The following is a 44,305-nucleotide window of genomic DNA, read 5'->3' as shown; positions in this document are numbered from 1 at the left end:
GCATTGATCTGGGACTGAAGTATTTCTACAAGGCGACAGACGGCACTGAAGTAGAAAATCCCAAGTTCTTGAGGAAATCGGAGCGCAAACTGAAACGGTTGCAGCGTCGAGTGTCCAAGAAGCAAAAAGGTTCCAAGCATCGCAGAAAAGCGATTAATCGCCTGGGGCGACAACACCTGAAAGTCAGTCGGCAGCGTAAAGACTGGGCTGTAAAACAAGCCCGTGCGTTGGTGATGTCTAGCGACTTGATTGCCTACGAAAACTTGCAGGTGCGGAACATGGTTCGTAATCACCATCTGGCTAAATCGATTAGCGATGCAGCCTGGAGTTTGTTTGTGGATTGGGTGAAATACTACGCCCAAATCTTCGGCAAAGTGCAGCAACCTGTTCCACCCCAGAACACCACGATTGGTTGCTTTGATTGCAAACAGCCAGTTCAAAAAACGCTCAGTACCCGAACTCATGTGTGTCCCCACTGCGGCTCTGTGCGATGCAGAGACGAGAATGCAGCGTGGAACATTTTGGAGAAGGGACTGAGATTGGCTGGTTTGAGTACGGCAGGGCATGTCGGAATTGAAGCCTCTGGACAGAACGACCACTATCTAAGTCAAGCAATTGATTTGGACAAGTCGGCTGGATGAAAGAGGAACCCCACGCCGTCTCGAAGAGCGGCGATGGGAGGATGTCAGTCCTTCTAGCGAAGTAGGTTCGTTGGGGCGATCGCCCCAAACGCCTCAGTTAACCTGCACCAACCAACGCGACGATTCAACCCAGCTTACCGACAGAACTCACACAACGCAAACGTCATCCTCCTGACGCAAATGGCATACCAGACTGGAGGATAACGCTAAGAGGGTAGTTAACGGACGATTAAAGAATCGCTAAACCTTCTGCAACTCAAACGACTTGGCTGCTTTAGGTTTCACAAAAACTCGTTGATTCGGTTTCAAATTTAAGCGATTGTATTGTTCTCGCGTTAAATACGCATTCACAACCTGTCCATCTTCTAGCGTCAGTTCCGTTTGAATCTCTCGCCCAAGATGAATCAAACGGCTAACGATGGCGGGTGCCGTATCTTTGTCAGAAGTAGTCTCAATCAACACATCATGGGGACGAAGAAACATCTGCGACTGTTCAGATCGGTGGCTGCTGCGAAAGATTTGAGCCGTACCCGGCAGGATGTTCACTGGCCCAATAAAGCTCATAACAAATGGGCTGGCAGGTTGGTCATAAATTTCAGCCGGACTGCCAATTTGCTCGATCGCCCCTTTATTCATCACAACAATATTATCGGAAATTTCCATTGCTTCTTCCTGGTCGTGCGTCACAAAAACCGTTGTGACATGTACCTCATCGTGTAGGCGACGCAACCAGCTCCGCAGGTCTTTCCGCACCTTGGCATCTAGTGCCCCAAACGGCTCATCCAATAACAATACGCTGGGTTCAACCGCAAGTGCCCGTGCTAACGCGACCCGTTGCCGTTGCCCACCCGACAGTTGAGAGGGGTAGCGATCGCCCAGCCCATGCAACTGAACCAATTCCAACAGTTCATCCACCCGATTCTTCACCCGGTTTTTAGGGTACTTTTGAATCTCCAAACCAAAAGCAATATTTTTGCGAATGGTGAGGTGTTTAAACAGCGCATAATGCTGAAACACAAACCCAACCTGCCGATTCTGGACGCTTTGCTCGGTCACATCACGTCCAGTCATGTAGATTCTGCCGCGATCAGGCGCTTCCAAACCTGCAATTAGCCGTAACAGGGTCGATTTACCCGAACCAGACGGGCCCAATAGCGCAACAAGAGAGCCTGTTTCAATTTCTAAATTGACATCCTCAACAGCCTTGAAACTGCCAAACTGTTTCGATACATTCTCAACCTGAATTCCCACAGTGTAAGTCCTCTAAATGAATGCAAATTAGGAATCCCGATAAATCGGGGGGCACCAGCGTTGGACTGCAATCTTTAATAAGTTTAAAATACACTATCTTGATCGATTTACCGATGTTTTAAAGAAAAAGCTGGCAACCCGGTCAAATCTTTCTGATAGCTCTAACCTTTCTACCCAGAATGGGAGCTTAGCGTCTGCGGCACGCCAGAAGGGTCAGTTCTGGTAACAATCAGCGCCTTTAAACCATTCCCTTGACCACAGACAACGCCCTTCTTCCAAAACTACAATAGAATCGGAAAAAATACTACGTTAAACCGATAGAATTACTGTGGTATCTCAACGCCAGCATGAGTTAAAGCCAACCCATTCAGGACGGTCGTTTTTTGACACCCGATTCCCTGCCTAATCCACTTGCCTTGCAGTGTGTTGGAAACGAATTTTTGAAACGAATTAATGTCTGTGTATAGGGGCACAGCATTCAGCAGATGGCTCTGGAAATAGATCCAGAACCCCCCGTTTCCAGCTTTCCGCCAGGGGTGCCACATCCCTAAAGGGGACGGGCTACTAATTAAATCTTTAAAGTCTCCTCTTAGGGGCAGGCAAAGCAACAGGCGGGTTTGGGTCTGCTTGCCGCTCGTAGGTGGGCATGTTCTCTGTGGGCACCACCACACGTAGCGCCTGCTTCATCACCTTTAGCGTCACTGGCACTTCGCCCAGAGGATGACCATCAACGTGAACGGGCAGCCTTGCTGGCGAAGTCAGCCGCACTTCTGCCACAGAATAGGTTTCAATCTTGGGATTGTAATGATACTGACCTTTGCTGATAGACCAAAAATGACGCACCAGTTCCCACTTGCTAAATCCACGAAACACGCTAACAGTGAGTAATCCGTCATCTATGATCGCCTCTGGAGCTACTGTAAAACCCGTACCGTAATACGGCCCGTTAGCCACCACGACCAGCAGCGCAGGCAGGCAAAATTCGCGCCGAGTCGATACTACCCGTCGCCGTAAAAAGCGGCGCGGCTTAAAAGGTCGTTGGCGAGCATCAGACAACGATCGATCCAGGTGAAGGCACAGCCATTGGGGTTGATAGCCCCAGGCCAAACGAGCCGCTTGCAGCATTCGCCCCCAGCGGCCACCCTTAATTTCTTCACCTAAGGGAAACAAAGCGGCATCCAGCCCAATCCCGGCTGCCTCAAAAAAGTAGCGATCGCCGTTAGCTTGTCCCACATCAATCTGTCTCGTTTGACCATGCGCCAACACTCGACATGCCGATGCCAACTCCATCGGCAGGTTCAAACTGTGGGCAATATTGTTGTAGGTACCAATTGGGATAATGCCTAGCGGAATAGGAGCATCAATCAACCCTTTGGCCACTTCACTCACAGTGCCATCGCCACCGCCAACCACTACCAGGTCATAGCCTTCGCTGATGGCTTGCTGAGCAATTAGTGCTGGGGATTCGTCTGGTTTAGTAAAGGCCAGATCGGCTCGAATACCTTCTGCTTCTAGCGCTGCTAAAATGTCTGGCAGCTTCATCGGGTTAGGCTCATCATCACCCGACACCGGATTCATAATCAGGCGTGCGCGTCGTGACTGCTGAGGCGAGGTACCGTTGTTCGGGTTTACGTCCTGCGGAATTGGCTCCGATAAATCACCGTCTCTTGGCTCGTCAGTGCGATGGTCAGTCATTTCTACCCACTTGCCGCTCCTGCGACTGAACCCCTATTAATCGAAGCAAGCCTTACTTTGGTTTCTATCCTTTATCCTCCTGAGGAGTTGAAGCAGGCACCACACCTTCATTTTGCCTCATTCCTATCTTAAGGGGGATGACAATAGATCTTGCCAACTTGCCCTAAGTAAAGGATACTGATTGGTTAATCTATTAATTGGGAATTCTATCTTTAGGTAGATGCCCAAATTACGCCAACTCACCCCCCCTATGAAAGAGAAGCTTAAGGAGCTAGTCGGTCAGTCTAACGTTTGGCTCTTTATTAAGAGCAGCAACGGTTGGGTCAAAAATGCTGAGATTTTGGACGTGACTGCCAAAACCGTTACCTTCCGCTATGAACACGAAACCGAGAGCGAACATCGGGTTTGGGAGAAAACCACTCGCATCAATAACATTGCTGAAATTGAGATTAAGCTGTTAGCGGTTCCACGGGAAAGCAAACAAATGTCAGATCTTCAAGACAGGCTCACCAATTTGCTAGAGAAAGAATAGTCGCGATTCATCTCTGGCTTCGATCCTTCAATTCCGCTAACGACCGAACAGGCGATCGCGCTTTATTCCAGCATGAATTAAGTTGGCTGGCGCGATCGCCTGCTTTTTGTATTTGTCCTCAGGTAGGGTTAGTGAGCGGCGGCGGGGGTGGCCTCCTGAGACATGGTGGTAGTTCCCTGCGTGCCAAGCTGAATTAGCTCAACTTTGTAACCATTGGGATCTTCAACAAAGGCAATTACAGTAGAACCATGTTTCATCGGGCCGGGTTCACGCACCACCTTACCGCCCCGGCTGCGAATCATTTCACAGGTTTGATAAATATCATCAACGCCGATCGCAATGTGCCCATAAGCATCGCCCAGCGTATAGCTATCTTGATCCCAGTTGTAGGTCAATTCCAGTGCGGTATGGTCAGACTCGTCCCCATAGCCGACAAAGGCTAGCGTAAACTTCCCACCTGGATAATCTTTCTGGCGCAGCAGCTTCATGCCGAGCAACTCGCAATAAAACTTGAGCGACTCATCCAGGTTGCCGACGCGCAGCATGGTGTGTAGCAATCGCATAAATTGACTCCTAATTGTCAGCTTTCCTCAGTATCCTCTTCTATTCTGAAACAGATCCGTTCAGACGAGACACCAGCCCCTTTCATCTGGCTTGATCCCGAAGACATTCTGGATATCGTTTGACTCATGAGCCAGATGAACCACGCTTAAGTCAGCCGTTTGTCACATCGGTTAGCCAGGAGAAACGAGGTGGCTACTCCACCATCGTTTCACTCCTTAGGTTTCCGGCTTCAACGCAACAGCGACGCTAAACAAAAGGCCAAGAAACCGAGCAGAGAAACCGTCTGGCAGGGGTGCTCTAACGTGTAGGATCAAGCCTGTGCAATTTCTAACAAGAGGGGGACAGTCAATTGATATTGGACACACTGGATACTTCAATTGAGCATATCCAAGCCAGAGAAATTCTGGATTCACGGGGTCGCCCTACGATTGAAGCCGAAGTGTTTTTGGCCAATGGTGCCGTCGGATTAGCCCAGGTTCCTAGCGGGGCTTCAACGGGCACCTTTGAAGCCCATGAGCTGCGAGACGGAGATAACAGTCGCTATAGCGGCAAAGGCGTGCTTCAGGCTGTAACCAATGTTGAGGAGAAAATTCTCACCGAACTGCTGGGGCTAGATGCCCTGAATCAAACCCTGATCGATCGCACCATGATTGACTTGGACGGATCGTCCAACAAATCCAATCTGGGTGCAAACGCGATTCTGGCTGTCTCACTCGCCACGGCAAAAGCAGCGGCCACGTCGCTCGATTTACCGCTGTATCGCTACCTGGGAGGCCCACTTGCCAATTTGCTCCCCGTACCGTTGATGAACGTCATCAATGGGGGTGCCCATGCCGACAACAATGTGGACATTCAAGAATTCATGATTGTACCCATCGGTGCCCCAACCTTTAGCGAAGCGTTGCGCTGGGGAGCCGAAGTTTTTGCCAGCTTAAGCAAAGTGCTGCACAGCAAAAACCTGCTGACCGGGGTGGGGGATGAAGGTGGATTTGCGCCTAATTTGGAGTCGAACCAGGCCGCACTCGATCTGCTGATTACGGCGATCGAGCAAGCCGGGTACCAGCCCGGAGAGCAGGTAGCGCTAGCGCTAGACGTGGCCGCTTCCGAATTTTACAAAGACGGACAGTATGTTTATGATGGCTCTGCCCATGCGCCCAGCGAGATGATTGACTATCTTGCCAATCTGGTGAGCCAGTATCCGATCATTTCCATTGAAGACGGACTGCACGAAGACGACTGGCAAAATTGGCAGCTCTTGACCCAAAAGCTAGGAAAAACGGTTCAACTGGTTGGAGATGACCTGTTTGTTACCAATCTCACCCGGTTGCAACAAGGAATTGAGCAAGCTGCTGGAAACTCAATCTTGATCAAGCTCAACCAGATCGGCTCGTTGACCGAAACGCTAGAAACCATTGATCTGGCGAATCGCAAGGGCTATAGCTCGATCATTAGCCACCGTTCTGGTGAAACGGAAGATACCACGATCGCCGATTTAGCCGTAGCAACCCGCGCTGGACAAATTAAAACCGGATCGCTGTGCCGTAGTGAACGGGTTGCCAAATATAACCGCCTGTTGCGAATTGAGGCCGAACTGGGCGAGCAAGCGGCCTATGCTGGAGCGATCGGGTTTGGGCCGCGCCATTAATTAGATCCCCAGCTCGATCTAAAATTGAGTTCATCAAGAGGACAGGTATCACTGCCAGTCCTCTTTTGTTTTAGCATTCCGTTCGTGCCGCTGTTTCAGTCCAATGTAGATGCAGGAAAACTGCCAGAATTGAATAGTCACCGGACACTAGACATGAATTGCGTGATTTGCTTGAAGCAAACGATTGATTATGTTGCAATTTCAGCCGCCCGGTTTTGGGCAACACGTCATCCGCACATCCCTGGGAGTGATGGCTTATTACACGCCAACCTCAGCCCCCTGGCGTACCGGAAACGAACAAGAGCCATATCCACCGCTCATTTTTTTACACAGTTTAGGTGGAGGCTCTTCTGCCTACGAATGGTCGAAGGTGTATCCTGCCTTTGCCCCAGCCTTCCGGGTGATTGCGCCTGATTTGATTGGTTGGGGGCAGTCTACCCATCCGGTGCGCGACTACCAGATCGACGATTATCTGCTGATGTTGACAGAACTAATCGAAGGCACAGGCAGCAAACCCGCTACCGTGGTTGCATCTTCCCTGACAGCCGGAATTACGCTTCGCTTAGCCACTCAGCGCCCCGATCTGTTTCAACAGTTATATTTGGTTTGTCCTTCGGGATATGGTGACTTTGGTTCAGATTATAGCCGGGGCATTGCCGCTCAGCTTGCCGGAATTCCCGGACTCGATCGCCTGCTATACGGTGCCGGAGCCGCCAACGAAACGGCAGTACGCAGCTTCTTGCAACAGTTTTTGTTTGCCGAGCGATCGCGCATTACCGACGAGATGGTTGCGGCCTATGTCGCCTCAGCCCAACAGCTCAACGCCGAATATGCCGCACTGGCCTCACTCAAAGGCAATCTCTGCTTTGACCTGGCGCTGTATATGGAAACACTAACCGTGCCCACTGTGATGCTGTGGGGCGACAAAGCCTGGTTTAGTACGCTCAAAACCGGGCAACGGCTGAGCAAACTCAATCCACGACCGATCAAAGCCTTTCATACGATTCCCAACTCAGGCGTGCTGCCGCACCTGGAAACCCCTGAACTCGTCATTGGTCTGCTGCAATCTCACCTCCGTTACCACCAGGAACCGGAAACAGACTGAAGATCGAGAGGATAGCCAGTCATACCAGTCGCTTGCTGAGGTGCAATCCATCAATTACCTATCTGCTCTAGATTTCTGGCACCTCATTCTTTTTCCTTGCTGGCTCTACTTCCACTCTGCGACTTGCGCTTGCTCGGTTGAAGCGCCTTCTTAATCAGGTCAGGAATATCAGATGGACGTTTTGCTACAGGAATTTTGGCCTGTTTGAATGCAGCCATTTTGCTTTCTGCTGTGCCAATGTCGGCTCCAAGTCCGGCAATTTGCGAGGCAATGATAGCTCCGGCGTGACCCATGATCTGCCCTTTTGGAGCCGTGCGACCCGCAATATACGCAACCACGGGTTTATCGATCGCCTCTGCAATGTAGTGAGCTGCCACCTCTTCGCTATCGCCACCAATTTCACCAACCAGAACGATCGCTTCTGTTGGCTCATCCTCATCCAAAATTTGGAGCCACTGTTGGAACGACGACCCGACGATGCGATCGCCACCAATGCCTACCCCAATCGACTGCCCGAACCCGGCACGGGTTAACTCTCTGGCAATTTCGTAGGTCAGCGTACCGCTACGGCTAATTAGACCAATGGAACCGGGAGTATAAAACTCAGCCGGATGAATGCCCAATAGAATCTGCCCCGGCACAATGATGCCCGGTGAATTTGGCCCCACTAGCAGCGTTTCAGTGGCCTCGGCCTTGCGAACCAGATGAACCATATCCATAGGCGGCACACCCGCTGTAATAATCACAATGTGCCGGATGCCAGCCGCGATCGCCTCTAGTGCCGCATCCAGCACTTCATAGGGGTCAACAAAAATGACGGTTGCATCCACCGTTCCCGTCTTGGAGAGCGCCTGCTCTACCATGTCAAAAACGGCAATGCCCTGATGCTTTTGCCCGCCGTGTCCAGGGCTAACACCCGCCACAACCTGGGTACCGTAGGACTGCATTAGCGGAGCAAACAGCGCCCCTAACGGTTCCACTATCCCCTGCACTAATATTTTGCTGTCTGAGGTAAAGTTCATCTAAGATTCAGCCTATTGCAAGTCCTATGCGAGTCATATCAATCGAAGAAAAGACGGTGAACCGCATCTCAAATAACCATCAACGTTTAGCGTTTGGAGGAAGCCGTTGAAACAGCCTGGTCAATGGCCGTATCTAAATCGTCAGTGACAAAAATCTCTACTGCGGTCAAAATCTCCCGGGCTGATTCCAACTCCCTGCCCAATAGCCTGATGACATAGCGAGGCAGAGAATTGTGTTGCGATCGCCGTTCAAAGTAGCTGGCAATCGTTGTCGCCACTTCATCGCAGGCAATCACATTACACCACAGGTTGACCAAAACAACCTTCACATCCCGCGACTGGCTCACCCGATCCAGGCCATACTCAATTCGCTCTTGCATCAGAGTTGGCGGGCAGTCATGACGATTTTCGCCGCAGACATTTAAGAAAAGCCCCGGTTTACCGCCAGCCGCCTTCACCAGGTCAATTGTGGTCATGGTTAACCCGGCACCATTGCCCAAAATGGCAATCGTACCGTCGAGTTCAACCAGTTCCATACCAGGAAATGACGGCTGAGTTTCGCTGTCGGGGGAATGGGTAGGAATCTTGGTTACCAAATCGGCTAGGTCGGCATGGCGACCCAACGCATCATCATTGGCCGTCACCTTACCGTCTAACGCCATCAGTTCGCCACTGAAGCTAACCGCCAGCGGATTGATTTCAACTAAATCCAGATCTTTCTGGATAAACAGCCGATACATTTTCTCAATCATGGAGCTAACGGTCTGGATCAGCATCCCCTTTAGCCCCATCTTCAGCGCTAACCGCCGAGCGTAAAACAGCGAGAACTCCTGATCAACCGCCACCTGATGCAAATGCTTCAGGTTAGACTCAATTTCAATACCGCCCCGTTGCGAGCCTAACAAAACAGGGCAACGCGCCGAGCGATCGAGTGCTACAGCCAGATAAAACTCTTGCTCGGCATCATACTTAGCTTCCGCCAGCAACACTTCGGGATACTTACCCATAATGGGCAGATGAAAAATAGTCTGGGCGGCTGCCACGGCATCAATAGTGTTCTCCACAAATTTGATGCCACCCGCTTTACCGCGCCCGCCCGTCAACACCTGTGACTTCAAGACAACCGGGTAAGGAATCTTCAGATCTTTAAGATCCTTGGGATGGTCAATACATTGAGAGGGCAAAACCGGAATGCCCGTCTGACTAAAAAGTTGTTTTGCCTGATACTCTAACAAATCCATGCCTTGAGAAGCGCCCCAAAAAGGTAATTATACCTGTACACCGCAGATTGCCTGCATTACCCAGCACACCATGACTAAGAGGAAATCGAATTGTGACGAATCAGCTCAATCTGACTCGATGCGGTTCTTTGCATCTTCACTCTCTTTATAGGCAGAAAGACAAAGCCTGCAACAACGATCCCAGGGCTGAGATCGTGTCAACAGGCCAACACAAACCAGGTGTAGTTAATGGTGTAGTTAATTTGGGTGCTATAAATGCAAATGGACACGCTTACAGGGAGCGATCGCCACTGGGTGAGGCGACAGTCGAGAGTTGGGGATCACGTTGGTTCGCAATGCTGCTCAGGTGACGCGATCGCCCAACTGCTCCTGTAACTTACTTACCCATCCCTAACTGCTGCGCTTTCTGGTACACCTTACCCTCAGTTAACAGCGATGGTGCAATCACTACCTCAACTTGCTGCATCTCGCGAATATCTTTAGCACCGAGGGTTCCCATGCTGGTCTTCAACGCGCCTAAGAAATTGTGAGTGCCATCATCTAACTGAGCGGGGCCGCGTAGAATTTGTTCTAGCGTGCCTGTCGTGCCAACCCGAATCCGAGTGCCGCGCGGCAACACCGGACTGGGGGTCGCCATTCCCCAATGAAACCCTCGACCGGGCGCTTCCTTTGCTCTGGCAAACGGCGAACCAATCATCACCCCGTCTGCACCACAGGCAATGCATTTACAAATATCGCCACCTGTAATTAATCCACCATCAGCAATGACTGGAACATAATTGCCCGTTTCGCGGTAGTAATCTTCGCGGGCAGCGGCGCAATCCGCCACCGCCGTTGCCTGTGGTAAGCCCACACCCAGCACTCCCCTGGAAGTACAGGCTGCCCCTGGCCCAATGCCCACCAGGACGGCTGCGGCTCCAGCTTTCATCAGGTTGAGCGCCACTTCATAGGTCACACAATTTCCTAACACCACTGGAATGGGCATCGATTGACAGAATTCGGCTAGATCAAGTGGTGTTACTGATTCAGGCGACAGGTGTGCTGTTGAAACAACGGTCGCTTGTACAAAGAACAAATCTGCCCCAGCTTTGGCTACCACAGAACCATATTTAGTTGCGCCAGCAGGTGTTGCGCTAACCGCTGCAATGCCGCCTTGCTCTTTAATCTCCCGAACGCGTCGTTCAATCAACTCGGGTTTAATGGGCTCCGCATACAGCTCCTGCATGAGCGGCACAAACTCTGTTTTATCCACTGATGCGATGCGATCGAGCACAGGCTCAGGGTCGTCATAGCGAGTCTGAATGCCTTCCAGGTTCAGCACGCCCATTGCGCCCAGTTGCGAGAGCGCTACCGCCATCCGTACATCAACCACTCCATCCATTGCGCTGGCAATAATGGGGATGTCACGCTCCACTCCACCAATGCGCCAGCGCGTATCCGCCAGGCTCGGATCTAGAGTCCGCTGACCAGGAACGAGTGCTATTTCATCAATTCCGTACGCTCTACGGGCAGACTTGCCCCTGCCAATTTGAATGTCCACGCTTCTCATCTTCCACAACGGATTAAGGCTAGACTATCAAATCTATAGCTAAAGTTGCTCCAGTGGTATGTGAGGACACTGTCGAATTTGCCGTCAAGCGCCTTGGGGTGCACTAATTCTAGACACGTAGCAAAACGGCAGTAAAGTTGGCCTGCTTGCACCACTGAAATGAGGTGCTGCTCGGAGTCGTCTCGTGAAGAGAATGGTTTAACAGGTAGCAGATATGTCACTCGAACCGCCTCTCCTGGCTTGCCGCAAGTGCTACACCCTCAACCTTATGAACCTCCGAGCCGATTTTTCAGAGTCTCCCAGAGGTTGCCTGAACCAGCGATGCATTTGACCCATTCGCCCCACCAGGTAGATTGGGGAGCCGTTCGAGTTGCATCCAGCACCTTTAAACCATCCTTAGAAGCGCCACCAGTATAGAGGGAAAGCCGCAAAGGTGTCTAAAATGTCTCTTCGGGTTGATGCTGTTTTTCTAGTAGCAAAGAGACGATAGAACTACCCGAGTTCAACCATCTCCATCGAGCGATGAACGTTTCTCATCCTGCATCAAATCGTGCGAGCGATCGCATATTAGTCGTCGATGACCTGATCGACAATTCATTTCTGCTACAAACCCTATTAGAGGAGATGGGATATCAGGTGGACGTTGCCGACAGCGGTTCTGCTGCCCTGGCAAAAGTAGAAGAAAACCCACCCGACCTCATTTTGCTAGATGTAATGATGCCGGAGATGAGCGGCTATGAAGTCACTCAACGCATCCGGCAGAATCCGGATCTGCCACCTATCCCTATCATTCTCGTTACCGGATACACGCAACCCAGTCCTGAAGACGCATTGGACTGCGGCGCAAACGGACTCATCCGTAAGCCAATCGACTTCGACGAAGTGGTGCATTGGGTGCGCCATGTTTTGCCAGTTGAGGCGTCTGCCTCTCCTCCCGCTCCAGATCCGTTGGACGGTTATGCCCCCCTCTCCCGTGGGCAGATGACGCGAGAGCAGTTTGGCCGACAGTTCTCTGAAGCTACCCCCTCAAGGTGGCAGTATTAAGGGAAACAACGCTTCAATTCATTGGCTTCCTGGCATCCTGCTCGACACAGCTTAGAGAATGACTTGAGCGACAAAGCCTCACGGTTGGAGGCTTTGCGCTGTAGTGTGTGAAGTTGGCGATCGCAGCTAGAGATTGAGCTTGTCTGAACCCCTTGGCTGTGCAGGATGTCGATGCAGTCGAATTCCCAGAAACACATCATAAACAAAGCTAAAGAAGTCTTTGCCTTGAAGCAGCCCCAGCGTTTGGTGGCATCCCTTTTCATCGAGTAAGGGGCGAGTTGCCCGATACGCCGTTTGGTAGTTATACCAGGGAATCGACGGCCATAGGTGATGAATCAGATGATAGTTTTGTCCCATAATCATCCAGTTCAAAATGGGGCTGGGATAAACTCTGGCATTCTTCCAGCGATCGCGCTCTTTGAATGGACGGTGGGGCAAGTAGTCAAAAAATAAACCCAAGGCCAAACCCACCACCAGAGCCGGAGAAAACCAGAAGTTAAAAAGATAGCCAATAAAACCGTAGTGGAGCGCCACAATCACAATCGAAGCGACCGCCAACCGGGCGAGAAGCCATTCCAGCAATTCGTACTTGCGCCACAACTGACGCTTAAAGAAGAAAATTTCGTGATAGAAAAACCGAGCAGCAATAAGCCATAGCGGCCCACCCGTTGAAACAAAATGGTCAGGATCGTTTTGCGGGTCGTTCACGTTAGCGTGATGTTGCATATGCACCCGCGTAAATACCGGAAAGGAAAAGCCCAACATTAAAGCGCTGCCATGCCCCAGGATAGCGTTGACGAGGCGATCGCGATGAGCAACATTATGGGACGCATCGTGAATGACCGTTCCCACCATGTGCAGAGCGATAACGTTGATCATGAAGCAACACCAATCCACCCAGTGCCAGCGCCAGTAGCCTAAGGTTGACAAGATCGCTAACACCACTGATGCCAAAAACATCAACAGGGTGGGATTAAAATCACCTGGCGGACCCAACAACTCCTTTGGTACTGTCAGGGGCTTCTGTGCCTCCGACATGCATTCAAGCTCCTTAATTAGCCATACTCTGCGTAGTATAAGATACCTGATAAACAGAATAAAGTTTTGTGAAATTAGCTCATCTAATATAACCAGAGCATTACTGATTATTCTCCTTAATCGTCAAGCAGGCATTTTTCTAATACAGCCTGGCAATTATAGCTAGTAATGCAGCTAGAGAGGCTCTGATAACCGCCAAATTTTCCAGAGCCTCTGCTTGGCTTATGCGCCAGTGCCAGCGTTAGCGGTCCTGACTGGCTTGTTCAAAGCGGTTGCTGATTTCAGGCCAGTTGACCACATTCCACCAGGCGCTCAAATATTCTGCTCTGCGGTTTTGATAGTTGAGATAATAGGCGTGTTCCCACACATCGTTACCCATGATGGGATAAAACCCTAACATTAGTGGGGTGTCCTGGTTGGCGGTACTCACAATTTCGAGTGTGCCGCTGTTATTTACGATCAGCCACACCCAACCGCTGCCAAACCGATCGGCTCCAGCTTGCTCAAATGCTGATTGAAACTCAGAAAAGCTTCCAAAGGTCTGGTTAATTTGTGCAGCAAGGGCACCCGTTGGCTCACCACCACCATCAGGACTCATAATTTCCCAGAACATGGCGTGGTTAACGTGGCCGCCTCCATTATTGCGAACCTTGGTTTGAATATCGTCTGGCAAATCGTCCAGGTTTCGCAGCAAATCTTCAACGCTTCTGCTTTGTAAATCAGGATAGTCGGCTAGAGCCTCATTGAAGTTTTCAACATAGGTGGCATGGTGCTCATCATGGTGCAGTTGCATTGTTTGCGCGTCGATGGTCGGCTCTAATGCGTCATAGGGGTAAGGAAGGGGAGGCAATTCAGCCGGAGCCGCGCTGAGTTCTGCACTGGGAGCAGTCGTTTGAGCCAGAGGGGTCGTTTGAGCTGGGGTGGGCTGCTGGGCAGGCGTAACAGCTTGTACCGACATCAGCAATACCAGTACAGCACTACCCAACACTAGAGGGCGAAGCGATCGCCGCATTAATCTCACAAACTGTCGCATAGGTTCATATCTCACAACAACGATCGGCATAGCACAGCGAGGCAGGATCGAGAATTAGCCTCAAACCACGGTGCGTTACCGGATGGGGACAGGTTTAAACGTCGGAGGTAAAAGGAAGATTTGAGAGGTCTTTGTCGCCAGCCAATGTCACTTAGCTCGGCCTGAACTGCCTTCAATAGGAGGTCAAGGAGATCGGCAGGTGCCTGCATACACCACAGACTACCTGCCAAACAGCCGCTCAGATATGCCCTCGGTCACAACATTAAACCCGATCCGCCATGTCATACCGTAGCGTTGACATGCCTATGCAGAATCGAACCAGGGAAGGAAGTTCGGCAATTCAGTTATTCTTCGTATCAGCTATTCTTCGTAGTCAATTTGCCGCGTTCGCCTGGGAGTGCGGATCGACGGTGGCAAAAACTCTTGATTGGGGAAACCGTAGGGCGTTTGAATGTGATGAATAATCGGCGGCATACTGCGCGATGGGCGACGTTGCGATTGTGCCTGCACCAGTAAAACAATGACCGCCACCAAAATAATGCCACCACCCAGCAGAACGACTAGCAGCGTAACGCCTACTGCAATCAGCGTCACTGTTTGAAATCGGTCGGGCTGCTCTACCGCAGGAGCTATGCGGCTCCGCTGCGACATCACATCTACCTGCGCCGACATTTCATGAATTAAACGTTGCTGCTCTTGAATCTGTGTGGTTAGCCCTTGAATGTCATTCTGCTGTTTCTCGATTTGATTCTTCAGCCGTTCAGCTTCGTCTCTTTGCTGCTCCAACTCCCGCTCTAAGGCTCGTTCTTGAACAGTTGGTTGATCAAAGTTGGGACTGGGTGGTACGGGTACAGGCGGCAAGTCGGGCACTGTCGGCATCGATTGAGGCGGAGGCGATCGCCTGTATCCATCAACAGCGAACCCCCCACCCAGCAACAACACCGCCACAATGCCCGTAATGGCACATCCGCTGAGGAATGCCGTAGTATCACTCATGGATGTTTTTCCTTCTCATCCTGCCTGAGTCATACAACTTAAAGATCAATGTCTCATACTGTGCTGGTTCGCTACACATAGGTTGGTTATGCATCGGTTGGCTACAGCAAAAACTCCAAGCCAAAACTCCCTACACGGTAGCAGATGCTAAGCATTTTGTATGTAAAGACTAATAGAGTTTTGCCGGTTGAATCACTTTATTGCTAGCAACAAAGCCGCCCTCCCAGGAGAGCGGCTTACCCTATTTTCTAGCGTGTGACAGAGCCGTTTGACTCCAAACGACTAATCATTACGACTAAACTTAGTAGTCGAAGTCGCCGCCCATGCCAGCACCAGCACCAGCAGGAGCGCTGTCCTTAGGCTCTGGCTTGTCAACCACAATGCACTCGGTGGTTAGAACCATACCCGCAATAGAGGCTGCGTTTTGCAGCGCAGAGCGGGTTACTTTAGCAGGGTCAACAATTCCAGCCTCGAACATGTCAACAAACTCATCGGTGGCGGCGTTGTAGCCAACGTTGAAGTCTTTCTCTTTAACACGCTCGGAGATCACAGCACCATTTTGGCCTGCGTTCTCAGCAATCCGCTTCAGGGGAGCAGCCAGGGCACGAGCCACAATCAAAGCACCCGTCAACTCTTCGTTCTTCAGGCTGCTCTTAGCCCAATCTTCTAGTTGGGGAGACAGGTGCGCCAGGGTTGTGCCACCGCCAGGAACGATGCCTTCTTCAACGGCCGCTTTGGTGGCGTTGATTGCATCTTCTAACCGCAGCTTCCGATCCTTCATTTCAGTTTCGGTTGCAGCGCCAACTTTAACCACCGCAACACCACCAGAGAGCTTAGCCAGGCGCTCTTGCAGCTTTTCTTTGTCGTAGGAAGACTCGGTTTCTTCCATTTGGCGACGAATCTGCTCGCACCGTGCTTTAACAGCGGCTTCGTTACCTTCTGCCACAATCGTGGTGGTGTCTTTGGTGATGGTGAGGCGACGAGCGCGACCCAGCGACTCAAGCTTGACGTTATCGAGCTTTAAACCTGCGTCTTCGGTGATTACTTGACCACCCGTTAGCACCGCGATGTCTTCGAGCATGGCTTTACGGCGATCGCCAAACCCAGGAGCCTTAACCGCTGCCACGTTCAGCACACCGCGTAAACGGTTAACCACCAGAGTAGCCAGCGCTTCCTTCTCGATGTCTTCGGCCAAAATCAATAATGGCTTGCCAGAACGAGCCACCTGCTCTAGCACGGGCACCAAATCCTGCACCAGAGTGATTTTCTTGTCGGTGATCAGGATGAATGGCTCTTCCAAAATCGCTTCCATCCGCTCGGTGTCGGTTGCGAAGTAGGGAGAGATGTAGCCCTTATCGAAGCGCATCCCTTCGGTGACTTCCAGTTCGGTGGTCATGGACTTGCCTTCTTCCAGAGAAATAACGCCTTCGCGGCCTACTTTCTCCATTGCTTCGGCAATCATCTGACCGACTTCTTCGTCGTTACCCGCAGAGATAGAACCAACCTGCGCGATCGCTCTTGAATCTTCTACCGGGCGAGCGTGCTCAGCAATTTTGTCAACCAGGAACGCCGTTGCCTTGTCAACTCCACGCTTCAGCGAGATCGCATTCGCACCAGCGGCAACGTTGCGTAGACCTTCTTTCACCATCGCGTGAGCCAGAACGGTTGCAGTGGTGGTACCGTCTCCTGCTGCGTCGTTGGTTTTGGAGGCTGCCTGACGAATCAGCGACACGCCTGTATTTTCGACATGGTCTTCTAGTTCAATCTCTTTGGCGATCGTGACCCCATCGTTCACAATTTGGGGTGCGCCAAATTTTTTCTCTAGAACCACGTTACGACCCTTGGGGCCAAGAGTAACTGCAACGGCTTCTGCCAGAATATCGATACCCCGTTCCAGGGCGCGACGAGCGTTTTCGTTATAAATGATGCGCTTAGCCATAGGTGTAAGAAATCTGCGACTTCAAGTGAGTGAGAAGTGGACGGTATCGTTTTGAATGTTGAGAACTCAAACTTCAAAACTTACAATGGATGGAGTTGCTGCCCTTAGCGATGACTCAACAGCCATGCTTAGAGCCAGAACACAGGACAATCTAGGCAACGATCGCCAAAATGTCTTTTTCAGACAACAGAACGTACTCATCCGTACCCAATTTGATGTCAGTTCCGGCGTACTTAGAGTAAAGAACCTTGTCTCCGATTTTGACCTCTAGCTCTTGGCGAGAACCATTGTCGTCGCGCTTGCCAGGACCAACTGCAACAATTTCACCAACCTGGGGCTTTTCCTTAGCGGTGTCGGGCAAAAGGATACCACCAGCGGTCTTCTCTTCAGAGGCGCTCACCTTAACAAAAACGCGATCTCCTAGAGGTTTAACAGTGGAAACGCTCAGAGATACAGCTGCCATACAAAATTCTCCAGACTTTTAGATGAGACAAATTGAGATGTGATTGGGTTGAGTAACCAGCAGAAACCCAGCCCCTTCTGGAACTGGTCAACATCTACGACCTGTAGAGTATTACACGAACCAGAGCTTGAGTTAGCACTCTCGACTCCTGAGTGCTAATGTACCGAACGACAGAGGGAACTGCAACTGGTTGCGCCTCTCCTTTCAGTACGGTTTCCCGAACAGACACGGCGATTACTGGGGCGATCGCCCGGTTCGTCGTTGGCTCAACCGCTTGTGCTATACAGGTTTGTGAAGCAAGTTCAGAGACGCGCACACCGTTGAGCAATCTCAACAACCCATTGGCTCCAACGGCAGATAGGTTTAGAAAACTCCACAATACAGAGCAAGTTTGATGCGGCCAGCTCAAAATTACATTGTTTTGCCAGAAGACCCAATGGCTGTAATTTTTGAAACAATAGATAGTGATCGAGTGAGATTCAAACCGCTACATCCCAGTCAATCAATGGCTGCTCACCAATACGATTAGGAGTTAACAACACATGGCTGGAAAAACGATTTTAATGCTCGTCGGCGATTTCGTTGAAGATTATGAGGTCATGGTTCCCTTCCAGGCACTACAGATGGTGGGGCACACGGTTCATGCCGTTTGTCCCAATAAGAAGGCGGGTGAAACAGTACGAACCGCCATTCACGATTTTGAGGGCGACCAGACCTACAGCGAAAAGCCAGGGCACAACTTTACGCTAAACGCTACATTCGATGACGTTGACCCAGACGCGTACGATGCCCTGGTGATTCCGGGGGGACGTGCGCCTGAATACATCCGCCTCAACCCTGACGTGATTAAAGCGGTACAGCACTTTGCCCATGCCAACAAGCCGATCGCAGCTATCTGCCACGGGGCACAACTGCTAGCCGCTGCCGAAGTACTCAACGGCAAGCGTTGTTCTGCTTACCCGGCGTGTGGGCCAGATGTCACTCGTGCCGGTGGGCACTATGCCGATATTGCAGTGGATGAAGCGATCGTGGATGGCAATCTGGTGACCGCTCCAGCATGGCCTGCTCACCCTCGCTGGTTAGCAGAGTTTCTTAACGTGTTAGGAACTCGGATCGAGCATCCAGAATTGGCAAGTGTATAACGGTTGGCGGCGACCACAAGCTATCGGTAAGTCAGGCGCTCAGTCTAGTTAGGGCGGTGTTGCCGCCCTGCCTTTCGGGCGATCGCAGCAGTAGGTGGGCAGTGCCCACCTACCTGAAGATAAAGTATTGACGTTCGTTGCTAAATCCTTAGTCTGGACTCATCGTTTGCAGCGGCAACGCATCGGGCACATGTACAAAATGAGAAGGCGCATGATTGTAGGGTTGATGCAGTTGAATCAACTGTGCCAGCGTTTTCTTCAACTGTGGGCGCGGAATCACCGCATCGACAAACCCATGCTTAAGCATGTACTCAGACGTTTGGAAGTCATCGGGGAGCTTTTCGCGCAGGGTTTGTTCAACCACCCGCCGACCCGCAAACCCAACGGTTGCCTGAGGCTCTGCCAGGATAATATCGCCTAGCATGGCAAAACTGGCAATAACGCCACCCGTGGTGGGATGCGTCAAAACAGGAACATACAGCAGCTTCGCCTCTCGATGGCGTTCTAGCGCTCCCGAAATTTTTGCCATTTGCATCAGGCTCAGTAATCCTTCTTGCATTCTGGCTCCGCCCGACGCGCAGACAATAATGACTGGAAGCCGTTCCCGTGTGGCTCGCTCAATTAGTCGAGTTAGCTTTTCACCCACCACCGACCCCATGCTGCCGCCCATGAAGCGAAAGTCCATCACGCCAAGGGCGATCGGCAGTCCCTCTAGCTGCCCTATCCCGGTCAAAACGGCATCCACCAACCCTGTTTTATCCTGCATTTCCCGCAGGCGATCGGCGTAGGATTTGCGATCGCGAAACTTCAGTGGGTCCATTGGGCGCAGATTTTCGTCCAGCGGCTTCCACGTGCCAGCATCCACGAGCTGCTGCACTCGTTCGTTACTGTAAATCCGAATGTGATGCCCACACTCCAAACAAACCATTTGATTTGCCTGTAAATCTTTGGTGTAGGCCATGACGCTACACGACGGGCATTTGCTCCACAGTCCATCCGCAATCTCGCGCTCCTGTCGCTCTTTGCTAATCGGCCCTGATTTTCTTCGATTTGCAAACCAGTCAAATAAAGACATTTCTAGTAACTATTTAAGGTTGGGGTAACAGAGACGCTGAACAACAAAATGTGCATTAAACCGCATCGATCGTGAATCGTGCCTGCTCAAACCGCAATGACCCAAACCATGACACCATGCGTTTAACTGCCTTTAACTGTCATCAGTCTGTCTGTCATTCATTGGCTAATCAATATTCTGAAGCCTCGGCTGAATGGTCTTCAACTGGACTTAACAAAAATAGCGCCGTCCACTGATCTTGCAGACGAACCTGTAGTGCAGCGGGGGTACTGCAACCAAAATGTGGCGCAATGCCCTGGTTGACAACGCGAGCTGGAATGTCTTGGGCTGTGAGAATTTGCTGCATTAATTCAGCTTCCCACCGGGTGCCAGTTGTGCGAATAGTGATCCAGGTCACGGGATGATTTTATCAAAGAGCAGGGTGACAATTCGTTGCGGCTGTATTACAAACTTACTACCAAATCTCTGTTAGATGATGGTTTAAAGGGAACGACGGTTCAGCCACGTAAGCAGAACTGGAAAAAATAGGTGCCGAATTAAATCATGATTAAATCAGTCTCAGCGTGCCAAAACAGCCGTTGGTGTGACGGACTTGGCGGTTCGTAATGGGGCAATCGTGAACTCGATCGCATCTTTACTCCGGCACCTGAAGCAAAAGACGACCGCCTAGAATAGAACCATAACGAGTGTTAAGAACTGTATAGGGTTTCATGGCAGATCAATTAGTTCGGGCAACAGCAGCAGACGGGGGAATTCGAGCCGTAGGGGTCATCACTACGCGTCTGGCCGAAGAGGCAAGGCAACGGCACAGCCTCTCCTACGTGGCGACAGCGGCACTGGGGCGCACTATGTCCGCCGGTCTACTATTAGCGTCTAGCATGAAGCGGGCAGAATCGCGGGTCAACATTCGGATCAGGGGAAACGGGCCACTGGGTGGTCTGATGGTAGACGCTGGTTTAGATGGAACGGTGCGGGGCTATGTCGATAACCCATCCATCGAACTACCACCCAACCCCAAGGGCAAGCTGGATGTGGGCGGTGCCGTTGGGCAGCAAGGGTATCTCTACGTGGTGCGCGATGTTGGCTATGGCTATCCTTATTCCAGCACCACCGAACTCGTGACGGGTGAAATTGGCGAAGACATTACCAATTACCTGGTTCAATCGGAGCAAACGCCATCGGCGTTGGTGCTGGGGGTGTTTGTTGGAGCCCAAGGGGTAACGGCATCGGGAGGGTTATTGCTGCAAGTGATGCCCAAAGCAGCCAGGGATGAAGCGCTCGTACAAACCCTGGAATCGCGCGTGGCGGCGTTGTCTGGGTTTACGCCACTCCTACAGGCCGGAAAAACCCTGCCCCAAATGTTTGAAGAACTGATGGGCGATATGGGCTTAGAGGTTTTGCCAGAGCGGCAGCTTCTTCAGTTTCATTGTGGTTGCTCGTTCGATCGCGTCCTGGGGGCACTCAAACTGCTGGGTGAAGACGAACTGCAAGATATGATCGAAAAAGACGACGGTGCCGAAGCGACCTGCCACTTTTGTGGAGAGGTGTACCAAGCGAATAGCAGCGAGCTAGAGCAGCTCATCTCGGAACTGCAAACGGAAGCCAGTCAGTAGTAACGGACAAGCAACAGGGTGAGTATTGCGATCGAATCGCCACCTGCTTGTTCTCGTACTTGCCCAACCCCGTTCTCCGCCGTGATATGGCGTTTTGGAAAATTGAAGGGTAGGATGGCAACTATCGCATCGTGCATCTTAAGAAATTTCGGCGTTTGGCGTTGCATTGGGCAAGAAAGCAGTTCAGTTCCTGAACGCATAAACTGAACTGCCGCACGGTTGTTGTGGAGTAGGTATGACTAAAGACTGGGAAATGCCGAATCGTCCTCCCGATCCACGGAAGGTGAGTCGAGTTCCAAAAAAACCGAGACAGCCAAGACCGCCTAGAGCGCAGCAACGCCCTTCCCTCCCCAGGACACCTGCCGATCGCCCCATTGCCAATCGCCCATCCGCGCGACCTGCACCGCCGCCAACCGCTGCCACTCCGCCCCACAAACTTCCGTCCGTGCTGCCAACCCACCAGCCAAAACGCCCTCGCAGAGAGAAATCGCGCCCGATGCGGCTGAGCGTTAGCTCCCTAAAAGGGTCTTTGGGCAATCTTCGCGTTCCTAAAAGCTGGAAGTTTTGGGCGATCGCCTCAGTCCTGGTTTGTGTGGGGGTTGGCGGTACATCACTGGCACTGTTGTTCAAACTGCCGTCGTTGCCCAACTGCCCTTCTATTTTTTGGCCGACGGCTTCTGCTTCACTGCGGCTATACTGCGCTCAAGTTGCCGCTAATAAACAAACCACAACCGATTTACTGGCCGCGATCGCTCTGGTTGATAGCCTACCGGACGATCACCCGCTGCGAGCCGAGGTGAACCGCAACATTGCAGACTGGTCGATGGCGATTCTAGACCTGGGCGACCAGACGTTCAACCAGGGCGACTTGGAAGAGGCTATTCAAACGGCCAGACGTATTCCCTCAGACACCCCTGCTTACAAGCTGGTAAAAGACAAAATTCAGAACTGGCAGACGATTTGGGGTGAAGCCGAGTCGATTTATCAAGAAGCCGAAGACGCGTTACGAGAGCAAGATTTTCCCCAGGCATTTCGGATTGCAGTACGTCTTCTGGATGTAGGCAATACCTATTGGGAAACCACCAAGTATCAAGAACTCAACAACAACATTACCGTAGCTCGTCAAGATGCTGGCAAGCTTGGCAGAGCTAGAACCCTGATAGAACAGGGAGGATTGGCTAACTTGCTAGAGGCCGTCGGCTTGATCGACAAGATTGGGGAAAATAGCTATGCCTACAGCACCGCCCAAAAGCTGATTCGAGAAATTGGGCAAACGATGCTCAATCTGGCAGAGTCGGCTCTCGATCGCCGCGCCTATCAAGAAGCCATCAACATCACCCGCCAAATTCCCAGGCAGGCAAACCTGCAAGCAGAGGTTCAAGACTTTAATACCCTGGCGCAGGCACAATCGCAGTCTTGGGGCGGCAATGTTGCTGATTTGGAGTCGGCGATCGTACAGGCACAACGCATCCGATCCAATCGACCGCTGTACAGCAAGGCGCAAGCCCTGGTTAGCCGTTGGCAGCTAGAAATTCAAGATGTGGGTCATCTGCAAACCGCACGGCAGTTAGCACAGGTGGGATCGGTGGACGACTTAGCCGCTGCCATTGCAGAAGCTAGATTAATTCCCCCCGGTAATCCTCGTGCCGATGAAGCCCGCGCCGATATTGGCCGATGGACGACCGAAATTGAAACGATTGAAGACCGCCCCTACCTGGATCAGGCAGAAAATTTAGCCCTGGGTGGTGATGTGGCTGCCTTGCAAGCGGCGATCGACCAGGCCAGCCGCATTCGGGAAGGGCGAGCGCTGCATGGGGAGGCGCGGCGGCTGATTCGCGATTGGACGGCTCGAATTCAGCGGACTCAAGATCAGCCCGTGCTGGAGCGGGCCAGACAGTTTGCCAATGTTGGCGATTTAGCGAGTGCGATCGCCACAGCCGAACAAATTGGCTCTGGTCGTGCCCTGTCAGACGAAGCACAAACCGACGTTGACTCCTGGCGCAACCAACTACAAGGGCAACAATTTTTACAGGAAGCGTATCAGAGAGCAGGGGTCGGTTCCCCCAGAACGCTGTTATCCGCGATTCAACTGGCACAACGGGTGCCCGCCAGTAGCCCCAATCGAGCTGAAGCCGATCAAATGATTAACGTTTGGAGCCAGGAGATTCTGCGATTTGCCCAAAGTCAGGCCAGTTTTGACCTGCAAGGAGCGATCGCCACCGCTAATACCATTCCGCCACGCACCGACGTTTATGACCAGGCGCAACTCCAAATTGAAGGCTGGCAACAGATTTTGCAGTCTGGAGAAGGAAACTAAAGCATCATCCAACGCGCCAAATTTCACGGTCTGCCGCTCTGGGAAGCAGGGTTAAAGGGGGTCAAAGGGCGATCGCCCCGGAACTTGTAGCACTCAGCGTGATTCATTCACTCAAACAGGTTAAGATTGCTGGACATTTAGAACTGCACCATCATCCCTTTGACCTTTCCAACAGCTATGAACTCTGTTTGGCAACAGCTTACTCTGACAAACCTGCCGCTTCAGCAGTGGGGCGCTTCTAGCTATTTGCACCGTCTGGTCGGCCTGTTGAGAAGCTGGCGACAAAGCAGTTGGCTGCTGCAATGGTCAGACCAGATTGCCACCATTCTGGTGTTACTTGTTTTTGCGGTGGCTCCGTTCGTCTCAACCGGGTTAATTGGGCTGTTGCTGCTGGCCTGTACCGCCTTCTGGATTTTGCTCACCGTTTCCGATGAGGTGGAGAATGGTATTACTCCGATTCACCTGCTGGTGTTGCTATATTGGGCGATCGCCACGGTGGCAACGGTGCTATCACCCGTCAAAGCCGCTGCTATGGAAGGATGGGTCAAACTAACGCTTTATCTGGTGCTGTTTGCGCTGCTGGCGCGAGTGCTGCGATCGCCCCGCATCCGCACGGTGTTAGTTACGGTTTATCTGCTTGTAGCGCTGGTTGTAAGCGTCGCTGGGTTGCGTCAGTGGTTTTTTGGAGCGGCGGCGTTAGCCACCTGGGTTGATACCGAATCGACTCTGGCCGGAACAACGCGGGTCTACAGTTATTTGGGCAATCCTAACCTGTTGGCTTCCTATCTGGTACCTGCCACGGTGTTTAGTGCGGCAGCGGTGTTTGTCTGGAAGGGATGGCTACCCAAAGCATTAGCCGTATTTTTGTGGGTGATGAACTCCGCCTGCTTAATCTTGACCTTTAGCCGGGGTGGCTGGATTGGGTTTGTGGTCGCTCAGTTTGCTTTGTTAATGCTGTTCACCCACTGGTTTAGCGTCTACCTGCCTCGCTTCTGGCGACGGTGGCTCTTGCCTATTGTGCTAGCGGTTTCAGCGGCCATTGTTGTTGTGGCGGTTGCCAGTGTTAGCACGCTCCGCGATCGCGTCGCCAGTATTTTTGCCGGACGCGACGACAGCAGCAACAACTTTCGGATGAACGTGTGGATGGCGGTGGTAGATATGATTCGCGATCGCCCCATCATTGGCATTGGCCCCGGCAACGATGCCTTTAACCGCATCTACCCCCGCTATCAACAAACCGGTTACACCGCCCTCAGCGCCTACTCCGTTTTTCTGGAAATTGCGGTAGAAACGGGACTGATTGGATTGGGCTGTTTTCTGTGGTTGCTGTTGATTACGTTCAATCAGGGCTGGATGCAAATTCAGCGGTTGCGGCAGGTGAGGGCGGTTGATGGCTTCTGGCTGATGGCAGCGATCGCCACCATGAGCGGCATGTTATTACATGGATTAGTCGATACGGTTTGGTATCGTCCCCAGGTCAGCACCCTGTGGTGGCTAATGGTGGCACTGGTAGCCAGCTACTATCAACCGCTACTGGCAGAATCATCGGCCGAGACAGAGGTTGAACCGTAGAGACACAGCCAAAATACAGCTTGTTCTTCTCGTTTTGACGCAGGAGATAACCGTCATGGAATTAAAAGTCGTTCCCTTAGACATTCCAACCAACAGCAATTTAATTCTGGGTCAAAGCCACTTCATCAAAACAGTAGAAGATTTGCACGAAATTCTGGTCGGAATTTCGCCCCAGGTGAAGTTTGGCATTGCTTTTTGTGAAGCCTCTGGCCCCTGCTTAATTCGGGTTACAGGCAACGATCAGGACTTGCAAGCCGTTGCGACCAAAAATGCAGAGGCGATCGCAGCGGGTCACAGCTTTGTTATCTTCATGCGCGAAGCCTACCCGATTAATTTTCTCAATGCCGTTAAGCAGTGCCCAGAAGTCTGTACCATTTATTGCGCCACCGCCAATCCAGTTCAGGTGATTGTGGCTGAAACAGATCAGGGTAGCGGCATTTTAGGCGTCGTCGATGGATTTTCACCAACAGGGGTCGAAAGCGCAGAGGATGTCGCTACACGGCACAGCCTACTACGACAAATCGGTTACAAATGTTAGCCACTGGATTTCAACGGGTAGAAGTTAGTTAAGTTGCCAAATCGGCAGCTTAATCCAAAACTCCGTCCCTTCCCCCGGTTTCGATTCGCACCAGATAGCGCCTTGATGCTTTTCTGTGATGATTTGGTAGCTAATCGACAGCCCCAAACCAGTGCCCTTACCCACTGGTTTTGTTGTAAAAAATGGATCAAATAAACGCTTGCGAACGCTTTCGGACATACCCGGCCCATTGTCGGCAATTCGGATGATTACCGCTTCCGAAGATAGGGTCTCTGTACGAATCGTAATACAGCATGTGTGGCTACCCGCCGCTTGCCGCTTGCTGTCGCTCTCCAGCGCATCGATCGCATTGCTAATCACATTCATAAACACCTGGTTCAACTGTCCGGCATAACAATCGATCAGCGGCAAATGACCGTACGTTTTAATGACCTCAATGCCGGGATGATCTGCTCTCGCCTTGAGACGGCTTTGCAGGATCAGCAGTGTACTGTCGATCCCCTCATGGATATTGACCGATTTGACTTCGGCTTCATCCAGGCGGGAGAAGTTACGCAGTGAAATGACAATTTGCCGGATACGATCTGTTCCTACTTTCATTGAACTCAGGGTTTGAGGAAGGTCTTCAATCAGAAAATCGAGATCGATGCGGTCGATCTCAGCTTGTAGGGAAGCAGGTGGGTGGGGACAATGTTCTTGGTATAGCCGCACTAGAGCGAGTAGCGCTTGCGTGTACTCACTGGCATGGGTAAGGTTACCCGAAATGAAGTTGACCGGGTTATTGATCTCATGCGCTACACCGGCCACCAGTTGACCTAAACTGGACATTTTTTCGGTCTGAATCAGCTGGATTTGCGTTTCTTTCAGTTCGTGCAGGGTTTGCTCTAGCTGTTGGGTCTTCTCTTGCAGTTCAGCCTCCGATCGCCTCAGCGTTTCCTCCGCTTCAATCCGTTCAGTGATGTCTTCGTAGGTGCTCAAAATTCCAACCACATTTTGCTCGGCATCATGCAACGGAATTTTACTGGCATCAACCCAGCTCAACGTACCGTCCGCCTGGGTATGCGATTCAACAACATGGTATTTTGGGCGAGCAGATTCCATGATTTGGAGGTCGCCTGCCTCTGCCCGGTCGGCCTCCAGATTCTGGGTTAAATCGTGATGGGTTTTACCCACAATATCGGCAGGCGACGATAAGCCAACCGACAGTGCAAAGTTGCGGTTGCAGCCCAGGAAAACCAAATTGCGATCTTTCCAGACAATCAGTTGAGGAATCGTATCGATGACCAGTTGCAACAGTTGTTGCGCTTTGAGCAGTTCTGTTTCTGCCTGCTCCCGCTCTCTAACTTCAACGGTTAGCGCTTGGTTGGTTTCAGCTAATTCATGGCTGCGTTCAACCACAGAGTCGTACGACTGCGCCAGCTTTCCGGCCATCCGATTAAATTCGTGGCAAAGCTGTTCAATCTCATCTCCCGTTTGCAGATGGAGGCGATAGCTCAAATTGCCGCTGCCAATGGCAGCAGCCCCCAACTGCAATGTTTGAATCGATCGAATCACTGGCAGCAAAATCAACGCAAACTGCCCGCCCAGCACTAGAAAAATGGTGCCAGTGACCAGGTACATTACGCTTTTTTCTTTCTGACGAGACTGCTCCTCGGCCTCTAGAGATTCAAAATTTTGCTGTTCCAGCCGACCAATTAGCGTGTTGAGGTGAGCGTCAACCGCTTCATTGAACGAATTAAGGACTTTGAAGTCTTGCTGTACGATGGCAATATCGCGGCTTGATGACGCAAAAGTCAACGTCGAAATATGGGGTTGAATGGATTCTGTCACCAGCCGCTGAAAAGACTCGTGGTGCTGCCGAACCGACACCAACTCGGGTGATTGAGGCATTAGCTCCTCCAGTTCGGCCAATTCAGCTGAGAACTCCGAGAATGCGGCTTGATACCTGCTCAGGTCTGCTCGCTGGTCATCCAACAGCAAACTGTCTTTGATAGCAGCAATTTGATCGCGGGATACTACCTTCAGATGTCTGACGTGTTCAATAATGAGATTTGTCTCTTCTTGAGCCTCATCTTCCGCTTGCTGGATTCGAGTACTGGAAAAAGTGCTGATACCCACAATGGCACCGATCAGTCCAGTAACTACTAATGCAGACCCAATAAATTTCGTGGAAATTTTCACATTACCTACTCAAGCAGTCTGAAATGATTTAGGAACACCTTCGAGCCAGCAGCATGAAGACTCAGGTTTGTTGTTTGTTTTAGCAACTATCTGTAACGCGATCGAGCCAGCCTGCTTTCAGCAGTAGGCTCGGTTGTGGCAACAAAAAGCACTAACACGCGAACGCACAGCAAACGACCAGCATCAGAACTGCTGTATTGTGTTCAATTCACTCCAGCAGTAGAAGGGAATGAAGCTGCTCATCCACTATCTTATTGACCGTTCAGCTATCCGTACTGAGCTATGTAGCGGATGTGACTCCGTATAATCGGCTGATTTGGTTAGTAGTTCTTGATCGCCCGCTCAATTTCTCGTTTTTCTTGTTTACGCTTCAGGTCGTCGCGCTTATCGTGCAGCTTTTTACCGCGAACCAGCGCCATATTAACCTTGACCTTGCCCTGCTTCATATACATTTTGAGCGGAACAAGGGTTAATCCCTGCTGTTCCACCTGACCAATGAGCTTGCGAATTTCTTGCTTATGCAGCAGCAGCCGTCGCGTGCGGCGCGGATCGTGGTTAAAGACCTGGCTGGCGCTCTGGTGCGGCGAAACATGGACGTTGTGCAACCATATTTCTTCATTGCGAATTAGGCCATAGCCATCGCGCAGGTTAACCTTGCCATCGCGGATGGACTTAACCTCGGTGCCCTTTAGCTCAATCCCCGCCTCATACGTTTCCAGAATTTCGTACTGATACCGCGCCTGGCGATTGTCAGCGACAATCTTATAACCGTTGCTGCTATCGCTCATGTGTTACTCCAATGTGCTGTCGCTACTAAATAGGCAAGCTGTAGTCAATGAGGTTATTCAACGACGATGCACCATTCGTGCAGCTCGTACTCAACACAGCCGTTTTGAATCAGGGGATCGGTTGCAATAATCGCTTTCGCTTCGTCCAGGTCAGCCGCTTGAAACAGCAGCATTCCGCCTCCAAGCTCAGCCCAATACCCCGTTTTCGCCTGATGTCCTTTTGTGATCAAATCTCTGACAAAGGCTTTATGAGCGGGGATGAATCGGTCAAATGTAGCTTTATCAACCGTTCCCTTTTCAATTTTGACAAACCAAGGCATAGCCTAACTTCTAATACCGGAACTTCAGGATACCCTGTTGAACAGTCCGGGGACTAGGGACTAGGGGACTAACTTCATCTTTAGCCGTGTTTTAGTTACATGTTTATGACCTCAGAGAATTTAGATCAAGCTCATCCTCGTTTTTTTATAGCGTTACTGCCACCTCAAGCGATTCAAGAGTACGCCGATGGGGTGATTCAAGAGTTGAGCGATCGCTATCACACGCGTACAGCAAAAGCGCCTCCCCACGTAACATTGCAACCTCCATTTCGTTGGTCGCTAGAGGCAATAGCCACCCTGGAAGACTGTCTCTACAGGTTCGCAACCGAGCAAATGGCTGTGCCGATTACCCTTGCTGGCTTTGGAGCCTTTGCTCCTCGCGTCTTGTATATCAATGTTCTTAAAACAACGGAATTGCTGACCTTACAGGCAAGTTTAATGCTCCGACTAGAACAAACATTAGCCATTGTTGACCCGGTAGCAAAGCGCCGTCCCTTTGCCCCTCACATGACCGTGGCTTCTCGCAACCTGACGCGATCGATCTTTAAACAGGCATGGACAGAGCTACAGCAACGGCGGATTGAGTTTCAGTTTGTGGGCGATCGCCTTACGTTACTCATCCATGATGGCCACCGCTGGCACATTCGCTCAGAATTTCCGCTACTGAACCCGGTTGGCTGAGCAAAGCAAGGATTGGGCAAGCGTACTTCAACCATACAACCTCGGCGCTGCATTCAGTTTTGACAATTCTCTCACAGAAGCTTGACAATTACCTGCAAAACAGTAACAATGAATACAGAAATTAAATCGTTCATCTCTTCAAGCGTTACAAAAAATTAAGTTTACGCGTAAGGTTTGAGAGACGGAAGTAGGGGACACCCGAAGGAACGCGCCTCAACTCACCACAATTACACCAGAGGCGAATACCATGAAACTCACATACCGGGGCGTTAGCTACGACTACAATCCTCCTCAAGTTGAAGTTAGCAACAGCAACACCGTTGGCAAATATCGCGGGTTGGATGTTAGATTTCGCAATCCCAAGAAAAACCCAGTTCAACAACCGACGCTAGATTTGGTTTATCGTAACGTTGCTTACACCGCCAATGCGGTTCCTGAAGCAGCCGTTGCGGCTCCGGTGGCTACACCAGCCGCCGCCGTGGCGATTGAGCCAGTTTCCACCGTTCCGGCGATCGCCACCGTGTTGTCCATCCACGACCGGGCACGTTCGCTGATGATGAACCATCACCGTTCAGTGAAGCGGCGGCAGCAAGCGATGTTGAGCCGTCTAGATGCAGAAGTTGGTTTGGATGCTGGCGATGCATCCCACTACTGGAACCATGTTCAAGGCAAAGTGCATCCTAGCTTCTGGGGAACGTACGATCGCGGCCATGCTTCGCTGAGCTAAGCCACTCGCGCACGTTAAAAGTTTGGTCTAAAGGTTAGCTGGTTTGTTACACCCCCTCATCAGGGGTGTTTTTTTATGTCGCAAGTTTTGCCTGGTTCACAAAAAACACGGGGCGTGGTTGTACCACGCCCCGTGCCAGGTCAATGAAATAAACGTTCTGATGTTATCTGATGTTAGCGGTTCAAGTTTTGAGCCTGGTCAGGAGATAAGCAAGCACCGCCCCCCAGAGCTGCCAGATTCAAGTAAACCTGTCCCGCGTCACACTGATTTTGTGGAAACATTGGTGCAGGAGGCTGGGTTGGAACAGGAACAGCGGCCTGCTGCGGAACAGGAACTACTTGAGGTTGAATTACCTGAGGCTGAATCACCTGCGGTTGAATTACGCCTTGCTGCTGCGGAATGCCTTGCTGAACACCTTGCTGCTGCGGAACCCCTTGTTGCACGCCTTGCTGTGGAGCAATACCGGGTGCTGATGGAGTCGTAAACTGAACCGAGGCTCCCGTGGGACTTTGATTGCCAGCAGAAGGTGTAGTGCCAGGAGTCGCAACACCTGGAGTAGATTGAACGCCGCCGTTGTTTGGGGCGATCGCTCCAGCACCATTGGGTTGCGTGGTACGGTTGACGCGCTGTGTAGTGCCCTCAGGAGTGGTTACTCCCGGCACGGTCGTCCCCGGATCAACCACTCCAGGAATACTTTGCCCATCAACTACGCCCGGAATGCCAGTTGTGCCGCCTGTTCCAGGCACGGCTGTCCCCGGAACCGCTGCTCCTGGCGTCGGGGTTGTAGGGACGACTGTGCCGGGAGTTACTACGCCAGGATTGGCTTGTGGGACGGTATCAGGAGTAACAGTTGTTCCTGTATTTGGGGTGGTTGTAATACCTGGTGTAACTGTACCTGGAGTAGCTGCACCTGGGGTAATGGTTGAGCCTGGGGTTGACGGAGTGGTGGGGTCAACTGTGCCTGGAATAGCGGCTCCTGGTGTAACAGTGGTGGCTCCGCTCGGAACAGTAGGGTTAACAGTTCCCGGAATAGCGGCTCCTGGCGTCACAGTGGTACCTGGAGTCACAGTAGTGCCAGGCGTTGCAGATCCAGGCGTCACAGTGGTACCAGGGGTGGTAGTACCAGGCGTTGCCGCTCCCGGTGTCGTCGAGGTGGAGCCGCCAGAGGTGGTGCTGCCAGAAGTAGTGCTGCCAGAGGTGGTACCGCTGGAGGCTCCGCTACCGCCAGAACCAGATGAGCCTCGCAGGGTTTGTGACAGAACCGGGAAGCTAACTAACGGAGTTACCGTCAAAAGCCCAATTATGATAAGAATTCTTTTGGTTAGGTTCATGCTGGCCAGGGTGGCATCTTGCCTAAACTGCTTTTACACACAAATTTAAGGATCTCTTCCTGAATTTGCGCCTGTCACGGGGGTGAGGTATCTCTGTTAAGTTTCTGCCATTGGATAGAGGTTCTGGTGCAACTACCGCCGCATGAAATGTTTGGTGTTTCACTAACTTCGTTCGTACAGGCGATCGCCCTTACAGGCAACTTCAACTCGTCAAACTAGCCCATTACATTGGAGCCAAGGCGTAAGCATGACAGAACCGCTTTATTCGGTTATCGTGCCAATTTACAACGAAGAGGCCAACCTGCCAGAATTGTATAGTCGGCTCTCTGCCGTGCTAGACTCGCTCGACGGTACCGCAGAGCTGGTTTTTGTCAACGATGGCAGCCGCGATCGCTCACTGGTTCTCATTCGAGACCTCCATCAGCAAGATGCACGGGTGTGTTACCTCAGTTTTGCCCGCAATTTTGGGCACCAGATTGCCGTAACAGCCGGACTCAACTTTGCCCAGGGGCGAGCCGTCATCATCATGGATGCCGACCTGCAAGATCCACCAGAGTTGATTCCGCAAATGGTGCAGCAATGGCAGGCAGGTTACCAGGTTGTTTATGCTCAGCGAACCAAACGACAAAAGGAAAGCTGGGCTAAACGGCTACTCGCCTATGGCTTTTATCGCACCTTGAAACGCTTAGCCGATGTGGATATTCCCACCGATACGGGTGACTTCTGCCTGATGGATCGGCAAGTCGTAATGGTGCTGAACTCCATGCCCGAACGCAACCGCTACATTCGGGGATTGCGAGCCTGGATTGGGTTTCGCCAAACTGCGATTCCGTTCAAACGCGATCCACGTTTTGCTGGAGACGTGAAATATACCTTTCGCAAATCGCTTGGGTTAGGAATTGATGGATTAGTCTCTTTCTCAAAAGTGCCGCTGCGAATTTCAACCTATATTGGCTTAGTGTCCGCTGCGATCGCCCTGCTCATGGCGGTACTTGTGCTGTACTGGCGCTTTTTTGAGCCTAACTCTCGCCTGACCGGATTTGCCACTATCACCGTTGCTATTTTCTTTTTAGGAGCCGTGCAGCTCATTAGCATTGGCATTTTGGGCGAATACATTGGTCGAATTTACGAAGAGGTTAAGGGCAGACCACTGTACACCCTGGCCGAACTGGGTGGATTTCAAAATATCACGCCAAAAGTAGCCAATCGTTACACGTCTATCGACAATCCCGACCAAGGATAAGACACAATTACAGAGAAAGTAAGGTCAAGCTTTAAGATGAAGGTGAAGATAGGCTTGGCATTCTTCATCTTAATCTTTGCGTAGTGTGTTAACTAATCTGTGAACGTTTCCTCTACCACGCTTAATCTCAGTCAGCTATTTCCATTTGCATTAGACGAATTCCAGCAGCAGGCGATCGCCGCTTTAGATGCAGGACAATCGGTTGTGGTCTGCGCTCCCACCGGATCAGGAAAAACCCTGATTGGCGAATATGCCATTTATCGAGCGCTGGCACGCGGCAAGCGAGTGTTCTACACCACGCCGCTGAAGGCATTGTCTAATCAAAAGTTGCGAGATTTTCGCGATCGCTTTGGGGTCGATCAGGTGGGGTTGTTGACGGGCGACGTGTCCATCAACCGAGATGCGCCAGTGCTGGTAATGACTACAGAAATTTTTCGCAACATGCTTTACGGTACGCCCATTGGTGAGGTTGGCACCTCACTGGTAGATCTGGATGCCGTCGTGCTGGATGAATGCCACTACATGAACGATCGCCAACGCGGCACCGTGTGGGAAGAATCAATTATTTACTGCCCTCCCGAAATCCAGCTACTAGCGCTTTCAGCCACGATCGCCAATAGCGACCAGCTCACCGACTGGATCAACCGCGTCCACGGCCCCACCGAACTCATCTATTCTGACTTTCGACCGGTGCCGTTACGGTTTCACTTTTGTGCCCAACACGGGATTTTTCCACTGCTAAATACCAATCAAAAGAGCATCAATCCACGCTTAAAAGGACGTGGCAAAGGTAAACAGCGACGGCACCAGGAAACGCCAAGTTTGGCGTTTCTGGTCGATCAACTGCAACAGCGAGACATGCTGCCTGCCATCTATTTCATCTTTAGCCGCCGGGGCTGCGACAACGCCGTTAATGAGCTGAATCATCTGTCGCTGGTCAACCCGGATGAAGCCGAGGCGCTCAAAACGCAGATCGACGCATTTCTAAAGCTCAACCCAGAAGCCGCTGCCCGCAGTGGGCATATTGAACCGCTGTATCGAGGCATTGCGGCTCACCATGCAGGGGTTTTGCCAGCCTGGAAAAGCTTAATCGAAGAGTTATTCCAGCAGGGGCTAATTAAAGTTGTGTTTGCTACCGAGACCCTGGCAGCCGGCATCAACATGCCGGCTCGAACCACTGTAATTTCCAGCCTATCGAAGCGCACCGATCGCGGCCATCGTTTGTTGAATGCCTCTGAATTTTTGCAAATGGCCGGACGAGCCGGACGACGCGGCATGGATGCCCAGGGATACGTTGTCACCGTGCAAACCCGCTTTGAAGGAGCCGCTGAAGCCGCCTACTTAGCCACCTCAGGAGCCGACCCGTTAGTCAGCCAGTTTACGCCCAGCTACGGTATGGTGCTGAACCTGTTGCAAATTCACACCCTGGAAGAAGCTCAAGAACTGATCGAGCGCAGCTTTGGGCATTATCTCTCCACGCTCTATCTCAAGCCGCAGCAGGACGAAATTAACCGATTGGAAGCGGAGCTAGAGCATCAAGAAGCGCAGCTCGCTGCCTTTGATGCAAACCTGCTGGCTCAATATGAAAAGCTGCAAGAAAGGGTCAAAGAAGAACGCCGCTTACTGAAAATTTTGCACCAGCAGGCGCAAGAGATTCGCTCTAGCGATATCGCGATGGATGTCAGCTTTGCGGTCGCGGGTACCGTGTTAACGCTAAAGGGGAAGAATGTCGCCGTATCGTTGCCGATGCCTGCTGTTTTGGTGGCAAAAACCCCCAGCTCTGGGCAGTTTCCCTATCTGGTGTGTTTAGGGCAAGACAACCGCTGGTATGTGGTAACGGTAAATGATGTAGTAGGGCTTCATGCCGAAATCCCCCGGTTGAATAAAGCGGATGATGTATCTCCCCCTCCTGAGATTCCGCTAAAACCGGGACAGTCGCGCAGCGGCAATGAAACAACAGAGGCGATCGCCCGTCAAATTCCAGCCATTCCAGTAGAAGCAGACATTGCCCCAGAAGTGTTAGAGCAACAGACACGAGTGGCCGACGTCGAAGCTCAAATTCAGTCTCATCCAGCGCAAGCATGGGGTAACCCCGGACAGTTGATTAAACGCCAGCACCGGATTGAGCGGTTGCAAGATGAACTGAGCGATCGCCAGCATAAACTCGGCAAATACGCCCAGCGCTACTGGCAAGAATTCCTTAACTTGATGGAGATTCTGAAGTATTTCGGCTGCATTGAAGTCACCGAAAATGGGCAATGGCAACCCACCACCTCGGGACAAATTGCCGCCGCTATACGAGGCGACAACGAACTGTGGTTAAGTCTGGCGCTCGACTCAGACGAACTGGACAACCTTGATCCGCATCACCTTGCCGCCGCCGCCGCTGCCCTTGTCACCGAATTGTCCCGACCAGATACATGGACTCACTACACCCAGTCCAACGAAGTGGAAGAAGTACTGAGTGGGTTACGCGGCATTCGTCGCCAGTTGTTTCAACTCCAGCGACGCTACCAGGTGGCCTTACCCGTCTGGCTGGAACCGGGCTGCACCGGATTAGTAGAGAAATGGGCACTGGGAGAAGAGTGGGGAGAATTGTGCGCCAACACCAGCCTGGATGAAGGAGATGTGGTGCGGATATTACGCCGAACGCTCGACTTTTTAGCCCAAATTCCCCATGTGCCCCATGTACCCAACGCCCTGAAGAACAACGCCTCGCGTGCCATTCAATTGATCGATCGCTTCCCGGTGAACGAGGGCATCAAGTAAGCGTTCAATAGGAACAGTACGTCTGTAGTACATTAACAGTACATTACAACAGTACACTCATAGTACAGTCGTGGTTCATTCACGGTATCTGCTTGCTCATTTGTTAGCATCTTTGCATCATGGCCGATTTAATTTTGGTTTGGCACCGTCGGGATCTCCGCCTTGCAGATAATGTGAGCCTGGCGGCAGCTCGGCAGCGCAGTTCCAAGGTGGTTGGGGTCTTTTGTCTCGATCCCTTCATTCTGGAACGAGACGACGTAGCCCCAGCGAGAGTCACTTATTTAATTGGCAGTTTACAGGCATTACAAGACCGATATGCCAGTGTGGGTAGCCAGCTATTGATTCTGCGCGATGATCCCGTGAAAGCCCTGCCCACCCTGGCTCAAGCGCTTAAGGCAACTGCCATCTTTTGGAATCGAGATGTAGAACCCTATGGCCGAGAGCGCGATCGCCATGTAGCCCAAGCGCTGAAAGCAGCAGGCATTGAATATCAGGTGGCCTGGGATCAACTTCTCCATGCTCCGGGAGAGATTTTTACCGGATCGGGCGCTCCCTATACGGTCTACACACCCTTTTGGCGCAACTGGAACCAGAAGCCCAAAGCAGACCCAGTAGCCACCCCCACCCAAGCCGAAGGACTATCCAGCGCCGAAAAGGATGCGGCCGCATCGGCCGGAGTTATACCGCTTCCCACAGCCAAAGAGTTAGGCTTTGTTTGGGAGAATGAACTGTTGCTGGCACCGGGTGAACAGCCTGCCCGGGAGCGTTTAGAGGTGTTTTGTGAGTCGGAACGGGCGATCGCCGACTATGGGGAGCAGCGCAACTTCCCTGCGGTTCCGGGCACATCCCATCTCAGTGCCGCGCTCAAATTTGGCACCATTGGCGTTCGCACCGTTTGGGCGGCCGCCAGTGCAGCCCAAAGCCGCAGCCGCAGCGACGAAAGCCACGACAATATTCAAATCTGGCAACAGGAACTAGCATGGCGCGAATTCTATCAACACGCTATGTACTTCTTTCCGGAGCTGGCCAGTGGCCCCTACCGTGCGCCGTTCAAAGACTTTCCCTGGGATGACAACGACGATCGCTTTCAAGCCTGGTGTGATGGACAAACGGGCTATCCCATTGTGGATGCGGCTATGCGGCAGCTCAACCAACTGGGGTGGATGCATAACCGTTGCCGGATGATTGTGGCGAGTTTTCTGACGAAAGACCTCATCATCAACTGGCAACGGGGCGAAAAGTATTTTATGCAGACGCTCTATGATGGCGATCTCTCGGCCAATAATGGCGGCTGGCAGTGGAGTGCATCCAGCGGCATGGACCCCAAACCGTTACGCATTTTCAATCCGGCCAGTCAAGCGCAAAAATATGACCCGGAGGCGGAATACATTCGGCAGTGGCTGCCTGAACTTCGCAGTATTGATACCGAAATGCTCGTAACAGGCAAAATTCCACAGAATGAGCGCGATCGCTGCGGCTATCCATCTCCCATTGTCGATCACAAAAAACAGCAGAGCCGCTTCAAGCAGTTGTATCAACAGCAGAAAGCCAGCAACTAACTGTTCTTGACTCCAGCCAGTCACCGGATGAAACCAGGTAGGGTGAGAATTGAATAGACAGCGTTGAGCGCCGAAGAACCGCTGCACAGCACCAAAACCTACTTGAAACGACTTCCAGGTTGCCCTTTAGGCTGTCTGTGTCTAAGAGAGGGGCAACTCAAGGCTACGATAGACTCACCTTGCTACTCTGCTTCTCCCTATGAGTTACTGCTTCAACCCTGACTGTCCTAATCCTGGTTGTCAGAAGACGTTGCATCCCGAACACACCAAGTTTTGCACCAACTGCGGGTCAAACCTATTGCTTAGCGTGCCGATTGGAACATCGCAGGCCGCTCGCTACCGGGCGCTTTCTGTAACGGGGTACAGCAGCGTCAGCAGAACGTTTTTGGCGATCGACGAGCAACAGTCGCCGCCATTGCACTACCAAATTCAACAATTTCGCTTATCCAGTCAGGATGCTGACAGTTTTGGCCGCACGATCGCGCTGTTTTGCCAGGAAATGAACCGCCTGATCGAGCTAGGAACCCGTCCACCTATGCCAACGGTCATTGCCTACTTTGAGCAGGAGCAACTGCAATACGTTGTCCAGGAATCTATCAACGGTCATAGCCTTAGTCATGAATTGGCTCAAGCTACCGTGTGGGACGAAGCTCAAATTCGGGAACTGTTACGCAGTCTCATTCCGGCATTGCAATTGCTGCACACTCACCATCTCGTCCACGGTCAGATCGGTTTGGACAGCATTGTGCGCCAAAAGAGCGATCGGCAGCTTGTCTTGATCGGCTTTGGCATTCCTGCGTTTGCCACCAGCCCTCAGCTTGAAAAGAACGGTCGCGCTAGCGTTGGAGTCGATCAATCTGCTTTCTATGGCAATGACTTGTTCGACTTGGGACTGGTCTGCATTCAGCTATTGACTCACACACCGCTGAATCAGCTCATTGAGCCGCAGCAGGGAATTGGGCACTGGCAGGCGTATCTGCAAACGTCGATTAGCGAGGCTTTGCAGCAGGTTTTAACGAAGTTGCTGCATCCCAATGGATCTGAACGCTATCAATCACCTCAGGATATGCTGGCCGATTTAGGAACGTTGCCTCCTGTGGGGCTGACCCAACCTCCCCTGGTTGAGATCGAAGCATCTTCAGCGTCGCTCGGCTCGACTGCCATGCCCCAGTCGTGGCAGTGTGTTCGAACCTTGATGGGGCATACATCATGGGTGCGGTCAGTTACGGTGAGTACCGATGCTCACCACCTGATTAGCGGCAGCGGCGATCGCACCATCAAAGTGTGGTCGATGCAAACCGGAGAACTATTACAAACCCTGGAAGGCCACAGTACATGGATACGAGCGATCGCCATTAGCCCGGATGGCAAAACGATCGCCAGCGGATGTAACGACAACACCGTCTATCTCTGGGAAGTAGCCACTGGACACTCAAGCTGTACCCTCACAGGTCATCACGATTGGATACGAGCGATCGCCATCAGCCCGAACGGGCAGACGCTAGCCAGCGGCAGCCAAGATAAGCGCATCCGCATCTGGAACCTGTCCACACTGGAGCCAATTCAAACCCTGGCTGAACACAAGCATTGGGTGCTTGCCCTTGACTTTAGCCCTGATAGTCAACTGCTGGCGAGCGGTAGCCGCGACCAAACGATCCAACTGTGGAATCCAATCAAAAACAAGCGTTATTACACCGTTGATGCCCATGCCGCAGAAGTTTTAGCCGTGGCCATTAGTCCAGACGGGCAGGCGATCGCCAGTTGTAGCGCCGATAAAACCGTCAAGCTTTGGAAACTCAATACAGGTAAACTGCTGCACACCTTTACCGACTATGACAGTGCGGTCAACACCATTGCGTTCAGCCCCGACGGCAAACTGTTGGCTACGGGCAGCAACGACCGTACCATTAAGCTATGGCACATGGGTAGCGGCACGCTGATCAATACGCTGCAAGGGCATACCGGATGGATCTGGTCGATCGCCTTTAGTCCAGATAGCCAAACGGTCATTAGTGGCAGTTGGGATGGAAGCATCAAACTCTGGCAACGAGTTTAGCTCAGACTCACCATTCCAGCGCGTTAGGCGCTTCATAGTGCAGCACCAGAATTCCCCAGTCAACTACAGCCATTTTCATTTGCATTCACCACTCCTCAAACCCTACACCCCACACCCATCTTGGTGAGACTGTGGCTGACTCGAGTCAACTACAGCCATTTTCATTTGCATTCACCACTCCTCAAACCCTACACCCCACACCCATCTTGGCGAAACTGTGGCTGACTCGATTGAGAACTGCTGTAAGTTTGGGCTGGCGACAGCGCCAACACAGCAGAAAAAGCAGCTTCCCCACCAACCATCAGCAACATTCACTTGCACAACGGCAACTACTCTGGGAAATCAACGTTATGTCCAGAGGGATATCCCACGACCTCAACGGATGCGATAAGTTAGTCGCAAAGGCAGTCTTGCTACACGCTAGGTGGCAGTCTCATGTTTGAGCAGTTGTTTAGTGTACCAGCTAGTCCTGATTCAACTCACTCGGAGCATCGACGCCTTAGTAAGGGGGTCATCATTGGTGCGGGTCAAGTTGGGATGGCCTGCGCTTACTCAATGTTGATTCAAAATACGCTCGATGAGCTGGTTCTCATTGACCTGGATCAGCGCAAGCTCGAAGGCGAAGTCATGGATTTGCTGCATGGTCTTCCCTTTGTTGAACCGAGCTGGATTCGGGCAGGCTCGTTAGCCGAGGGTTCCGCAGATGATGCAGACATAGTTATCATTACCGCTGGAGCAAAGCAAAAGCCTGGAGAAACTCGCTTGCAACTGGTTCAGCGGAACACAGAGATCTTTAAACAGCTCATTCCGCAAGTGGTAGAGCATTGTCCCAAAGCAGTGCTGTTAATTGTGAGCAATCCGGTTGATGTCATGACCTACGTATCGTGGAAGCTCTCGGGCTTGCCCAGTTCCCGAGTGATTGGCTCAGGAACCGTTCTAGATACCGCTCGGTTTCGTTACATACTGGCTGATAAGCTTCAGGTTGATCCCCGCAGTTTACACGCTTACATCATTGGGGAACATGGAGACAGTGAAGTACCCGTCTGGAGCCGAGTTAATGTATCTGGAATGCCGCTCTGTGCCAATGGCATTGAGGCACTACCCCAGGGTGAAGCCGAACCGCTCCATCAACTTTTTGAGCAGGTTAAAAATGCCGCCTATGAAGTGATTGAGCGCAAAGGGGCTACGTCCTACGCGATCGGTCTGGGAGTGACCCAAATTACCCAGGCTATCTTACGAAACCAGAATCGAGTGCTGACGGTCAGCACGCTAATTAATGGCAGCCATGACATTAACAATGTTTGCCTCAGCTTACCTGCGATCGTTGGTAAAAATGGGGTGGGACGCATCCTGAAACTTCCGTTAACAGAAGCAGAAGAAAAGCAACTGCAAAATTCTGGCAAAGTGTTGAGTCAAATCATTGCCCAACTCCAACTCTAACTTTAGCTACCTTGCAAATCTTTTCACTCTGCTTTAGTGTCTAGTATGTTTGAAAAAGCGCGAATCGATTCTATAGTACACTGTTATCCTGCATGAATTGGGATAGCTTCGACGCGATTTCTAGTTTGTTGTTCTAAAGGTATCCTTATGAATCCTGAAGTGAATCAAGAGACTGTTTCTCCAGATTTAACGGCTGAGGAAGTAGTAGTCCAAATCGACAACGACGATGTAGGAACACTGACTCAGTTCTCATCCGAAACCCAAGCCTCCAACGAACAGTGGCGGCAAATTGGCGAGAAAGTTTCTGAATTTCTGTCTTATCTTCCGGACTACTTGACTGAATTCTTCAGCGAGTACAAGCGCCCCATTATCACCGTTGGCTTGGTAGTTGGTGCCCTGATTGCAGTCAAGCTGACCCTCGCCGTTTTAGATGCGGTCAACGACATTCCGTTGCTAGCACCCACATTTGAACTAATCGGGTTTGGCTATTCAGCCTGGTTTGTCTACCGCTACTTATTACGGGCATCCAACCGTAAAGAGTTGGCAAATGATTTTAACTCCTTGAAAGAGCAAGTTTTAGGTCGTAATGCTTTGAAAGAATGACCCTTTAAAAAGCTGTTGGACTGAGCTAAACCCACTGTAAAAACAATCTCCTCACCAGATATAAGTTACTGGTGAGGAGAATTAACTTGGGTTAAATCATCGTGGTATAAATTCGCTCCTAAGCCCGAATGCTAGGGAACGGTCAGACCCTAAAAGTCTCCTAAAAGTAGCGAATTAGAAGGCGATCAAAGCTATGCCACTCAACGAGTCATATCAACGAGCCATATGTTCATTCAGCAACGCCGATCGTTTGTTAGGTAGACTGAGTAACCGTTTGTCCAGATAGTGAATTCACAGGCTGAACGTCTTTGGCAAAGTGCTGTTCGACTAATTCTGAAACAGATTCTGGATGAATCCGACTGTATCGAGTCTTGTCAGGCATTACTAAGTTGGGGCCCGCTTTGCAGCGCTTCATGCAACCTGTCCCTTTAATGCTGACTTGGTCGGTGAGGCCGCGATCGCCCAGCTCTTTTTGCAACGCTTCGGTGATAGCTCGTCCCCCACGCTTGCAGCAGTCCGACTTTTGACAAACCAGAATACACGCTTTTGCTTTTGATCGGTCTTCTGTTTCTGGTTTTACAGAAACGGTAGGCTTAGGTACCGACAACGGTGTAAAGGCCGTGTTTGGGGTAGAAACCAGCACCTGATCCGCCTTAAATTGAACCGTTCCCTTTTTGTAATCCAGCTTTTGATACCCGGTGACTATCACCCATTCCCCAGGCGTGAGAGTTCGGTAGAGAGAACTTCGCAGATCTTTGGACAGCTTAATTACATACTCTCCAGCAGATGTAGAAAGCCGCAAATACTTCAGCTTGTATCCATCCTTCGCCACAAAGTGAAGAAAACGTCCTTCTAAACGAAAGTTCATTGGTTGTTCAGTTCTCTCTTTAGCCATAATCTGATCCACTTAACATCAATTGGGGCACGTGCAGTCAGTCAGTAAAGCTCTATCCTGTGTCACCATCATGGCGATGGTTTACCAACAACGCTCTAACCACTCGACGAGTTGCTGGCGCGAGGCTGTCAGTTGAAGTAACACGCTGCGTAACTGCATCATCGCAACAGGACTATCAACCTCTGCATGAAAACTGCCATCGTCTAAGCAGGTACAAGCAATTCCTAACTCCTGCAAACGGTAACAAATTTGCCAGCGATCGCTTCGCGAAATAGAGATAAGCTGTCGGGTTGAAACCGGAGATTGACTGTGATCCATTGAGCAATTCCAATCCAAATGCGAGAAATTCTTAATTAGAGTCCAAAAAATATATATACGTTGATGACGAGTTCAGGAATGATTGACCCTACTTGACCAGTCAAATCTCCTGGAAATCGACTCCAGACTGGGTTTTGAGTTAAAAGAGCCGATAATTAGACAAGTTGACTACAAGTTAAGTTTTGGGCACTAAACTTTTTTGGGTGAACCATTGCCATCAAACAATCACTGTTGAGAATAATATTCAACAACTGCTATACTTAAGATACGACACAACGTCTCTATTTGCAAACTATTGTCACTAAGTCACTCAATATTCATATCTTCTATCTCACGCAACTTGTCCGCAGGTCTAAGCTGTAGCAGTTGGCAATTGAGAAACACAACGAAATCTTCTACAGTCGTGAAGGTAAACTCATAGATCCGTTCGTCGATGTCTACCCCAAAGCAACGGCAAAAATCCTTACACAGCATTATTTCCCAATCAAACGAGCAGACCTGCGTCCATCGCAAATCTTCTTCCAGCCGATCGCTAGGCAATACTCGTGCGAATTGCAGTCCTGAATATTTTCCAAGGTAGTGGTATGTAAACGTTGCGACTGATCTGGTAATGCCGTTGACCTGAAAATATGATTTGAACCACTCTTCAGAGTTTAGAGCAGGGCGATCGCTTAGCACCCGATTAACATACTGTCGAGATGCGTAGTCGGGTCTCAACATTCTGTACGTTTCGAGGCTGTGAAAAAAGTTGTTTAGCCTATGCCACATACGATCCACATATGATCCAGGAAGCCCACTGATGTGCGCTTGAACCTTTCTCAAAGTATTCCCATCCCCATCCACAATGTCTTGATTCAACCGCCCAATTGTTTTGGATCTCTTTCAAGCCAACGACTTAGCTCTATTTCCTGAAAATCAACTGACCCCGCCGCAAGCGGACGGGGTATGGAAGTAGATCTGCTCCCGAACCTGAAGATTCGGATTGCAGGCTTCTCCTTTCGCCGCAGAGCGGCGGGGAATCTACCCGTACTAGATTGAACCGGACAGTTTCCCACCCTACTCTATCGCTGGTTTCAATCCACTACAAATGAAAGAAACGACGTATAAACTACAGCCATTTTCATTTGCATTCATCACGCCTTAAACCCTACACCCCACACCCACTTTGGCAAGACTGTGGCTTACTCGATTGAGAACTGCTGTAAATACAATTACGTCGTTGTAACGAGGAGCGGGATTTGCCCCCCATACATCTACCCATGAAACAAAACAGAGCCTCCTGAAGTGTAGGAAGGCTCTGTTCTGTTTTGTAATACAAACCTGGCACCGAGCTATTTTTGCAGAGGGCTACCCCTCAACTATCTTCGCCGCAACAGCAT

Annotated in this window: 40 protein-coding genes and 1 riboswitch; of the genes, 19 read left to right on the top strand and 21 right to left on the bottom strand. The window is 51.2% G+C overall.

From position 1 onward, the window contains the following. The coding region (locus IQ268_RS25225; RefSeq protein WP_193885023.1) for an RNA-guided endonuclease TnpB family protein at positions 1-641 on the top strand (641 nt) is incomplete at its 5' end. Beyond that, positions 616-816, top strand: coding sequence for a hypothetical protein (locus IQ268_RS25220; RefSeq protein WP_193885021.1), 201 nt, complete (start codon positions 616-618; stop codon positions 814-816). The genes IQ268_RS25225 and IQ268_RS25220, both read left to right, overlap by 26 nt. A gap of 65 nt (positions 817-881) precedes the next feature. Here IQ268_RS25220 and IQ268_RS25215 read toward each other — a convergent pair whose 3' ends face one another. Both IQ268_RS25215 and IQ268_RS25210 read right to left on the bottom strand, forming a co-directional pair. Then, a complete protein-coding gene (locus IQ268_RS25215; RefSeq protein WP_193885019.1) occupies positions 882-1,892 on the bottom strand; it encodes a sulfate/molybdate ABC transporter ATP-binding protein in 1,011 nt (336 codons plus the stop codon). A gap of 576 nt (positions 1,893-2,468) precedes the next feature. Then, entirely contained in the window at positions 2,469-3,587 is a 1,119-nt protein-coding gene (locus tag IQ268_RS25210; protein WP_228035705.1) for a diacylglycerol kinase family protein, read from the bottom strand. A 250-nt stretch (positions 3,588-3,837) separates the two neighbouring features. On the opposite strand from IQ268_RS25210, the gene IQ268_RS25205 reads away from it, so the two are divergent. Next, on the top strand, positions 3,838-4,119 hold the full coding sequence (locus IQ268_RS25205) for a DUF6679 family protein (protein ID WP_193885017.1): 282 nt from the start codon (positions 3,838-3,840) through the stop codon (positions 4,117-4,119). Between the two features lie 128 nt (positions 4,120-4,247). On the opposite strand, the gene gloA is transcribed toward IQ268_RS25205, so the two are convergent. Continuing rightward, positions 4,248-4,682 carry a lactoylglutathione lyase gene (gloA, locus tag IQ268_RS25200; RefSeq protein WP_193885015.1) on the bottom strand — a complete coding sequence of 145 codons (435 nt, stop codon included), beginning with the start codon at positions 4,680-4,682 and terminating at the stop codon, positions 4,248-4,250. A 353-nt stretch (positions 4,683-5,035) separates the two neighbouring features. On the opposite strand from gloA, the gene eno reads away from it, so the two are divergent. Then, positions 5,036-6,328: a phosphopyruvate hydratase gene (eno, locus tag IQ268_RS25195; protein ID WP_193885027.1), complete on the top strand. Its 1,293-nt coding sequence runs from the start codon at positions 5,036-5,038 to the stop codon at positions 6,326-6,328. A 190-nt stretch (positions 6,329-6,518) separates the two neighbouring features. Then, entirely contained in the window at positions 6,519-7,433 is a 915-nt protein-coding gene (locus IQ268_RS25190) for an alpha/beta fold hydrolase (protein ID WP_193885013.1), read from the top strand. Between the two features lie 83 nt (positions 7,434-7,516). Here IQ268_RS25190 and IQ268_RS25185 read toward each other — a convergent pair whose 3' ends face one another. The 3 genes from IQ268_RS25185 to IQ268_RS25175 all read right to left on the bottom strand — a co-directional run bounded on the left by IQ268_RS25185 (position 7,517) and on the right by IQ268_RS25175 (position 11,236). Further along, positions 7,517-8,455: a CoA-binding protein gene (locus IQ268_RS25185; protein WP_193885011.1), complete on the bottom strand. Its 939-nt coding sequence runs from the start codon at positions 8,453-8,455 to the stop codon at positions 7,517-7,519. 86 nt (positions 8,456-8,541) lie between these two features. After that, positions 8,542-9,696 (bottom strand): succinate--CoA ligase subunit beta, encoded by a 1,155-nt coding sequence (locus IQ268_RS25180; protein WP_193885010.1) that lies wholly within the window; start codon positions 9,694-9,696, stop codon positions 8,542-8,544. Positions 9,697-10,072: 376 nt separating this feature from the next. Further along, positions 10,073-11,236 carry a GuaB3 family IMP dehydrogenase-related protein gene (locus IQ268_RS25175; RefSeq protein ID WP_193885009.1) on the bottom strand — a complete coding sequence of 388 codons (1,164 nt, stop codon included), beginning with the start codon at positions 11,234-11,236 and terminating at the stop codon, positions 10,073-10,075. Between the two features lie 531 nt (positions 11,237-11,767). On the opposite strand from IQ268_RS25175, the gene IQ268_RS25170 reads away from it, so the two are divergent. Beyond that, a complete protein-coding gene (locus tag IQ268_RS25170; protein WP_193885008.1) occupies positions 11,768-12,289 on the top strand; it encodes a response regulator in 522 nt (173 codons plus the stop codon). A 126-nt stretch (positions 12,290-12,415) separates the two neighbouring features. Here IQ268_RS25170 and crtR read toward each other — a convergent pair whose 3' ends face one another. From crtR to IQ268_RS25140, 6 genes are all read right to left on the bottom strand, one after another. Next, a complete protein-coding gene (gene crtR, locus IQ268_RS25165; RefSeq protein ID WP_193885007.1) occupies positions 12,416-13,327 on the bottom strand; it encodes a beta-carotene hydroxylase in 912 nt (303 codons plus the stop codon). 241 nt (positions 13,328-13,568) lie between these two features. After that, complete coding sequence (locus IQ268_RS25160; RefSeq protein ID WP_370584701.1) at positions 13,569-14,360, bottom strand: Fe-Mn family superoxide dismutase; 792 nt, start codon at positions 14,358-14,360, stop codon at positions 13,569-13,571. Between the two features lie 360 nt (positions 14,361-14,720). Beyond that, positions 14,721-15,356: a hypothetical protein gene (locus tag IQ268_RS25155; protein WP_193885006.1), complete on the bottom strand. Its 636-nt coding sequence runs from the start codon at positions 15,354-15,356 to the stop codon at positions 14,721-14,723. Between the two features lie 301 nt (positions 15,357-15,657). Continuing rightward, the gene (gene groL, locus IQ268_RS25150) at positions 15,658-17,295 is read right to left on the bottom strand and encodes a chaperonin GroEL (RefSeq protein WP_193885004.1); all 1,638 of its coding nucleotides are present in this window, start codon (positions 17,293-17,295) and stop codon (positions 15,658-15,660) included. A gap of 151 nt (positions 17,296-17,446) precedes the next feature. Continuing rightward, positions 17,447-17,758, bottom strand: a complete 312-nt coding sequence (gene groES, locus IQ268_RS25145) for a co-chaperone GroES (protein ID WP_193885002.1) — start codon at positions 17,756-17,758, stop codon at positions 17,447-17,449. Positions 17,759-17,852: 94 nt separating this feature from the next. Continuing rightward, positions 17,853-18,137, bottom strand: coding sequence for a hypothetical protein (locus IQ268_RS25140; RefSeq protein WP_193885000.1), 285 nt, complete (start codon positions 18,135-18,137; stop codon positions 17,853-17,855). A gap of 163 nt (positions 18,138-18,300) precedes the next feature. On the opposite strand from IQ268_RS25140, the gene IQ268_RS25135 reads away from it, so the two are divergent. Further along, positions 18,301-18,900 carry a DJ-1/PfpI family protein gene (locus tag IQ268_RS25135; RefSeq protein ID WP_193884998.1) on the top strand — a complete coding sequence of 200 codons (600 nt, stop codon included), beginning with the start codon at positions 18,301-18,303 and terminating at the stop codon, positions 18,898-18,900. Between the two features lie 148 nt (positions 18,901-19,048). Here the strand turns inward: IQ268_RS25135 and accD are convergent, their stop codons facing one another. Together accD and IQ268_RS25125 are read right to left on the bottom strand one after the other, a co-directional pair. Continuing rightward, entirely contained in the window at positions 19,049-19,975 is a 927-nt protein-coding gene (gene accD, locus IQ268_RS25130) for an acetyl-CoA carboxylase, carboxyltransferase subunit beta (RefSeq protein WP_193884996.1), read from the bottom strand. Between the two features lie 169 nt (positions 19,976-20,144). Then, positions 20,145-20,372, bottom strand: coding sequence for a hypothetical protein (locus IQ268_RS25125; protein WP_193884994.1), 228 nt, complete (start codon positions 20,370-20,372; stop codon positions 20,145-20,147). A 313-nt stretch (positions 20,373-20,685) separates the two neighbouring features. On the opposite strand from IQ268_RS25125, the gene hslO reads away from it, so the two are divergent. From hslO to IQ268_RS25105, 4 genes are all read left to right on the top strand, one after another. Continuing rightward, positions 20,686-21,588, top strand: a complete 903-nt coding sequence (gene hslO, locus IQ268_RS25120; protein WP_193884992.1) for an Hsp33 family molecular chaperone HslO — start codon at positions 20,686-20,688, stop codon at positions 21,586-21,588. Between the two features lie 235 nt (positions 21,589-21,823). Continuing rightward, positions 21,824-23,905, top strand: a complete 2,082-nt coding sequence (locus tag IQ268_RS25115) for a chromosome segregation ATPase (protein ID WP_193884990.1) — start codon at positions 21,824-21,826, stop codon at positions 23,903-23,905. Positions 23,906-24,082: 177 nt separating this feature from the next. Further along, a complete protein-coding gene (locus IQ268_RS25110) occupies positions 24,083-25,477 on the top strand; it encodes an IctB family putative bicarbonate transporter (RefSeq protein ID WP_193884988.1) in 1,395 nt (464 codons plus the stop codon). A 55-nt stretch (positions 25,478-25,532) separates the two neighbouring features. Continuing rightward, positions 25,533-26,015: an adenosine-specific kinase gene (locus IQ268_RS25105; protein WP_193884985.1), complete on the top strand. Its 483-nt coding sequence runs from the start codon at positions 25,533-25,535 to the stop codon at positions 26,013-26,015. A 24-nt stretch (positions 26,016-26,039) separates the two neighbouring features. Here IQ268_RS25105 and IQ268_RS25100 read toward each other — a convergent pair whose 3' ends face one another. The 3 genes from IQ268_RS25100 to IQ268_RS25090 form a co-directional block, all read right to left on the bottom strand. Then, a complete protein-coding gene (locus IQ268_RS25100; RefSeq protein ID WP_193884983.1) occupies positions 26,040-28,196 on the bottom strand; it encodes an ATP-binding protein in 2,157 nt (718 codons plus the stop codon). A gap of 320 nt (positions 28,197-28,516) precedes the next feature. Further along, a complete protein-coding gene (smpB, locus tag IQ268_RS25095; protein ID WP_193884975.1) occupies positions 28,517-28,984 on the bottom strand; it encodes an SsrA-binding protein SmpB in 468 nt (155 codons plus the stop codon). A 53-nt stretch (positions 28,985-29,037) separates the two neighbouring features. After that, positions 29,038-29,304, bottom strand: coding sequence for a YciI family protein (locus tag IQ268_RS25090; protein ID WP_193884967.1), 267 nt, complete (start codon positions 29,302-29,304; stop codon positions 29,038-29,040). Positions 29,305-29,409: 105 nt separating this feature from the next. Here IQ268_RS25090 and IQ268_RS25085 point away from each other — a divergent pair, with 105 nt between their 5' ends. Next, positions 29,410-29,985 (top strand): 2'-5' RNA ligase family protein, encoded by a 576-nt coding sequence (locus IQ268_RS25085; protein WP_193884965.1) that lies wholly within the window; start codon positions 29,410-29,412, stop codon positions 29,983-29,985. Between the two features lie 125 nt (positions 29,986-30,110). Then, a riboswitch (Glutamine riboswitch) is annotated at positions 30,111-30,198 on the top strand. 34 nt (positions 30,199-30,232) lie between these two features. Next, entirely contained in the window at positions 30,233-30,712 is a 480-nt protein-coding gene (locus tag IQ268_RS25080; protein ID WP_193884963.1) for a DUF4278 domain-containing protein, read from the top strand. A 173-nt stretch (positions 30,713-30,885) separates the two neighbouring features. On the opposite strand, the gene IQ268_RS25075 is transcribed toward IQ268_RS25080, so the two are convergent. Further along, a complete protein-coding gene (locus tag IQ268_RS25075; protein WP_193884962.1) occupies positions 30,886-32,004 on the bottom strand; it encodes a hypothetical protein in 1,119 nt (372 codons plus the stop codon). A gap of 286 nt (positions 32,005-32,290) precedes the next feature. On the opposite strand from IQ268_RS25075, the gene IQ268_RS25070 reads away from it, so the two are divergent. The 6 genes from IQ268_RS25070 (at position 32,291) to IQ268_RS25045 (ending at position 41,713) form a co-directional block, all read left to right on the top strand. Then, positions 32,291-33,286: a glycosyltransferase family 2 protein gene (locus tag IQ268_RS25070; RefSeq protein WP_193884961.1), complete on the top strand. Its 996-nt coding sequence runs from the start codon at positions 32,291-32,293 to the stop codon at positions 33,284-33,286. A 99-nt stretch (positions 33,287-33,385) separates the two neighbouring features. Continuing rightward, a complete protein-coding gene (locus IQ268_RS25065; protein WP_193884960.1) occupies positions 33,386-36,055 on the top strand; it encodes a DEAD/DEAH box helicase in 2,670 nt (889 codons plus the stop codon). A 119-nt stretch (positions 36,056-36,174) separates the two neighbouring features. Beyond that, on the top strand, positions 36,175-37,614 hold the full coding sequence (locus IQ268_RS25060; protein WP_193884959.1) for an FAD-binding domain-containing protein: 1,440 nt from the start codon (positions 36,175-36,177) through the stop codon (positions 37,612-37,614). Positions 37,615-37,921: 307 nt separating this feature from the next. Next, positions 37,922-39,670, top strand: a complete 1,749-nt coding sequence (locus tag IQ268_RS25055; protein ID WP_370584700.1) for a serine/threonine protein kinase — start codon at positions 37,922-37,924, stop codon at positions 39,668-39,670. A gap of 435 nt (positions 39,671-40,105) precedes the next feature. Further along, on the top strand, positions 40,106-41,110 hold the full coding sequence (locus IQ268_RS25050; protein WP_193884957.1) for an L-lactate dehydrogenase: 1,005 nt from the start codon (positions 40,106-40,108) through the stop codon (positions 41,108-41,110). Positions 41,111-41,257: 147 nt separating this feature from the next. Beyond that, the gene (locus tag IQ268_RS25045) at positions 41,258-41,713 is read left to right on the top strand and encodes a CAAD domain-containing protein (RefSeq protein ID WP_193884955.1); all 456 of its coding nucleotides are present in this window, start codon (positions 41,258-41,260) and stop codon (positions 41,711-41,713) included. Between the two features lie 253 nt (positions 41,714-41,966). Here IQ268_RS25045 and IQ268_RS25040 read toward each other — a convergent pair whose 3' ends face one another. From IQ268_RS25040 to IQ268_RS25030, 3 genes are all read right to left on the bottom strand, one after another. Further along, on the bottom strand, positions 41,967-42,581 hold the full coding sequence (locus tag IQ268_RS25040; protein WP_228035702.1) for a ferredoxin: 615 nt from the start codon (positions 42,579-42,581) through the stop codon (positions 41,967-41,969). Between the two features lie 108 nt (positions 42,582-42,689). Beyond that, positions 42,690-42,926 carry an Asr1405/Asl0597 family protein gene (locus IQ268_RS25035; RefSeq protein WP_193884951.1) on the bottom strand — a complete coding sequence of 79 codons (237 nt, stop codon included), beginning with the start codon at positions 42,924-42,926 and terminating at the stop codon, positions 42,690-42,692. A 306-nt stretch (positions 42,927-43,232) separates the two neighbouring features. After that, positions 43,233-43,646, bottom strand: a complete 414-nt coding sequence (locus IQ268_RS25030) for a hypothetical protein (protein ID WP_228035701.1) — start codon at positions 43,644-43,646, stop codon at positions 43,233-43,235. Positions 43,647-44,305 lie beyond the last annotated feature (659 nt).

Source organism: Oculatella sp. LEGE 06141, from assembly GCF_015207605.1.
Classification (GTDB): Bacteria; Cyanobacteriota; Cyanobacteriia; order Elainellales; family Elainellaceae; genus Oculatella.
This window is presented reverse-complemented; position numbering and strand designations above follow the sequence as displayed.

Coding starts and splice junctions, on each gene's coding strand:
- IQ268_RS25070 (WP_193884961.1), top strand. CDS start 32,291: ATGACAGAACCGCTTTATTCGGTTATCGTGCCAATTTACAACGAAGAG.
- IQ268_RS25170 (WP_193885008.1), top strand. CDS start 11,768: ATGAACGTTTCTCATCCTGCATCAAATCGTGCGAGCGATCGCATATTA.
- IQ268_RS25040 (WP_228035702.1), bottom strand. CDS start 42,581: ATGAACTTTCGTTTAGAAGGACGTTTTCTTCACTTTGTGGCGAAGGAT.
- crtR (WP_193885007.1), bottom strand. CDS start 13,327: ATGTCGGAGGCACAGAAGCCCCTGACAGTACCAAAGGAGTTGTTGGGT.
- IQ268_RS25035 (WP_193884951.1), bottom strand. CDS start 42,926: ATGGATCACAGTCAATCTCCGGTTTCAACCCGACAGCTTATCTCTATT.
- IQ268_RS25045 (WP_193884955.1), top strand. CDS start 41,258: ATGAATCCTGAAGTGAATCAAGAGACTGTTTCTCCAGATTTAACGGCT.
- IQ268_RS25185 (WP_193885011.1), bottom strand. CDS start 8,455: ATGAACTTTACCTCAGACAGCAAAATATTAGTGCAGGGGATAGTGGAA.
- IQ268_RS25050 (WP_193884957.1), top strand. CDS start 40,106: ATGTTTGAGCAGTTGTTTAGTGTACCAGCTAGTCCTGATTCAACTCAC.
- IQ268_RS25105 (WP_193884985.1), top strand. CDS start 25,533: ATGGAATTAAAAGTCGTTCCCTTAGACATTCCAACCAACAGCAATTTA.
- IQ268_RS25180 (WP_193885010.1), bottom strand. CDS start 9,696: ATGGATTTGTTAGAGTATCAGGCAAAACAACTTTTTAGTCAGACGGGC.
- accD (WP_193884996.1), bottom strand. CDS start 19,975: ATGTCTTTATTTGACTGGTTTGCAAATCGAAGAAAATCAGGGCCGATT.
- IQ268_RS25090 (WP_193884967.1), bottom strand. CDS start 29,304: ATGCCTTGGTTTGTCAAAATTGAAAAGGGAACGGTTGATAAAGCTACA.
- IQ268_RS25060 (WP_193884959.1), top strand. CDS start 36,175: ATGGCCGATTTAATTTTGGTTTGGCACCGTCGGGATCTCCGCCTTGCA.
- IQ268_RS25210 (WP_228035705.1), bottom strand. CDS start 3,587: ATGACTGACCATCGCACTGACGAGCCAAGAGACGGTGATTTATCGGAG.
- groES (WP_193885002.1), bottom strand. CDS start 17,758: ATGGCAGCTGTATCTCTGAGCGTTTCCACTGTTAAACCTCTAGGAGAT.
- IQ268_RS25160 (WP_370584701.1), bottom strand. CDS start 14,360: ATGCGACAGTTTGTGAGATTAATGCGGCGATCGCTTCGCCCTCTAGTG.
- IQ268_RS25085 (WP_193884965.1), top strand. CDS start 29,410: ATGACCTCAGAGAATTTAGATCAAGCTCATCCTCGTTTTTTTATAGCG.
- IQ268_RS25080 (WP_193884963.1), top strand. CDS start 30,233: ATGAAACTCACATACCGGGGCGTTAGCTACGACTACAATCCTCCTCAA.
- IQ268_RS25030 (WP_228035701.1), bottom strand. CDS start 43,646: ATGTTGAGACCCGACTACGCATCTCGACAGTATGTTAATCGGGTGCTA.
- IQ268_RS25135 (WP_193884998.1), top strand. CDS start 18,301: ATGGCTGGAAAAACGATTTTAATGCTCGTCGGCGATTTCGTTGAAGAT.
- IQ268_RS25155 (WP_193885006.1), bottom strand. CDS start 15,356: ATGAGTGATACTACGGCATTCCTCAGCGGATGTGCCATTACGGGCATT.
- gloA (WP_193885015.1), bottom strand. CDS start 4,682: ATGCGATTGCTACACACCATGCTGCGCGTCGGCAACCTGGATGAGTCG.
- groL (WP_193885004.1), bottom strand. CDS start 17,295: ATGGCTAAGCGCATCATTTATAACGAAAACGCTCGTCGCGCCCTGGAA.
- IQ268_RS25190 (WP_193885013.1), top strand. CDS start 6,519: ATGTTGCAATTTCAGCCGCCCGGTTTTGGGCAACACGTCATCCGCACA.
- IQ268_RS25205 (WP_193885017.1), top strand. CDS start 3,838: ATGAAAGAGAAGCTTAAGGAGCTAGTCGGTCAGTCTAACGTTTGGCTC.
- IQ268_RS25115 (WP_193884990.1), top strand. CDS start 21,824: ATGACTAAAGACTGGGAAATGCCGAATCGTCCTCCCGATCCACGGAAG.
- smpB (WP_193884975.1), bottom strand. CDS start 28,984: ATGAGCGATAGCAGCAACGGTTATAAGATTGTCGCTGACAATCGCCAG.
- IQ268_RS25110 (WP_193884988.1), top strand. CDS start 24,083: ATGAACTCTGTTTGGCAACAGCTTACTCTGACAAACCTGCCGCTTCAG.
- hslO (WP_193884992.1), top strand. CDS start 20,686: ATGGCAGATCAATTAGTTCGGGCAACAGCAGCAGACGGGGGAATTCGA.